This is a genomic window from Limnochordia bacterium (assembly GCA_023230925.1).
GTDB lineage: Bacteria > Bacillota > Limnochordia > DUMW01 > DUMW01 > JALNWK01.
Genome location: JALNWK010000002.1, coordinates 1 through 57,671, shown reverse-complemented (window position 1 = coordinate 57,671; position 57,671 = coordinate 1). Strand labels below are relative to the sequence as shown.

At 49.6% G+C, this 57,671-nt stretch carries 57 protein-coding genes and 1 riboswitch (1 of these 58 running past the window's edge); of the genes, 49 read left to right on the top strand and 8 right to left on the bottom strand.

The features are described from left to right. On the bottom strand, positions 1–667 hold the 5' portion of the coding sequence (gene ylbJ, locus M0Q40_00720; protein ID MCK9221144.1) for a sporulation integral membrane protein YlbJ. 578 nt of this gene lie to the left of the window's left edge; 667 of the gene's 1,245 nt are visible here — the first part of the coding sequence; it begins with the start codon at positions 665–667; its stop codon lies beyond the left edge, outside the window. A 233-nt stretch (positions 668–900) separates the two neighbouring features. Between ylbJ and M0Q40_00715 the strand changes: the two genes are divergently transcribed. From M0Q40_00715 to M0Q40_00690, 6 genes are all read left to right on the top strand, one after another. After that, complete coding sequence (locus tag M0Q40_00715; GenBank protein ID MCK9221143.1) at positions 901–1,692, top strand: patatin-like phospholipase family protein; 792 nt, start codon at positions 901–903, stop codon at positions 1,690–1,692. 10 nt (positions 1,693–1,702) lie between these two features. Further along, complete coding sequence (locus M0Q40_00710) at positions 1,703–2,542, top strand: LysM peptidoglycan-binding domain-containing protein (GenBank protein MCK9221142.1); 840 nt, start codon at positions 1,703–1,705, stop codon at positions 2,540–2,542. 99 nt (positions 2,543–2,641) lie between these two features. Then, positions 2,642–3,235, top strand: a complete 594-nt coding sequence (locus tag M0Q40_00705; protein MCK9221141.1) for a DUF177 domain-containing protein — start codon at positions 2,642–2,644, stop codon at positions 3,233–3,235. 31 nt (positions 3,236–3,266) lie between these two features. Further along, on the top strand, positions 3,267–3,449 hold the full coding sequence (rpmF, locus tag M0Q40_00700; GenBank protein MCK9221140.1) for a 50S ribosomal protein L32: 183 nt from the start codon (positions 3,267–3,269) through the stop codon (positions 3,447–3,449). Positions 3,450–3,546: 97 nt separating this feature from the next. After that, entirely contained in the window at positions 3,547–4,593 is a 1,047-nt protein-coding gene (locus M0Q40_00695; protein MCK9221139.1) for a lactonase family protein, read from the top strand. A gap of 996 nt (positions 4,594–5,589) precedes the next feature. Further along, complete coding sequence (locus M0Q40_00690; GenBank protein ID MCK9221138.1) at positions 5,590–6,525, top strand: Fic family protein; 936 nt, start codon at positions 5,590–5,592, stop codon at positions 6,523–6,525. Positions 6,526–7,331: 806 nt separating this feature from the next. Here the strand turns inward: M0Q40_00690 and M0Q40_00685 are convergent. Both M0Q40_00685 and M0Q40_00680 read right to left on the bottom strand, forming a co-directional pair. After that, entirely contained in the window at positions 7,332–7,511 is a 180-nt protein-coding gene (locus tag M0Q40_00685; protein ID MCK9221137.1) for a hypothetical protein, read from the bottom strand. 152 nt (positions 7,512–7,663) lie between these two features. Beyond that, positions 7,664–7,948 (bottom strand): hypothetical protein, encoded by a 285-nt coding sequence (locus tag M0Q40_00680; protein MCK9221136.1) that lies wholly within the window; start codon positions 7,946–7,948, stop codon positions 7,664–7,666. 1,187 nt (positions 7,949–9,135) lie between these two features. Between M0Q40_00680 and fapR the strand changes: the two genes are divergently transcribed. The 8 genes from fapR (at position 9,136) to rnc (ending at position 15,793) form a co-directional block, all read left to right on the top strand. Beyond that, complete coding sequence (gene fapR, locus M0Q40_00675) at positions 9,136–9,687, top strand: transcription factor FapR (GenBank protein ID MCK9221135.1); 552 nt, start codon at positions 9,136–9,138, stop codon at positions 9,685–9,687. Positions 9,688–9,723: 36 nt separating this feature from the next. After that, positions 9,724–10,719: a phosphate acyltransferase PlsX gene (gene plsX / locus M0Q40_00670; GenBank protein MCK9221134.1), complete on the top strand. Its 996-nt coding sequence runs from the start codon at positions 9,724–9,726 to the stop codon at positions 10,717–10,719. Continuing rightward, on the top strand, positions 10,716–11,711 hold the full coding sequence (locus M0Q40_00665; protein ID MCK9221133.1) for a ketoacyl-ACP synthase III: 996 nt from the start codon (positions 10,716–10,718) through the stop codon (positions 11,709–11,711). The genes plsX and M0Q40_00665 overlap by 4 nt, the downstream gene beginning before the upstream one ends. A gap of 18 nt (positions 11,712–11,729) precedes the next feature. Continuing rightward, positions 11,730–12,656 (top strand): ACP S-malonyltransferase, encoded by a 927-nt coding sequence (fabD, locus tag M0Q40_00660; GenBank protein ID MCK9221132.1) that lies wholly within the window; start codon positions 11,730–11,732, stop codon positions 12,654–12,656. Next, a complete protein-coding gene (fabG, locus tag M0Q40_00655) occupies positions 12,653–13,399 on the top strand; it encodes a 3-oxoacyl-[acyl-carrier-protein] reductase (GenBank protein MCK9221131.1) in 747 nt (248 codons plus the stop codon). The genes fabD and fabG overlap by 4 nt, the downstream gene beginning before the upstream one ends. A 25-nt stretch (positions 13,400–13,424) precedes the next feature. Next, the gene (locus M0Q40_00650) at positions 13,425–13,655 is read left to right on the top strand and encodes an acyl carrier protein (protein MCK9221130.1); all 231 of its coding nucleotides are present in this window, start codon (positions 13,425–13,427) and stop codon (positions 13,653–13,655) included. A gap of 166 nt (positions 13,656–13,821) precedes the next feature. Continuing rightward, a complete protein-coding gene (gene fabF / locus M0Q40_00645; GenBank protein ID MCK9221129.1) occupies positions 13,822–15,063 on the top strand; it encodes a beta-ketoacyl-ACP synthase II in 1,242 nt (413 codons plus the stop codon). 16 nt (positions 15,064–15,079) lie between these two features. Next, a complete protein-coding gene (rnc, locus tag M0Q40_00640; GenBank protein MCK9221128.1) occupies positions 15,080–15,793 on the top strand; it encodes a ribonuclease III in 714 nt (237 codons plus the stop codon). A gap of 3 nt (positions 15,794–15,796) precedes the next feature. Here the strand turns inward: rnc and M0Q40_00635 are convergent, their stop codons facing one another. Continuing rightward, positions 15,797–16,417, bottom strand: coding sequence for a hypothetical protein (locus tag M0Q40_00635; protein ID MCK9221127.1), 621 nt, complete (start codon positions 16,415–16,417; stop codon positions 15,797–15,799). A 289-nt stretch (positions 16,418–16,706) separates the two neighbouring features. Here M0Q40_00635 and M0Q40_00630 point away from each other — a divergent pair, with 289 nt between their 5' ends. The 3 genes from M0Q40_00630 (at position 16,707) to ftsY (ending at position 22,098) form a co-directional block, all read left to right on the top strand. Continuing rightward, positions 16,707–17,399, top strand: coding sequence for a sigma-70 family RNA polymerase sigma factor (locus M0Q40_00630; GenBank protein ID MCK9221126.1), 693 nt, complete (start codon positions 16,707–16,709; stop codon positions 17,397–17,399). 108 nt (positions 17,400–17,507) lie between these two features. Then, positions 17,508–21,041: a chromosome segregation protein SMC gene (smc, locus tag M0Q40_00625; GenBank protein ID MCK9221125.1), complete on the top strand. Its 3,534-nt coding sequence runs from the start codon at positions 17,508–17,510 to the stop codon at positions 21,039–21,041. 154 nt (positions 21,042–21,195) lie between these two features. Next, a complete protein-coding gene (gene ftsY / locus M0Q40_00620) occupies positions 21,196–22,098 on the top strand; it encodes a signal recognition particle-docking protein FtsY (GenBank protein ID MCK9221124.1) in 903 nt (300 codons plus the stop codon). Positions 22,099–22,142: 44 nt separating this feature from the next. On the opposite strand, the gene M0Q40_00615 is transcribed toward ftsY, so the two are convergent. After that, on the bottom strand, positions 22,143–22,646 hold the full coding sequence (locus tag M0Q40_00615) for a DUF3794 domain-containing protein (protein MCK9221123.1): 504 nt from the start codon (positions 22,644–22,646) through the stop codon (positions 22,143–22,145). A gap of 915 nt (positions 22,647–23,561) precedes the next feature. Between M0Q40_00615 and M0Q40_00610 the strand changes: the two genes are divergently transcribed. The 9 genes from M0Q40_00610 to M0Q40_00570 all read left to right on the top strand — a co-directional run bounded on the left by M0Q40_00610 (position 23,562) and on the right by M0Q40_00570 (position 28,787). Beyond that, complete coding sequence (locus M0Q40_00610; protein ID MCK9221122.1) at positions 23,562–23,945, top strand: putative DNA-binding protein; 384 nt, start codon at positions 23,562–23,564, stop codon at positions 23,943–23,945. A 15-nt stretch (positions 23,946–23,960) separates the two neighbouring features. Beyond that, a complete protein-coding gene (gene ffh, locus M0Q40_00605) occupies positions 23,961–25,298 on the top strand; it encodes a signal recognition particle protein (protein MCK9221121.1) in 1,338 nt (445 codons plus the stop codon). Positions 25,299–25,330: 32 nt separating this feature from the next. Next, the gene (rpsP, locus tag M0Q40_00600; GenBank protein MCK9221120.1) at positions 25,331–25,600 is read left to right on the top strand and encodes a 30S ribosomal protein S16; all 270 of its coding nucleotides are present in this window, start codon (positions 25,331–25,333) and stop codon (positions 25,598–25,600) included. Positions 25,601–25,622: 22 nt separating this feature from the next. Further along, positions 25,623–25,853, top strand: a complete 231-nt coding sequence (locus M0Q40_00595; protein ID MCK9221119.1) for a KH domain-containing protein — start codon at positions 25,623–25,625, stop codon at positions 25,851–25,853. A gap of 20 nt (positions 25,854–25,873) precedes the next feature. Continuing rightward, positions 25,874–26,386: a ribosome maturation factor RimM gene (rimM, locus tag M0Q40_00590; protein MCK9221118.1), complete on the top strand. Its 513-nt coding sequence runs from the start codon at positions 25,874–25,876 to the stop codon at positions 26,384–26,386. A gap of 55 nt (positions 26,387–26,441) precedes the next feature. Beyond that, the gene (gene trmD / locus M0Q40_00585) at positions 26,442–27,161 is read left to right on the top strand and encodes a tRNA (guanosine(37)-N1)-methyltransferase TrmD (GenBank protein ID MCK9221117.1); all 720 of its coding nucleotides are present in this window, start codon (positions 26,442–26,444) and stop codon (positions 27,159–27,161) included. Between the two features lie 49 nt (positions 27,162–27,210). Beyond that, the gene (rplS, locus tag M0Q40_00580; protein MCK9221116.1) at positions 27,211–27,519 is read left to right on the top strand and encodes a 50S ribosomal protein L19; all 309 of its coding nucleotides are present in this window, start codon (positions 27,211–27,213) and stop codon (positions 27,517–27,519) included. 9 nt (positions 27,520–27,528) lie between these two features. After that, complete coding sequence (gene lepB / locus M0Q40_00575) at positions 27,529–28,101, top strand: signal peptidase I (GenBank protein MCK9221115.1); 573 nt, start codon at positions 27,529–27,531, stop codon at positions 28,099–28,101. 62 nt (positions 28,102–28,163) lie between these two features. Beyond that, on the top strand, positions 28,164–28,787 hold the full coding sequence (locus M0Q40_00570; protein ID MCK9221114.1) for a ribonuclease HII: 624 nt from the start codon (positions 28,164–28,166) through the stop codon (positions 28,785–28,787). Here the strand turns inward: M0Q40_00570 and M0Q40_00565 are convergent. Then, entirely contained in the window at positions 28,777–30,918 is a 2,142-nt protein-coding gene (locus tag M0Q40_00565; GenBank protein MCK9221113.1) for a hypothetical protein, read from the bottom strand. The two genes, M0Q40_00570 and M0Q40_00565, sit on opposite strands and share 11 nt — an antisense overlap. Positions 30,919–30,937: 19 nt before the next feature. Further along, the gene (locus M0Q40_00560) at positions 30,938–31,945 is read right to left on the bottom strand and encodes a glycosyltransferase (GenBank protein ID MCK9221112.1); all 1,008 of its coding nucleotides are present in this window, start codon (positions 31,943–31,945) and stop codon (positions 30,938–30,940) included. A gap of 206 nt (positions 31,946–32,151) precedes the next feature. On the opposite strand from M0Q40_00560, the gene M0Q40_00555 reads away from it, so the two are divergent. The 6 genes from M0Q40_00555 to hslU all read left to right on the top strand — a co-directional run bounded on the left by M0Q40_00555 (position 32,152) and on the right by hslU (position 38,105). Beyond that, on the top strand, positions 32,152–32,391 hold the full coding sequence (locus M0Q40_00555; GenBank protein ID MCK9221111.1) for a hypothetical protein: 240 nt from the start codon (positions 32,152–32,154) through the stop codon (positions 32,389–32,391). A gap of 255 nt (positions 32,392–32,646) precedes the next feature. Beyond that, positions 32,647–33,135: a DUF494 family protein gene (locus M0Q40_00550; protein MCK9221110.1), complete on the top strand. Its 489-nt coding sequence runs from the start codon at positions 32,647–32,649 to the stop codon at positions 33,133–33,135. 32 nt (positions 33,136–33,167) lie between these two features. Then, a complete protein-coding gene (topA, locus tag M0Q40_00545) occupies positions 33,168–35,222 on the top strand; it encodes a type I DNA topoisomerase (GenBank protein MCK9221109.1) in 2,055 nt (684 codons plus the stop codon). 15 nt (positions 35,223–35,237) lie between these two features. Then, the gene (locus M0Q40_00540; protein ID MCK9221108.1) at positions 35,238–36,137 is read left to right on the top strand and encodes a tyrosine recombinase; all 900 of its coding nucleotides are present in this window, start codon (positions 35,238–35,240) and stop codon (positions 36,135–36,137) included. Positions 36,138–36,153: 16 nt separating this feature from the next. After that, positions 36,154–36,702: an ATP-dependent protease subunit HslV gene (hslV, locus tag M0Q40_00535; GenBank protein ID MCK9221107.1), complete on the top strand. Its 549-nt coding sequence runs from the start codon at positions 36,154–36,156 to the stop codon at positions 36,700–36,702. Between the two features lie 2 nt (positions 36,703–36,704). Beyond that, positions 36,705–38,105 carry an ATP-dependent protease ATPase subunit HslU gene (hslU, locus tag M0Q40_00530; GenBank protein MCK9221106.1) on the top strand — a complete coding sequence of 467 codons (1,401 nt, stop codon included), beginning with the start codon at positions 36,705–36,707 and terminating at the stop codon, positions 38,103–38,105. 189 nt (positions 38,106–38,294) lie between these two features. On the opposite strand, the gene M0Q40_00525 is transcribed toward hslU, so the two are convergent. Beyond that, complete coding sequence (locus M0Q40_00525) at positions 38,295–38,894, bottom strand: ECF transporter S component (protein MCK9221105.1); 600 nt, start codon at positions 38,892–38,894, stop codon at positions 38,295–38,297. 77 nt (positions 38,895–38,971) lie between these two features. Further along, positions 38,972–39,102, bottom strand: a riboswitch (FMN riboswitch). Positions 39,103–39,592: 490 nt separating this feature from the next. On the opposite strand from M0Q40_00525, the gene M0Q40_00520 reads away from it, so the two are divergent. From M0Q40_00520 to M0Q40_00440, 17 genes are all read left to right on the top strand, one after another. Next, positions 39,593–40,429 carry an SEC-C domain-containing protein gene (locus M0Q40_00520; GenBank protein ID MCK9221104.1) on the top strand — a complete coding sequence of 279 codons (837 nt, stop codon included), beginning with the start codon at positions 39,593–39,595 and terminating at the stop codon, positions 40,427–40,429. Between the two features lie 388 nt (positions 40,430–40,817). Then, a complete protein-coding gene (gene rpsB / locus M0Q40_00515) occupies positions 40,818–41,612 on the top strand; it encodes a 30S ribosomal protein S2 (GenBank protein ID MCK9221103.1) in 795 nt (264 codons plus the stop codon). Between the two features lie 67 nt (positions 41,613–41,679). Further along, positions 41,680–42,333, top strand: coding sequence for a translation elongation factor Ts (gene tsf, locus M0Q40_00510; protein MCK9221102.1), 654 nt, complete (start codon positions 41,680–41,682; stop codon positions 42,331–42,333). Between the two features lie 18 nt (positions 42,334–42,351). Further along, the gene (gene pyrH / locus M0Q40_00505; protein ID MCK9221101.1) at positions 42,352–43,083 is read left to right on the top strand and encodes a UMP kinase; all 732 of its coding nucleotides are present in this window, start codon (positions 42,352–42,354) and stop codon (positions 43,081–43,083) included. After that, complete coding sequence (gene frr / locus M0Q40_00500) at positions 43,076–43,630, top strand: ribosome recycling factor (protein MCK9221100.1); 555 nt, start codon at positions 43,076–43,078, stop codon at positions 43,628–43,630. Before pyrH ends, frr begins: the two co-directional genes overlap by 8 nt. Next, a complete protein-coding gene (locus M0Q40_00495) occupies positions 43,630–43,836 on the top strand; it encodes a hypothetical protein (protein MCK9221099.1) in 207 nt (68 codons plus the stop codon). Before frr ends, M0Q40_00495 begins: the two co-directional genes overlap by 1 nt. Positions 43,837–43,941: 105 nt before the next feature. Further along, positions 43,942–44,691: an isoprenyl transferase gene (locus M0Q40_00490; GenBank protein MCK9221098.1), complete on the top strand. Its 750-nt coding sequence runs from the start codon at positions 43,942–43,944 to the stop codon at positions 44,689–44,691. Between the two features lie 60 nt (positions 44,692–44,751). Further along, entirely contained in the window at positions 44,752–45,564 is an 813-nt protein-coding gene (locus M0Q40_00485) for a phosphatidate cytidylyltransferase (protein ID MCK9221097.1), read from the top strand. 7 nt (positions 45,565–45,571) lie between these two features. Then, positions 45,572–46,600, top strand: a complete 1,029-nt coding sequence (gene ytvI / locus M0Q40_00480) for a sporulation integral membrane protein YtvI (GenBank protein MCK9221096.1) — start codon at positions 45,572–45,574, stop codon at positions 46,598–46,600. Positions 46,601–46,616: 16 nt separating this feature from the next. Continuing rightward, entirely contained in the window at positions 46,617–47,780 is a 1,164-nt protein-coding gene (locus M0Q40_00475) for a 1-deoxy-D-xylulose-5-phosphate reductoisomerase (protein MCK9221095.1), read from the top strand. After that, complete coding sequence (rseP, locus tag M0Q40_00470; protein MCK9221094.1) at positions 47,777–48,847, top strand: RIP metalloprotease RseP; 1,071 nt, start codon at positions 47,777–47,779, stop codon at positions 48,845–48,847. Before M0Q40_00475 ends, rseP begins: the two co-directional genes overlap by 4 nt. Positions 48,848–48,858: 11 nt before the next feature. Then, on the top strand, positions 48,859–49,947 hold the full coding sequence (ispG, locus tag M0Q40_00465) for a flavodoxin-dependent (E)-4-hydroxy-3-methylbut-2-enyl-diphosphate synthase (GenBank protein ID MCK9221093.1): 1,089 nt from the start codon (positions 48,859–48,861) through the stop codon (positions 49,945–49,947). Then, positions 49,941–51,662: a proline--tRNA ligase gene (locus M0Q40_00460; protein ID MCK9221092.1), complete on the top strand. Its 1,722-nt coding sequence runs from the start codon at positions 49,941–49,943 to the stop codon at positions 51,660–51,662. The genes ispG and M0Q40_00460 overlap by 7 nt, the downstream gene beginning before the upstream one ends. 18 nt (positions 51,663–51,680) lie before the next feature. Continuing rightward, positions 51,681–52,316, top strand: a complete 636-nt coding sequence (locus M0Q40_00455) for a glycosyltransferase family 2 protein (GenBank protein MCK9221091.1) — start codon at positions 51,681–51,683, stop codon at positions 52,314–52,316. A gap of 70 nt (positions 52,317–52,386) precedes the next feature. Beyond that, positions 52,387–55,791, top strand: coding sequence for a PolC-type DNA polymerase III (locus tag M0Q40_00450; protein ID MCK9221090.1), 3,405 nt, complete (start codon positions 52,387–52,389; stop codon positions 55,789–55,791). A gap of 50 nt (positions 55,792–55,841) precedes the next feature. Then, positions 55,842–56,786, top strand: a complete 945-nt coding sequence (gene spoIIIAA / locus M0Q40_00445; protein MCK9221089.1) for a stage III sporulation protein AA — start codon at positions 55,842–55,844, stop codon at positions 56,784–56,786. Between the two features lie 270 nt (positions 56,787–57,056). Next, complete coding sequence (locus M0Q40_00440) at positions 57,057–57,518, top strand: hypothetical protein (GenBank protein MCK9221088.1); 462 nt, start codon at positions 57,057–57,059, stop codon at positions 57,516–57,518. Positions 57,519–57,671 lie beyond the last annotated feature (153 nt).

Here is a 57,671-nt window from a genome sequence, read left to right as displayed (position 1 = left end):
ATAGGGAAGAGAAGGCATCCTTGATGGAATCACTGAGTAAGTGTCCAAAGGTTCGTCCATCGGCGGCTCTGGCCCGATACAGTTCCCGCAGGGCGCGGGATAAAATATTCTCCTTAGGTCGTGCCTCGGAGGTTCTATCGGATTTGGGGCCATGGAAACGCATAATAAAACCAAGCATAATCACGGAAAGATAATGGGAAAGTGCTAGTATAGCACCAAGTTGAGGCATGCCGAACATGCCCACGGCGACGGCACCGATGATGAACAATGGATCTGCTGTGTTTGCAAAGGCAACAAGACGCTCTGCTTCGGCTTGGGAGCACAGATTTTCCCTTCTCAGACGACCAGTGATCTTCGCACCAATGGGATATCCAGAGGCAAGACCCATGGCAAGCGCAAATCCGCCGGTTCCTGGGATAGCAAAGAGGGGACGCATTAAGGGTTCTAGGAGCGCGCCCATGAAATGAACTACACCTAGTCCCATTAAGATTTCCGCTAGGGCAAAGAAAGGAAGCAGAGCGGGCAAAACCACCTTAAACCAAAGATCAAGTCCGTATAATGATGCTTGGAAGGCGTCCTCAGGATAGCGTACCACAGAGATGGTGAGGACGATGGCGATTAAGGCCATGAAATAAGCGGTTGCCTTTTTCTTACGCAGAGGTTTCATGGAAACTGCTCCCTTATTGCTTGATGATACTTGGCCGTACTGCTAGATTAATATTATGGTGACTAGTGAATTATGCATGGTTTTGGAGTCTCTGGGATACGAAAACGCTCCTTCCCTCGGGCAGGGCGTACTCAGCAGGTTAGGGAAAAGTATCATTGTAAGTTAGCAAGGGCAAGCAATAAGGCAGACGTTGCCAAGGGGTTTACCCATAATCAGGGGGCGTAAGGTATCATATGGGAGATAAACGAAAGAAACTAGGTATAGCCTTAGGGGCTGGTTCATCCCGAGGACTTGCCCATATTGGTGTACTACAAGTTTTGGTGGAGCATGAGGTACCCATTGACTACATTGCCGGTTGTAGTATGGGAGCCGTAATTGGCGTGATCTATGCTGCCGGGGCCGAGACCCACATGTTAGGGGAGCTTGCTTGTAATATGCGGCTCGATCAACTCCTAGATATTCGGGTGCCCCGTCAAGGATTCATCCGAGGAGAGCGGATTTATAGTCTTCTTCGACTCTTGACGAAGCAAAAGAACCTAGAGGATCTAGATATTCCTACCCAGGTGGTAGCTACCAATATTGAAACCGGTGAGCTAGTGATTCTAAAGGAAGGAAATGCCGCCGACGCGGTAAGGGCGAGCATTTCTATTCCTGGTGTTTTTGGTCCCCATCGGATAGATGATGCGCTTTTAGTCGATGGAGCGGTTTTAGAACGCTTACCATCGGGTGTAGTACGACAGATGGGTGCTGATGTAGTTGTCGGGGTTAATGTCACGGCAACCTTTCGGGACCTAGTATCGAAGAACCCAGTAGGAAATGTCATCGAAATTATTGCCCAGACAACGGATATCATGGGGAAGGAATTGTTCCAAATCAAGGAGAACCCAGCGGACATTATCCTGTTACCGCCAGTATGGGATATTGGTTCGGCAGAACTAGAAAGGGCAGAGGAAGCCATAGAAGCAGGTAGACAGGCTACCCTGCAAGCATTGTCCGACATTAAGAGGTTGCTGGGGATTTCCTAGGAGGTAGGCAATGCGGCGACAAGCTCTAGCTTTACTGATTGTGCTCCTTACAGCATATACACTACCTGTCCATGGGCAGGAGGCAGCTCTTTATGCTGAGCATGTGTTGATTCAACACTGGTTAATCACGCTCGGCTACTTAGATGGGGTTCCCAATGGGTCTTTGGATGAGCGGACCTGCCAGGCTATCGAAAGCTTTCAATTGGAGCGTGGTCTGCAAGTTACCGGAGGGGTAAATGAGCAGACTAGATCCTTACTGCGGACCCTAGCTACCCCGGGACAGGCTGTCTTTCACACGGTGAAAGACAAGGAAAGCCTTTGGGATATTTCCCGGATGTATGGGGTTAGTATCACCATTCTTGCGGAACTAAATGGGCTACGCAATCCAGCACTTATTCGCATTGGTCAGGAACTTGTGATTCCAGTTGATGTTCCGGTGACCAGCAGTGATGTGCTCTTAGCTTCCTTTTCTGAGATCGAGCCGTTGATTGCTAATCAGAGTCAGTTTACCATCGTGGATGTGAAGACCCAGCTTTCAATTAATTTGATTCGTTATCACGGGTATTTTCACATTGATGCTGAGCCGATGACCAAAGAAGATACCCAGACCTTGCTCAATATTTACGATGAGCATCTAGAGGACGTTCCCCGGCCGGCTTGGGCTTTGATCGATGGGCAACGGTACGCGGCGAGTTTCTCGGGCTACCCCCGAGGTAGTTACTCGATTTACGATAATGGATTTGCCGGTCATCTCTGCTTGCATTTTCTTGGTAGCAAATCCCACGCCACAGGCGAAATCGATGAGGCCTTTCAGCAGGCGGTCCTTGCTGCCTGCGGTTATGGAATGTAGGGACTTGCCTGGGTATTTCGGTAATAGTATAATGGGAGTGCTGTTTTTGCAGGGTTGCTCCTGGACTTTGATATTGCTATAATAGCTTGGATGTGCAATTTGCGGATCCATCTTAAAGATGAGCATGATCAAGGAAGGGTGACAGATTTGAGGATTAATGTTGCACCCATCTTACATGAGCGGGGTGCTCAGCTTGAAGTTGACCAAAGGGCCAACATTCCTGCATCCTTCATCGTAGATGGCAATGCAAAGTCAGTTGATGTATACCTTCTTGGGACTCTTACGAATGCGGGCAAAAGCATTGTGTTTTCCGGGAGGGTATCCGCAAGTGTTCCTGTAAACTGTCATCGGTGTCTTCGGGATTTTGTATTACCGATTAACTCAAAAGTCCTTGAGGAGTTTCATCGGCGGCCGGTGGGATTAGTCACCGATGAAGAGACAGAGGATGTGCAGCCCGAAGATGATGATGGCTATGTCTTTACAGGAAATACCATTGATCTTGGCGAAATGGTTAGGGAATACCTGGTTTTGGCTATGCCGATCAAAACGGTCTGTTCCCCCGAGTGTCGGGGTATTTGCCGGGTATGCGGCCAGGACTTGAATCAGGGTGATTGCCAGTGCAAGATCGATGATTTCAATCCCCGATTCGCTGTACTGGGCGAATTGCTGGAGAAGATGAAAGAGGAAGAGTAAAGAAAGGTGGGAAACCCGGAAGGGGTATAATATGGCACTACCAAAAAGAAGACATTCAAAAGCTAGGGTGCGTACAAGAAGAAATTCCGTTCGGACCAAAACTCCAAACCTAGTGGAGTGTCCCCAATGCCATGAGCCGCGATTGCCGCATCGGGCTTGTCCAAACTGTGGAACATACAAGGGGAGACAGGTTATCACAATTAAAGCGGAGTAATAGCTTTAAACAAGAAAGATAAAGGAAGGCCCTGGGGCCTCCTTTTTCTTTCCGTAGCTCTAGTGGTAAGCTTTCCTGAGGAAAAGGAGGCGGAAGCATGACCAGTCCCCAACCCTACTACGTCTATGTTGGAACGTATACCTCGCTGATTTATATCTGCCAGTTTGATCTCCTAAAGGGCACCCTACGTTCATTAGGAACCGCCTCCGGCAGTATGAACCCCTCCTATCTTGCAATTCATCCTGGGAGGGGTTACCTTTATGCGGTCAATGAGCTCCCAGAGTCTGAGGCCGCGGTCTCATCCTACTCTATTGATCCGCGCACCGGATTGCTTACGCTTTTGAACAAGGAGTGCACCCAGGGAGCAGCTCCCTGTTACGTGAGTATTGATGGCACAGGGGAATACTTGTTTGTGGCTAACTATACAGGCGGTAGTGTAATCATGTTCCCCATCCTTGGAGATGGAAGCATAGGACAGGCACTTACCATCATCAGACATGAAGGATCCAGTGTTCATCCGCACAGGCAGGAGGGTCCCCACCCCCATTCAATCGTAACGGATCCCACCAACACATATTTGTTAGTGCCCGACCTTGGGACAGATAGGATCTTCATTTACAACAAGGAAGCAGGACTCCATCGGGCGGGCTTCGCTGAAGTACAGCCCCAAGCAGGACCGCGGCATATCACATTCCATCCGCAGGGCCTGTTTGCCTACGTGATTAATGAACTCGATGCCACAATAACGGTCTTTCGGCCCGGCACCGCTTGGGATGAGCTAATACCTGTGCAGACGGTTTCAACCGTACCAACAGGACATGCCGAAAATACCGGCGCGGACATACATGTGCACCCCTCAGGCAGAATCCTATATGGGTCCAATCGAGGTCATGATAGTCTAGTGATCTACCAGATCGACCAGGACACGGGAAAACTTGCCTATGTGGACCACCAAACAACCTTGGGCAAGACGCCCAGGAATTTTGTGATTGATCCAACCGGTCGCTGGCTTTTGGTGGCTAATCAGGATAGTGATACCATCATAGTCTTTGCCATAGACCAAAGGACAGGGAGACTTAGGACAAACGGCCAGTTCCTCGAAGTACCCCGTCCGGTGTGCGTCAAGATGGCACAGATTAGTTGATAGAATCGATCTACCTTCATTCCCTGTTTTGCCCTGTCCCCTTCGTCTTGCTTACTACATACATAGTAGAGTATGCAATCAAGATTCAGGCTGCCTGCGCTTCATAATCGGGGGGCCGAGGAACACTGATGGGCAGACCGTGACAGACCATATTCTGGCCTCTAGTCGTCGAGAAGCATTGTTGATTCCGCGCAGAAAAGGGACTGCACCCATTCCGAATATCAGCAGTTCGACAACAAAAAGGGCTTGTGTATCCCACATAATGCCTTTACCTGCCGTCTATACTAGGTTAAGAGCCTCCTGCGTACGAGGAACGACAGGGAAGACTCAGCCGAGACTAGGGTGTCGATTGAAACCCTTATTCCGCTGAATAAGGGTGCAAATCGCCTAGTTTTTTGGCTCTTCGCTATTTAGTCCATTATTGTCTATGATAGCGGACGTTCCCCCTGTAATGATAAACGGGCTTGCCAAGAAAAGCCCGTCACATAAAGGCTACGCCTAACTAAGGCAGAGTTGGTCCCAACTTCTCAGTATTGTTTCTACTTACCGAGTTTCACCGTTACTGCGAAACGAGATCTCACATTGCTTGACCAAGCAATAGGCAAGGAAGCAGATAAGTACATGGGTGCGGATCCTGGGTCTAGTACGATGACACATCGGGCGAATGCTTAGAAAGCTTTTTTGGCGAGAACTTCCTTCCGCATGGTCTAGCGATTGGCAGGCACCAAGTACGTACCTACCATCAAACGGTAATGTTCTTTTCCTTTGACTAACGGATATATTTCAAGCAGTCTAGCGTGTTCCTGGCGAATTACCCCGGGCTAATTCCTCTTGGCCCCTTCTATATTCTTGTTTGACACCCTGGCTCAAGGCCTTACTCTATCCACCTCTAAATAGTAACGTCTATCGGAACAATAGGTCTCTAAAAACCAATATACCATTGGTATTATTCCGATACCGTGATATACTATTGGAAAAGGCCGTGGAGGTGAAGCGATGCAATACATTACGGTAAAACAGGCGTCTGAGCGATGGGGCATATCCGACCGCCGCGTTCGGGTGCTTTGCGCACAGGGACGGATAGAGGGCGTCATTCAGAAGGGACGTTCCTATCTCATCCCGGCGGACACATTAAAGCCCGTCGACGGGCGCCGCCTGCGAGGCAAGGAGATTCCGGAACAGTACGCCGCGCTCTTCGCGTCGGTCGACGGGATGAAGGCGGAGCTTGACCGTCGTCGTCCATTAACAAGCGGGGAGTTGAAACGCTTGCAGGACGAATTTCTCGTGGACTTCACCTATAACTCAAATGCCATCGAGGGCAACACGCTCACGCTTCAGGAAACCGCGCTCGTTCTGGAAGGCGTGACGATTGATAAAAAACCGCTCAAGGACCATCTGGAGGCGGTGGGACATCGTGACGCGTTCCTTTATGTGGTTTCGCTCGTCAGCGATAAGATCCCGATCACGGAGAGGATTATCCGCGAAATCCATTCCCTCGTCCTGATAAACAGGGCAAAGGACAAGGGCGTATATCGAAGAATTCCGGTTAACATTATGGGCGCGCACCACGAACCTCCGGAGCCTTACCTTGTCTCGGTTCAGATGGAACGGCTAGTTTCGGATTTGTCCCGCGACAACCGACATACAATAGAAACGGCGGCGCTGTTTCACTTGCGCTTTGAGGGAATCCATCCCTTCATCGACGGCAACGGGCGCACCGGGCGGCTGATATTGAACCTGATGCTGATGCAAGCGGGCTACCCGCCCATCGACGTAAAGTTTGCCGACAGGCGAAAATACTATTCTTGCTTTGACAGCTATTATCGGGACAACGACGCGTCCCAGATGGTGAATATGGTCGGAAAGTATGTAAAAGAGAGACTTTCGCAGTATTTGAGCCTGTTACAAGATGAAAAGCGGCCTCGCGCATAAAAAAACCGCGAGGCTGTTTTTACGGCTCGGCGCGGCGAATCGCGTCAACCTTGCTCAAAGCCTTGTTGTGCAGCCGATGCACCCAGCGAATGTAGCTGCCCGAATATGGCTAGATGGACGTACTAACGAAGCTAAGGAATGGTTTAGGAGTGCTAGGTACCGTTTGCGCCATGGTCAACACAATGAGGTTATCCAAGATGTTCAAAATGTCCTCTCTATCCCGGGGTTGCCCAGTGGCGCATACAGAACTCTGGCTAATCTACTTTAGTACCTAGAAACACATCGCGAACATAGCTAGGATATTACTGGAAGAACAACGTGAGTCGCTTAGCCCTTTGCACTACACAAGAAACTTGAGGATCTTATTGCTCAGGGGCCACCCGGAGTATACGACAAAGCCGCTCCCAATGTCTGACCCGGGAGCGGCTTCACCGAAGTGCTTGGGTCAGATCCTTATGTGGCGATCTGTCCCTGTTCGGCAAAATTGTTATGTGAGTTAACACGCCCAAATCCAGAATTGCTGGTGTGCCAGGAAGTCCCTGATTAGCCTATATGAAATCCTTATAAGGAACTACTCCTTCGCAGCAAACCTCTATTGGAGGTCTTTTCGCTATGGCTTCACAAGACCGAGGAGAAATCTTTGCCTCAAACAGATCTGGACAGGGAACCATTGAACGATTTTCTCCATAGACGGTCAACTAAAAACAGATAGCACTCCATGCCTCATGGTATCTGTTATGAACTTCCGGTTTTGTATCACACCCCAGGGGTTTGCTTCAAACTATGTATACTAGAGTCTAAGACAATCATCGTATTACTGAAAGATCAACAGCGATCTCGATCACTTCACCACTGCGATGGCTAGCGATTAAAGTGACCTCGTAGTCGCTGCCCGTTTCTTGGAAGCTCATCGAGGGAGAAGATATATTCCTTTGCTCCCCAGAAACCTTCATAACCCAATTCAGCTTCACCAACTTTTGCAACACCCGCCTCGCCTACTCTGATTGGTTGAAGCGTCTTCCCCTCGGGAGACTCCTCCTTCCCGGGCACCTTAATGGTTAACTGAAAGTCTTCGATGTTAAGAGGACTCTCTGACGCTATCACGTAGGCTATCGATATTTCGTTATGTGGTATTGTCTCAAACATCTTCAAGAGCTGTTTTGTGATGCGCTTCGTTGCTCCACAGAAAATTGATCAAAGCAACGAGCATGACAATGAGGCCAAAAAACAAAAAGATTCGTCCTAACTCGAGATAGGCCTGCTCTTTGAACCCCCACACAGTGTCTTTCCAAGGACCTGACCAAGAGTAACTTTTTAGCTTGGGCGCGGCAATATCTTTGGCAAATACCCGCAGCCATGCACCTGCTCCTGCAGCAACCAGTCCTATGGCAAAAGCTATCCACTGCCTAATTCTTGCAATCAAGGTATCCCCCCCGATCCTCCATCCAATTTACCTTGATTCTACCAAATCCTTCGGGTGATCGCAAACATCTCTCCGGGCCCCTTTAGCTTAGCTCCAATGGACAGGTCCAGATGCGATGCTCTACCTGTCGCCTAATCGGCTGTGAGTGACACCATGGGTACAGAACTGAGCAAGGGCTTCGCTGCAATCATAGAAGGGCTCCTTCAACCATCCGTGGGTATCGGGAGTGAAGAAGGATAGTGGCTGGACATATCAATTGAGGTACCTAATATCATCTCAAAGACTTTTGGATTACAGGGTTAGCGCAAAGAAGCATCACTATGCGTTCCAGCGCTTACCGGTGTCCTTGACAAGTAGTATGATAGTCCGCATAGCAAAGAGATCATGGTCTAAAGATACTACTGCCGTTTAAGTGAGCGCATGGTAGCACATGTTTGGTTAGTTTTTACTAGGTCAAGTGGCCGAAAGGAAAACCGCGTAGGCTAGGCACTATAGAACACTCCACATACATCGGGTGGGAGATCATAAGTCACGGGAGAATGAATTCCTGATGATCAATTTGCCAAGAGACTTCTTTCACGCTAACTGGATCAGCGGGAACCAGCGAAATTTTCTGGACTTACTGCTACAAAGGGACACCAATCATGCAGAACTACGACTCCTTAGCCTATCTGCGATGAAGACGGGCTTTGGATATTCCCCACTGTGCAATGCGTGCTTAAGCGTATTCATGTTCCCACTCGCTGCTATGCTCACTCGTTTGGGGCTATAGGAGTAACAAACGGAACGATGCCTACTTCACCGGATGAATGGTTCCTTGTAATGCTGCTCCATCGGGTTGTTTTTCTACTTCCGCTTGAAAAACAATAGATTCTCGTGTCCCCACGGTTTCTAATACCCTAGTGCTTAGCCCCCCATGACCCTTTACTTCATGATGGTCGGCATCAGCAATCCTGCTATGGTACTCGGGTGATACTGTTGACGGCTCCTTCCTGGGGGCGTGAATCTGGACATGTTTATGAGATTTTTTACCCTTGATTGGAGGAATCACTCCGGTTAGAATAGAACTATTAGTATCAGGTGTTAATACCTCCCCATAAACAATTCCAAGGCAGCTCTGCTGCCTTGGAATGATTGACTCTCAGAAGGGAGACTAGACGGCCTTCTCCATGGGAATGCCGATGGCCATGAAAAAAGCGGAAAGACAGCGTTGCTTGCAGCAGGTGTTCGCAGAGGAAGTCTTTGTAACCGATGAAGAGCTAGCCAAACGTTTTGGTGTTAGTGTGCAGACAATTCGCCTAGACCGACTTCAATTAGGTGTGCCCGAACTGCGGGTGCGCATCAAGGAACTGGCCGAAGGGGCTTTTCGGAACCTAAAGGCCCTCACCACCAGTGAATTTATTGGCCAGCCCGTTGAGATTGAACTTGGAAAACGGGGAAAATCCATTTTGGAAACAACATGGGAGATGGGGCTAGAGCGCACTGGGATCGTGCGGGGGCACCATATTTTTGCCCAGGCTAACTCGTTGGCAGTGGCCTTAATTGATGCACCAGTTGCTTTGACCGGTAGTGCGGTGGTACGATTTTGTCTTCCTGTTAATGTGGGGGATAAGATTATGGCCAATGCCCATGTTAAGAGTAGTGATGGTAGAAGGGCATTGGTAGGAGTTGAAAGCTTTGTCCGGGAAAAGAAAGTCTTTGAAGGAGACTTTGTCATGTTTGCCAGGACATTATCCTAGAACAGTGGACTTTGCTTAGTTAGGGGGCAGTTGGCTGTGAAGATTGCCTTAGACGCGATGGGTGGGGATTTCGCACCGGAAGAACAGGTAAAAGGGGCTGTCATGGCCGCTAATGATCTTGGTATCGAGACGATTCTGGTAGGCCGACGGTCTTGCTTAGAACCCTTGGTTGAGCAATACGGTGCCGATGCTGGTTTAACCATAGAGGATGCCCCGGATGTGGTGGACATGGCCGAATCTCCCCTTCGGGCGGTTCGCAGTAAACCAAACTCCTCTTTGATGGTGGGAGCAAGGCTTGTCCAGGAAGGAAAGGCAGTTGGTTTGGTTAGTTGCGGAAACACCGGTGCAACCATGGCCGCGGCGCTTCTTTCCTGGGGGAAGGTGTCCGGTATTGAACGTCCTGCCATCGGTACGATTATGCCTACGGCTAAGGGTGCCTGTACTCTTGTGGATGTAGGTGCCAACACGGATAGTAGGCCCAAGCACTTACTGCATTTTGCGATTATGGGTGCTTTGTACAGTGAGAAGGTACTCGGCGTCTCTAATCCGACTGTTGGCCTGCTAAACGTAGGAGAAGAGCCCGGAAAAGGAAGTGCCGTGGTGAAGGAAGCCCATGGGCTACTTGGGAAAAGTGGCCTTAATTTCATCGGCAATATAGAGGGCCATCGTATCTTTGAAGGAGACTGCGATGTGGTGGTTTGTGATGGTTTTACTGGTAACGCGGTATTGAAGTCTGCGGAAGGACTTGTCCAAGGGGTTTTATCGATCATAAAAGAAGAGTTCACCCGGGATTTTCGCTCAAAATGTGGTGGAATCTTGGCTAAACCTGTGTTCTCCAGGGTAAAGCAGAAAATGGACTACACTGAATATGGTGGGGCTCCCCTTCTAGGCTTGGATGGTGTATGTATTGTCTCCCACGGTCGTTCTGATGCCAAAGCGGTCATGAACGGATTGCGGGTTGCCAAGCAAACTGCCGAGGGAAACTTGCCCCAATTGATAACTTTCTACGTAGAAGAGAAGGTGGGCCAATGAAAGAACTAATACGTTCGGCCGGCATTTTGGGGACAGGTAGGTTTGTCCCTGAACGGGTTTTGACCAATGAAGATCTCGAGAAAATGGTGGATACTAGTGATGAATGGATCACAACCCGCACCGGGATTAAAGAGCGGCGCATTGCAGAACCGGAGCAGGCTTCTTCGGATCTGGCAATCTTGGCCGCTAGGGCCGCCCTTGAAGATGCAAATATTCGTGCGGATCAATTGGACTTGGTGATTGTCGCCACGGTGACTCCGGATCATGCCTTTCCCTCCACTGCCTCTATTCTCCAAAACAAGCTTGGGGCAACTAAGGCGGCTGCCTATGACCTAGCCGCAGGCTGCTCGGGGTTTGTCTATGGCCTAACTGCTGCCGCGACAATGATTGAGGCACGGGCTATGAATCATGTTTTGGTGGTGGGCGTGGAGACTTTAAGTAAAATTGTCGACTGGACCGATCGTTCCACCTGTGTGTTGTTTGGCGACGGGGCTGGGGCGGCGGTTTTAGGTCCGGTTCCTGAGGGTTATGGTATTCTCAGCTCGGTACTAGGCAGTGATGGTTCCGGGGCAGAGCTGTTGGTCCTGGAAGCGGGTGGATCACGGAATCCGGCATCCTTGGAGACGGTTCAAGGAAAAAGACACACTATCTCCATGCATGGGAACGAGGTATTTAAGTTTGCGGTCCGGATTATGGATGAGGCTTCCTTGAACGTGCTGAAAAAGGCCGGGCTTTCTTCCGAGGACATCGATCTATTCATTCCCCATCAGGCCAATATCCGGATCATTGACGCGGCAGCCCGTAGACTACAGCTTCCGGAGGACCGGGTCTTTGTGAATGTGGATGCCTACGGGAACACCAGTGCGGCCTCCATTGCTATTGCTCTGGATGAAGCCAGGAAAAAGGGTAGAATTCAGTCGGGAGATTTTGTTCTACTTGTTGGCTTTGGTGCGGGCCTGACTTGGGGAGCAGCGATTGTGCGTTGGTATTAAATGCAGAGGAGAGGCATAATGGGTATTGCTTTTGTATTTCCCGGCCAGGGCAGTCAATATGTCGGTATGGGGTGGGAATTATATGCAGTTGGCGGTAGGGTTCAGGAGATCTTTGAACAGGCTGATGAATTCCTTGGCTTCTCCCTTAAGGAACTATGCTTTCTGGGGCCAGGGAACCGGTTGAACCAGACTCGGTATACACAACCGGCTCTGCTTACGGTGGAAACAGCCTGTGTACAGTTGCTTCGAGAGCGGGGACTTGTGCCAGATCTGTTGGCAGGGCATAGTCTGGGGGAGTATTCGGCATTGGTTGCAGCAGAAGCTGTGGACTTTGCAGCTTGCTTGGACCTTGTGGTAAAGAGAAGCCTCCTTATGGAGGATGCTGCCCAAGGAGCAATGGCGGCTGTACTTGGGCTAGATGCAGAGTCAGTGGAGCGAGTCTGCCAAGAGGTAGGAGATGTGTGGCCAGCAAACTACAACTGTCCTGGACAGGTCGTCATCTCAGGAACCAGTAGTGGGGTCTTGGGGGCGTCGGAGAAGTTGTTGGGAGAGGGGGCGAAAAAGGTGGTGCCCCTTGCGGTGAGCGGTCCCTTTCATTCTCCCCTGATGCTTTCTGCCGGGAAGAGATTCTCACCCTACCTGGAGCAGACTTCCTTTAAGAAGCCCCAGATTCCAGTAGTCGGCAACGTCGCGGCCCGGGCCATTGAAGATGCAACACTTCTGCCCCATGAGCTTACTGCTCAATTATCCTCGCCGGTAAAGTGGGAGCAGTCGATTCGCTACATGGTAGATCAAGGGATCAAGGTCTTTGTGGAAGTAGGTCCGGGCAAGGTTTTAGCAGGCCTTATCCGTCGGATCGATCGTCAGGTAAGTGTGTACTCGGTGTTTACTCCAGCGGGGGTGGATAAATTACTTGCTTCGTTGAAAGGGGATGTAGTAATATGATACTGACCGGCAAGGTGGCACTTGTTACCGGTGGTGCGCGGGGCCTTGGTAAGGCTATTGCTGCAACCTTTCTAGGGGAAGGTTGTAAGGTGGCTATCTGTGATCTAGATGAAACTATTCTGCAGCAGACAGTAAGTGAGTTTGAAAAGGATTTCGGACAGCGGATTAAGGGTTTTCGTGCTGATGTGACAGACCCGGCTAGTGTGGAGCAGCTGATTACTGATGTGGAGAACACATGGGACTCAGTGGATATCCTAGTGAATAATGCTGGTATTACGCAGGACAGTCTATTGTTGCGGATGACTCAGGCACAGTGGCAAAAAGTGATGGATGTTAACCTAACTGGAGTTTTCAATTGCAGCAAAGCGGTGCTACGTGGGATGATCAAACGGCGTTATGGGAGGATTATTAACATATCCTCGGTTGTTGGCCGGATGGGTAATGCAGGACAGGCCAATTACGCTGCATCTAAGGCAGGTGTAATTGGGTTTACCAAAAGCCTTGCTAGGGAAGTGGCAAGTAGGGGCATTACAGCAAATGCGATTGCCCCGGGCTTTATCGAGTCTGCCATGACCGAACAGCTAAATGAGGAACAGAAGAAGCGCTTAACTGATCAAATTCCCATGCAACGCACTGGGCAAGCAGTCGACGTGGCCAATGCAGTACTGTTTTTTGCTTCCGACCTAAGTGCCTATGTAACCGGTCAAGTCTTAAACGTCGACGGCGGGCTGCTAATGAACTAGAGTATCAACAAGGGGAGGTGAACCTGTGGACGTATTTGAGAAGGTAAAAGAGATCATTGTCGATCAGTTAGGCATTGAGGAAGATGCGGTAACTCCGCAAGCATCCTTTACAGATGACCTGCATGCTGACTCCCTCGACATTGTAGAGTTAATTATGGCTTTTGAAGATGAGTTTGGTATTGAGATTTCCGACGAGGATGCTGAGAAGATCCAAATCGTGCAAGATGTGGTTAGCTACCTCAACGAGCGAGTCTAAAGTCTAGCTGGTCCGCCAGTCTAGGTGGACCAGCATCAACTGCATTTATTCTTTCCTTTATAACTGATTCAAAGGTTTTTAATCAGACTTGTTTGGCGTATTTATCCTGGGGTGAGTATTAACCAGATTGTGATTGATGAATTCACCACATGTGGGGGTGAAATGTTTGCAACGAAGAGTAGTAGTTACCGGATTGGGGACCGTTACTTCCCTAGGAATAGGCCCTGAGGCTTTTTGGCAGGCAATTCTTGCTGGTCAGTCCGGCGTTAAGTTAATAGATTCAATTGATACCAGTGATCTGCCCACTAAAATTGGTGCGGAAATCGATAAATTCGAACCTAGTGAGTTTATGGGGCGCAAGGAAGCCAGGCGCATGGATCGGTTCTCCCAATTCGCCGTAGCGGCCTCCAGGCTGGCCTTAGAGGATGCAGCATTAGTCATTACTGATCAGATGTCAGAGCGGGTTGGCGTGCTAATTGGTTCAGGGATCGGCGGGATTGCAACCCTTGAAGAGCAGCATAATGTCTTGCTCGAAAAAGGGCCCGAACGGGTAAGTCCCTTTTTCGTGCCGATGATGATTCCTAATATGGCTTCCGGTCAAGTATCGATCATTTTTAATTGCAAGGGACCAAATCTCACTACGGTGACCGCCTGTGCATCGAGCAATCATTCCATTGGTGATGCCTTCAAGCTTATCCAGCGGGGAGATGCCGATGTGATGATCACCGGAGGGACCGAGGCAGCATTAACGCGACTGGCCATGGCGGGTTTTTGCGCCGCCAAAACAATGTCAACCCGCAACGATGATCCTGCGGGAGCTAGCCGCCCCTTTGATCAAGGCCGGGATGGGTTTGTCCTAGGCGAGGGTGCGGGTATCCTCGTGCTTGAATCATTGGAACACGCAAAAAAACGCAAGGCAAAGATATACTCAGAGATCATTGGCTATGGTCTAACAGCCGATGCTTATCATATTACGGCTCCAGCTCCCTCGGGAGAGGGCGCAGCCCGGGCCATGCGGGCGGCATTGGATGATGCTGGTCTGCAACCAAGCGATGTCCAGTACATCAATGCCCACGGTACCGCCACTGAGCTTAATGATGCCTATGAGACCATCGCCATAAAAAGCGTCTTTGGTGAAGGGGCCTACGAACTATTGGTTAGCTCAACCAAGTCGATGACCGGGCACCTCCTAGGTGCTGCGGGGGGCGTGGAAGCCGTAGTCTGTCAAAAGGTACTAACAGAGCAGATTGTGCCGCCAACCATCAACTATCAGACCCATGATCCCGATTGTGACTTGGATTACGTACCAAACCAGGCCCGACCGGCCAAGGTGGATGTAGTTCTGAACAACTCCTTTGGATTTGGTGGTCACAATGCGGTGCTGGTATTCAAGCGATATGAAGCGTAGAATGGGGAGACGGCCCTTGCAACGACGGATAGGTGACCTTGCACAACTAGAAAGGTCCATACAGTACCATTTTCGCGATCGCAAGTTGATTCAACAGGCCTTAACCCACAGCTCCTATCGCTATGAGGCAGGACTTACAGGAGATAATGAACGACTAGAGTTTCTGGGAGATACGGTGTTAGATCTCATTATAAGTGAGTATCTCTACCAGCGGTTCCCCGAAAGTAATGAGGGCGTCCTGGCTAAGGCGCGGGCTAGTTTGGTCTGTTCTAAGAATTTAGCCCGGCATGCACTGGCACTTTCCCTCGGAAAATATCTGTTGCTTGGGAGAGGGGAAGACAAAAGCGGTGGCCGCAGACGTGCTTCCCTTCTAGCCAATACATTGGAGGCGGTTATTGCTGCAGTCTATCTTGATGGTGGCTATGAAGCATGCCGTCATTTTGTGCTTAGATTATTTGACGAGGATCTTCCTGATAAACTTGACAAGACACAATTTCTTGACCCAAAAAGTGCCCTACAAGAATATTCCCAAACCCACTATCATGTATCACCGGAGTACCGGTTAAAGTCTTCATGGGGTCCAGATCATGCGAAACTGTACGCGGTCCAGGCTTGTGTAAAAGCACAAGTAGTTGGGGAAGGAATGGGAAGAAGCCGCAAAGCGGCAGAACAATCCGCTGCTTTGCAGGCCTGGAAGACAGTCGAGCAGTGGTCTAAGGAATTTAGATAAATCTTAGTACTGTCGAATTAGGGCAACCACTCTACCTAAGACTGTAAATCCTTCTTGGTTGAAGGTAATGGCATATCCCGGATTTGTCGGAGAAATCAGAAGGCGAGATTCCTCCTTTCCATAGATATGTCCTAAGAGATTACCACGATTAACTGAGCTTACTAGCAGAATGTCTCCCTGGATGCTTTCCTGGTCTGGGTCGATGGCAATAATATCGTCCCTTTGCACAGCGGGATGATAATCAGGAAGATCCATAATCAGTGCAAAGCCGTTCTTGCTGATGGCACCGGGACAGTTCAAGAAAAAACGGGGTCTTAGCTTGGATAGGGCGGCTCCAACAAACTTCGAGAAGTCTCCTAGGACAGGGATACTGCGGCGCATGTACTTTCCCTGCTGATCCGTCGCGATCGGTAATCTGGTAAAAAAATCATCCGGGGGCGGGAAATTCCCGGTCAGCACCGCTTGACGGAAATCCACAATCCCTCGGAAGCCGGCTTTCCGTAGCCAATAGTAGACGGATTTTTCCTGGGCATACCCCATTTTCTCTGTGATTTCTCTTGCAGTTGCTGTGGGGTTTTGCATCACGATGCGGGCCATCTTGCGCAGTGTTTCACTATCATTCAATGCAGATTCAGCTCCATAAGCATTCGGTTAAAAGTGGCTATACATCAAGTGGTTACAGCTCCGAGTAACCAAATGTTAGAGTTAAGCGCCATCGAATCCTTTACCTAAAACATGTAAACTTGAGTGAAACAAGGGATACAACAAAGGCCCATCTCTTGGTAAAGTCCCACCAAAAGCCACTTCGGTTATTACCTAAAACATGTATATGAACATTGACTTGTGAATCATAGGTATAGAAAGGTAAGACAAGCATATACATGTAGCAATAGGGCGTGAGGGAGGCAAGATCATGGAGCTTGACAGTAACCAGACGGTGGATCTCGAATTAGTGGAAAAGGTGCAACAGGGAGACAAGCAAGCTGCGGAGGACCTTGTAACCAAGTATACTGGGCTTGTCCGCCATATTGTCACTCGGTATCATACCCCTTTTCATGACTGGGAAGATCTGTGTCAGGAAGGATTCATTGGCCTGTTGAGCGCGGCCAAACGGTACAGGCCCGAGGCATTTCAGGTCAAGTTCAGTTCCTTTGCGTATCTGTGCATACGCCGAAAGATCTATAGTGTGCTTAAGGCCAGCAATAATAACAAACATAAGCTGTTGAACAAAGCACTGTCTTTATCCGATTATGCGAATGATGATCAGAGTCGAACCTTAGGTGATCTAGTGGCCTTTGATGAACAAGGTCCTGAACAAGTAGTTATCGAAAGAAGCACAACAGAAAGACTAAGGGAATTGCTGAGTATACACCTGTCGGCTTTGGAGTGTACGGTGACGATGCTAGTCCTAGATGGATATACATATAGCGAGATTAGTATGGTTTTAGATCTTGATCTTAAAACTGTAGATAATGCCCGGACCCGATCTTGGATCAAACTACGGCGTTTGATCGATAACTACGGTTCCTTGCTTAGCCCCAAGATCCCCACCCAAGTACGGAAAAGGGAGGACTTAAGTATCTGGACCTGGGCGGATATTCCTTAGTCGTCATCCCGTTGCCAGGGGATAAGTTGCTGCTCCCCATTATGGTCTGTCCTTTAGATCTATGATAAAATTAAGATGATTTGGTGTTTTGGGGGCAGGAAGAGTAGCATGCATTTAAAGACCCTGGAATTAGTCGGATTTAAATCCTTCGGGAAACGGGTGAAAATGGTCTTTGAACCGGGCCTGATCGCCATTGTGGGCCCTAACGGAAGCGGCAAAAGCAATATTGTTGATGCCATCCGCTGGGTTCTAGGCGAGCAGAGTATGCGTAGCTTGCGGGGCGATCAGCTGGATGATGTTATTTTTGCTGGTACAAAGCAGGAACGTCCCCTGGGGATGGCCAAGGTGGAGCTTACCCTAGATAATAGTGATGGCGAGCTAGCCACGGAGTTTTCCGAGGTGTCTGTCTGCCGGACTGTCTACCGCAGCGGTGAAAGCCAGTTCATGATCAACCGGCAATCCTGTCGGTTGCGGGATATCCAGGAACTGTTCATGGGTACAGGACTGGGTAAGGACGGGTATGGGATTATTGGGCAGGGTCAAGTGGATGCCTTTCTTGCTGCCAGTCCCGCGGAGCGGAGATTGGTCTTAGAAGAGGTCGCCGGAATTAGCCTGTTCCAAAGGAAAAAAACCGATGCCCTCCGTCGCTTAGGGCAAACGGGAAATACATTGGTGCGGGTCCAGGATCTGCTTAGTGAATTAGTCCGCCAACTCGAACCGCTTGCAGTAGAATCCCAAAGGGCCCAGCGCTATAATGAACTAAAGAAGCAACTTGAAGAGACCGAATTGCAGATCTTTGCTTTCCAGATTAATAGTCTTTCCAGCGATATGGAGAAAACCAGACAGAGTCTTGCCACCGAGGAGTCCTTGACTACTCAAACCGAAGCAAGCCTTGAAGAGGTCAACCAAAGGCTCATCGAGACTAGACAGCAGGCCGCAAGTCACGCCGCCACCTATGAAAAGCACCAAGCTCATCTATACGAACTAGGGTCTTTTATCGAGAAAAACTCTGCTGAAATAAGTGTGATTGAAGAGCGCAAAGAACGGTACCTAGCCGAGCTTGTAGCATGCCAGCGTGGTTCTGCCACAGCCCAAGATGAGCTTGCTAAACTAAAGGTCGAGCTGGCCCAAGCCCGAGAATTACAGCGCTCCCTGGAGGAAGAAAGAAGTAAGTACATAAAGCAGAGCAAAGCAATCAAGGATGACAAGACCCAAAGATACCAAGCGCTACAGGAAACCGAAAGAAACCTTGATCATCTGCAAAAGAGTCTGACCGATCTTGCCAATCAAGAAGCGGTGCTTCATGAGAAGCTGAAGGCGGCCCAGATTAACCAAGCGGAAAAACAAAGGTATCTCCAACAGTTAGAGAAGGCTGAGGAAGAACTGGAGTCCTCCCTAAAAGGGGCCCTAGCTTTGGAGGAACACTGGGGTAAGGTCTTGGAGGGTACACAGAATGAACTCAGCGAGACTCAGAACGCGCTGTTAAATCAGGAAAACTCCATGAGCCAGCTGCAAAAACAGCTGGAAATAACCAATGATAGATTAGCAAAGAGCCGAGAATATCTACAAAGAGAGCGCGCCCGTCATCAGACCCTAAAAGACCTACAGCAATCAAGTTATTTCCAAGGTGTACGCGCTGTGTTGGAGGCGAGTATGCACGGTATTGTTGGGACAGTGGGTGATTTGATCACTGTTCCCCAAGAGTATGAGACAGCCTTAGAAGTAGCCTTAGGTAATAACATCCAAAACATTGTCACCGAGACTGTGGAGGGAGCTCTACGGGCGGTGGAATATCTCAAAGCTAGTAATAACGGACGGGCTACTTTCCTCCCCTTGGAGATTCTCCGACCGGAAAGACCACCCCGCCTTCAGGAATTCCCAGGGTTTATTGGGCTAGGAAGTGATTTAGTCCAACTTGATCCTGAGTATGAGGTAGTAATCAGATACCTTCTAGGAAGAGTCATGGTCGTTGAAACATTACAATATGTCAAGGAAGTCTTGGGCCAAATCAAAGGACGGGTACGTTTTGTGACCCTCGATGGTGATTACGTTAGTCCCGGGGGTGCCATTACCGGAGGTACCCCGTTCAAAGACCAGTCAGGGCTTCTTGCCCGACGGCGATTGCTAGAGGAGTCCAAGGATATTGTCCATGGGGCCCAAAGGGCTGTGGAGGCGTTAACCCGGGAAAAGACCGACATGGAGGCGGAACTGGCCGGACTAAGGGAACAATACGAGGATTTACGGAAAAGGCGGGAGCGTCTTCTTCTTGAGCAAAGTGAAGCCCAGCATCAATGGGCCTCTAGCCAAGATCACCTTGCTCGATTGCGCAAGAACCAAGAGGAGAAAAGACAGGAGCGGTTCCACCAGGAAGAACTGGAGTCGGTCCTATCCTCATCCTTTGATGCACTACGCAGTAAGCTTTGTGAGGTGCAGGATGGCTACCGAGTCCTCCTCGGTGAACTAGAATGTGGTAAGACCAAGGAAAGGGAATTAAGGAAGGAAATTGGGGATCTGGATCTTGCCTTTACGGAAGTGGCGGTACATTTGGCTAAGCTAAACGAACGGGTGGAGAAATGCCAACAAGACTCCGAACGGCAAGCTAAGAGACTCCATGGCCTAAGACAGAGAGTAGATGAGAGTGCTACCACAGTCCGGGGGTTGCAGGAACAGATCAACCGCGCAGAGAAACAGAAAAACGAATGTGAGCGCCGTGGCGCCGAACTGGCAGAGCAACAGAGGACCACCGCAGAGTGGTTGGAGGATGTGGCAGGGAAGAGACAGCAGGCGGCCGACCAACAGGCCCAGTTAGAAGCAAGGATCAAGGAACTGCAACAGGAACTTGAGCACAGAAAGCAAGGTGTCAACAAACTGCATCTTAGGTTAAATGAGCTTGGCCTAAGGCTAGAGCAAGCCCAAGCTGAACTCCAAGACAAATACGGGTTACCCCCGGAGGAGTCAGCTAGGTACTTGCCCCTACAGGAGCCTTTGGGCCGGGCAAAGGAGCAGGTATTAAGGCTCAAAGAAGAGCTACGGTCCCTTGGATCTGTGGATAACAGCAGCATTGAACGCTATCATGAGACGAAGAAACGCCATGATTTCCTTTCGGAGCAGTATCACGATCTGGTGGCCGCCCGGTCTTCCATAGAGAAGCTTATCAACCAAATCCAAAGGGAATGCGATTTGCGGTTTATGGAAACCTTTGATCAGGTGAAAACCGAGTTTAGTAAGACATTCAAGAGGCTATTTAATGGGGGCACCGCTGATTTAGTGTTGATTGAGGAAGAAGATAACTCGGTTAAAGGACTTGAGGTTTTGGTTAGTCCTCCGGGTAAAAAGATTCAAAATATTAATCTACTTTCTGGGGGAGAGCGGGCGCTAACAGGAATTGCCTTCTTAATGAGTGTACTGCAGGTTCGTCCCACCCCTTTTTGCATCTTAGATGAAATTGATGCGGCTTTGGATGAGGCCAATCTAGAACGTTTCGTTCGTTTGGTGAGGGAGTCGGCGACCAAGGTACAGTTTCTAGTGATCACGCACCGGCCCCCCACCATGGAGGCTGCGGATATCCTCTATGGGATTACTATGCAGGAATCTGGTGTCTCCAAGGTTGTTTCCTTAAAAATGACTGAGGCCGCCTCGTGATTACCAACGTAAAGGAGAAGACTAGATGTTCAAGAGACTGTTTGGCAAGAGGAAATCCGAACAAGAGACTCCCTCCCAAGCACAGCCAAAGACTCAAGGCCAGTCAGAGAAAGGGCATGATGGGAAAAAAGAGGAGGGCTTCTTTGCTCGGTTAATGACAGGATTGAGTAAGACCCGGGACGGATTCGTGGGCAAGTTAGAACAAATCCTCGGTGCCCATGACAAGATCGATGATGACCTGTACGATGCTCTCGAGGAAGTTCTAATCATGGCTGATGTGGGCGTGAATACTACCCTACGGTTGATGGAGGACTTAAAGGAGAAGGTGCGGGAGCAGAAGATTAGTGAACCCGCCGCCCTGCGTGAGGTTCTGCAGGAATCCTTGGTTGAGCTTCTAAATACTCACAGTGCGCCCTTGGCGAAATGCGACGGGGGTACCACTGTGTATCTTGTTGTTGGTGTGAATGGCTCGGGAAAGACCACCAGTATTGGTAAGCTGGCCTGCCGACTGAAGCAGGAGGGAAACAGTGTGTTGCTTTGTGCCGCTGATACCTTTCGCGCGGCGGCTATTGACCAGTTGGAGGAGTGGTCCCATCGGGTGGGGGTTCCGATCATCAAACACCAACAAGGGGCTGATCCTGCGGCTGTGGTCTACGATGGTGTCCAGGCAGCCAAGGCGAGGGGTGTCGATTACCTGATTGTCGATACGGCAGGCCGTCTGCAGACCCAAAAGAACCTAATGCAGGAATTGGCGAAGATCGAGCGAGTATTAACCAGAGAACTGGGCGTAGGGCCCCAGGAAGTACTACTGGTGGTGGACGGGACCACCGGGCAGAATGCCCTCTCCCAGGCAAAGCTCTTTGCCCAATCGGTAAATCTCTCCGGTATAGTCCTCACTAAACTAGATGGTACTGCTAGGGGTGGGATCGTAATCTCCATCGCTGACGAATTGGGGATCCCCGTGAAACTGATCGGGGTTGGCGAATCCATGGAGGATTTGCAGGAGTTCCGTCCCGATGCCTTTGTCGAAGCCCTTTTCGCCACAGAGAAGGCATAAAAAAACAGGTGGGGGATAGTAGTCCATTCCCCCACCTTATGGCTTTATACCACCCGGGTACTGATGATGTTAGACTGGGCCACCAGCAAATCCCGCTGTACATATTCGCTGACCTTAACGAGGATATCAAGGACTACCTTTTCCAGCAGGACCGTTGGTGTCAGTAGTTCAAAAACTACATCGGAGCAGAGCAAACGATTTTGGATCTCTAGATCCATCTCCGGTGATACGCCGGGTATCTCGATTATAGCCTCAAAGGGTACGATTACTTCTTCGTGCCTTACAGTATCCGTTTCATCTACATAGAAGATCTGCTTGTCAATTTGCCCTTGTTTGATCACCTTGTTTTGGAAGACCGCGTGGGTGACATTGATCAAGTTAATATCAATACGGTCCACCTTAATCGCTGGGTTGGGTAGATTTACGGTGCCACTTTCCACAACCTGGGCCACTTTTTCTCCAATCACCCGCAGTACCTTGAACCGCTCAATGGTAAAGGGTGGTTTTTGACACACCTTTGGTTTTATAGGGCACAGTGTCCTTTTCAACCAGCATTCCTCCTTTCTTCCTGCCGCAGTATATTTATATGTACCCTACCCTTCCATTGAACTAGCACTAAAACCCCAAAACAGCTCCTATCCTGGTCCCAGAGGCTCTGCAGCATTCCTCTACGTAGTACTTGACCTAGCCTCTTATACTGAGTATTTTCAAAACGTATCACCTCCTTTCGGAGGAGTGGGGTCGTGGGCGGACCCCTATGCTCACCCTATTTCGTTATTCCGCCTCGAAAAACAAAAAGGACCCGCTTGGGTCTTACTCTCAGGATATGCTTGATTTATGCAGTTTCTGTCTCAAATAATGTGGTGCCTAACATGATTGCTTAGCGTATCATCGGAGGTGCTCAAGAGGAACCTTCCGTCAAGATGGGCATCAGCCTTGCGCTGCAGTTTGCCGCTCCTCGTCTGTCGAATATATTGACCGAACGTGTGATGGTCCCGTAAGGAGCACGCAGTCTCTTTGTAAGGTTCACCTGCAAGTTGTTTCGGTTCTTTATACAAATTGACTCTCTGGTCAGACGCTGTTTGCCAGCTTTCTTGGGGTTTCCCAAACTGTAAAGCGCCGACGCGCTTCTCCCGTACCTACAACCACTTCTTTCACTTCTAGGCTGTTGTCCATAGTGTGGGTTCTTCCCTCCTTGTCAGGGGTATTGCCTGACTGGATCCATTCTGTAGCTTCTTGGATAGGATGTAGTGTTCGCTGGCTCTAGCAACGTAACGCCTGTACGTGCCATGCTTTGATATAGGTACGCCTCGGCATTCGCTCCTACTATTTCGTACCCGGTTGAACTCTCTTTTGTTCTTCAATATTGGAGGTTGACACAGCCGGTTTCCCTGGGTATACTACTGCTGTAAAGGGCCATTACTTAACAGTAGAATTCACTGGTCTTTTCGGGGTGTGAATTCGTGGATAAAGACTTGGAGCAATGCCTGTTATTTGACTTCTACGACGAGCTTCTAACCGAGAAGCAAAGACGGATCTTTCGCCTGTATTACCATGAGGATCTGTCCCTAGGTGAGATTGCAGAGCTTGTGGGTATCAGTAGACAGGGAGTCTATGATATTCTGAAGCGGGCAAAGACACAGCTTGTCGAGTTAGAAGGGAAGCTAAAGTTGGCAAAAAGGCACCGGCGTAACCAACGCTTGAAAGAGAGAATGTTATCCAATCTCGAGCAATTAACGGAAGCGCTTCATGCACAAGAGGACTCACTTTCCAAGGATCTTCTTTACACCGTCGATGGAACTTTGCAGCAACTGACAAGGGATATCCAATTGGTTGATGCTGAGTAGGAAAGGGGTATTTAAGTGTTTCAAGGACTAGCCGAAAAACTACAAGCTACTTTGGGCAAATTGCGCTCCCGAGGCAAATTGACAGAACAGGATGTGGATGCGGCTCTAAGAGAAGTCAGACTAGCTCTCCTAGAGGCCGATGTCAACTACAAAGTAGTCAAGTCCTTCACGAGCCGAGTAAAAGAGCGGGCTGTGGGTGAGGAAGTCCTAAAGAGCCTAACCCCCGCGCAGCAGGTAGTGAAGATTGTCCATGATGAGCTGCGGATCCTACTAGGAGGGCAAGAAGTCAGCCTGAAACTAGACAACCCTCCTACGACCATAATGTTGGTTGGCTTGCAGGGTTCCGGAAAAACTACATCCACTGCAAAACTGGCAAATCATCTAAAGAAGAAGGGCAAGAAGCCTTTGATGATTGCTGCTGATGTTTACCGTCCTGCGGCGGTGAAACAGCTCCAGGTTCTAGGAGAACAACTAGGTATTGCCGTCTTTAGTATGGGTACCGATCAGGACCCGGTGAATATTGCCAAGGCAGGTTATAGCCATGCTCTTTCCCACGGGCATGATGTGATCCTGTGCGATACCGCCGGACGGCTCCACATCGACGGGGAGATGATGGATGAGTTAGTGCGCATCAAATCGGCCATTAACCCAGCTGAGATCCTCTTTGTGGCCGATGCCATGACGGGGCAGGATGCGGTGAATGTAGCTGCAACTTTTAATGAACAGCTGGATGTCAGTGGGATCATCCTTACCAAGCTCGACGGTGATGCGCGGGGTGGTGCTGCCCTATCGATCAAAGAGGTGACGGGCAAACCAATCAAGTTTGTGGGAATGGGTGAGAAGACCGATGCCCTTGAGGTTTTCCATCCGGACCGGGTTGCTTCCAGAATTTTGGGCATGGGAGATGTCCTCACTTTGATCGAGAAGGCGGAGTCGGCCATTAGTGAGGAAGAGGCCAAAAAACTTGGGGAGCGAATTATTACCGCCCAGTTTACCTTAGATGATTTTCTAGACCAGCTCCAACAGATTAAGAAAATGGGTCCTTTGGATCAGCTCTTGGGTATGATTCCTGGGTTTTCCCAGGCGAAGAAAATGCAGGGCTTTCAGGTTGACGAGGGTCAGCTAAAGTCCATTGAGGCGATCATTCAATCCATGACCCCCCAGGAGCGGAGCAATCCTGACATCATTGATGGCAGTCGCAGAAGGAGGATTGCCACCGGTAGTGGAACTAAGGTGCAGGATGTGAATCGATTGCTGAAGCAGTTCAAACAGGCTAAGCAAATGATGAGACAGTTGGGCGCCTTAGATAAAGGCAAGAAGCCCAAGGGCAAGATGCGTTCGTTTCTTCAGTAGTAGCTAGATTAAGGAAATGAGGAGTGAATAGTTTGGCAGCAAGAATTAGATTGCACAGAATGGGCGCGAAGAAAAGACCATACTATAGACTAGTAGTGACCGACTCGGCCAAGGCCAGCCAAGGTAACTACATCGAGGCGATTGGACATTATGATCCCATCGCTGAACCAGCGCAGGTGTTCATTGATGAAGAGAAAGCCATCGACTGGCTAAAGAAGGGCGCTAGACCTTCGGATACTGCCCGGCGATTACTAGTTCAGACAGGAGTCATGGAGCGGTTTAACGAGCTTAAGAAGGCTTAGCATTAAAAGGGGGATGAACAAAGTGAAGGAATTAGTTGAGACCATCGCGAAGGCGCTTGTGGATAATCCTGAACAGGTTCGGGTTAATCCTGTTGCTGGCGAAAAATCGGTTATCCTAGAGCTTACTGTAGCCCCCGAAGATATGGGTAAAGTAATTGGCAAGCAGGGACGTATTGCCAAAGCGATTCGAACCGTTGTCAAGGCAGCCGCGACGAAGGACGGCAAGACCTATCACGTGGAGATTATTGACTAGGATATCACGGAGGGTATGGGTTGGGAAGCGAACCATTAATCAGCATTGGTGTGGTGACAAGGCCCCACGGGCGGAAGGGCGAGTTGAGGGTTAAGATTCTTACTGACTTTCCTGACCGATTCTCCTTATTGGAGCGTGTGTATCTGACGTTACCTGGGAGGATTGCCGAGTACGAAGTAAGTAATGTGAGGTATCACCAGGGTTTTTGCCTAATGCAACTGGTAGGCATTGACTCCATTGAGGAAGCAAACAAATGGGCCTTGGCGTACGTACAGATTCTCCAGGATGAGGTCATGCCCCTTCCCGAAGGTGCTTACTATATCTTTGATCTGATTGGATGCAGTGTAGTTACCGATGCCGGGGTGAAATTGGGTGAGATTGTGGATGTATTAACCACTGCCGCCAACGATGTCTATGTTGTCCAAGGCGAAGGAGAAGAGATCTTACTACCGGCAACGAAGGAAGTGGTCAAAAACATTGATTTATCCAACCGGAGTATTACTGTAAGTTTGCTGCCAGGTATTTTGGATTAGGTTAATCCGATGTGGTGATTGTGTGCATATTGATATTTTAACTCTATTTCCCGATATGTTTGTCGGTCCCTTTGATCAAAGTATGATCAAAAGAGCCAGGGAAGCTCATATTGTTGAGATCGAGCTATTTGATATCCGGGCCTTTGCTTTAGATAAGCACAAGACTACAGACGATTATCCCTACGGCGGAGGAGCGGGGATGATCATGAAGCCCGAACCCATCGTCCGTTGTTTGGACCATGTTCGGCACTTAAGGGAGGGTCTTGACGGCGAAGTGGTCTTGTTATCACCCCAGGGTGCCCTTTTCTCACAGAAGGTTGCAAAGGAGTTGGCGGCAAAGGAACACTTGGTTTTAATTTGCGGCCATTATGAAGGCATTGACGAACGGATTTATGAATATGTTGACAGGGAAGTCTCTATTGGTGATTATGTCTTAACCGGCGGAGAGATACCGGCGATGGTAGTGGTTGATGTGGTATGCCGGTTATTGCCTGGAGTCTTGGGCAGTGGTCCTGCGGGGGCCATGGATGATTCCATTGCCCACGGCCTGCTGGAGCATCCCCAGTACACTCGGCCCAGGGAGTTTGCAGGGCACGAGGTGCCAGAGGTTTTGCTAAGTGGCCATCATGCTCAGATTGAACTATGGCGACGCAAGGAATCCTTGCGAAGAACATTGTTAAAAAGACCTGAGTTATTACAGGCAGCCCCATTAGAAGAACGGGATCAGAAACTCCTTCAGGAGATTCGAGAAGAAGAGGGGTTGTTGGAGACTTAAGTAGGGAGTGAGTCGATTGGATCTGATTAAGGCGATTGAAGAAGAACAGATGAGAAACGATATACCGGAATTTCGGCCTGGTGATGCCGTGCGGGTTCATTTGCGCGTTGTGGAGGGTGAGCGCGAGAGAATCCAGATTTTCGAGGGTGTTGTGATCAAGAAAAGCGGCGGTGGTATCCGAGAAACCTTCACAGTCCGCAAGATAACCCAAGGGATCGGCGTGGAACGGACGCTGCCCTTACATTCCCCCAAAATTGCTAAGATAGAGGTTGTCAGAAAGGGTAAGGTACGCCGCTCTAAGCTGTATTACCTCCGGTCTAGGCGAGGGAAGGCTGCCCGCATTAGGGAAAGACGGTAGGCAGAAAGGATGGGACAGGTGGAGAAATCGGAGTTACTGGAGTTCATCGAAGCGCTTGTCATCGCGGTTGCCCTAGGTCTTTTCATTGTTATTTTCATTGTCCAGTCTTTCCTGGTGCAAGGACAATCCATGGAGCGGACTTTGACTGACGGACAACGGTTATTTGTGGATAAGATCACCTACCGATTCCGCGATCCTCAACGGGGCGAGATTGTCGTGTTTAAATACCCAAGCAATCCCTCCCGTAAGTTTATTAAAAGGGTCATAGGTATTCCAGGTGATGAGGTTGCAATCCGGGATAACACTCTTTATCTAAATGGAGAGCCCTTAGAGGAAGACTATATTACTGGTCCGACGCGTGGCATGTACGGTGCACCCACCTTTGGTCCCCAGATTGTTCCCGAAGGCCGTTACTTTGTCCTAGGGGACAACCGTACAAACAGTGATGATAGCCGCTATCCTGACGTGGGCATGGTCAAACGGGAGTTGATCGTCGGTAGGGCGATTGTCAGTTATTGGCCGCCTTCCCGATTGGGCTTGATGCGTATTCCAGGTTTGTTTAAGCAAAAGTCTACGGACTAAACCACTAGGTGGGTAACCAATGGGTTACCCATCCTTTTCTTCACGAAAATGAGGTTGATCCTTTGGATTTCAGCATTATTGAACGGGAGTACTTCGGCAGGGGAATGCAGTACATAGGCGGTATTGATGAAGCAGGAAGGGGACCTTTGGCCGGGCCGGTGGTGGCCGCGGTGGTATTCTTCTCCTCCTCCTGTCGGATCCCTGATGTAAATGATTCTAAGGCCCTAAGTCATAAGCGCCGAGAATTGCTTTATGATGAAATAAAGGCCAAGGCACTGGCCATTGGTATTGGCATTGTCTGGCCCGAGGTCATTGACCAGATTAATATTTTGCGGGCGACCCATCGCGCGATGGGAAAAGCGGTGGCAGAAAGCGGGGTTGAGCCGGATCTGCTCCTGGTTGACGGCTTACCGGTGCCTACATTGGATGCTGCTCCCCAGCTGGCCATTGTGAAGGGAGATGCCCTGTGCTTTTCCATTGCTGCCGCCTCCATTGTTGCTAAGGTGGAGCGGGACTGGATTATGATCGATCTAGAGCAGAAATATCCGGGATATGGGTTTGGTCAAAACAAGGGCTATGGTACCGCCGAGCATTTGCGGGCCATAGACAGATTAGGGCTGTGCCCCCAGCATAGACGAACTTTCTGTCACCGTCATCGGCAGGTAACGCTAGACCTTAGTTCCTAGCCTGGGTTTGCCTGCCCACGAGGTACAAAAAGGTGGGTGTAACCGGAACTAATAGGGTGGCGGCACTAACAACACCGGAATCATTAACCAATAAAGTCACAAGACTACTGATTAATGCTGCTTTAATCCCGGCGGAGATATAAGGGTTTTCCTGGGTTAAGGTCTTGAATATGGCTGGTGGTCTAAACATTAAAAGACCAATGACTCCTAAGGAAACCAGCAGGACTTGGCTCCAGATGGTATAACGCAGTAGTTTGATGTTTGTATTTAGCTTCCTTAGGATCGTGGAGGTAACCACATTGAAGTCCCCGTGCAGAAAGGACTGGGCAAAGCGGCCAAAATGTGAGGAACCGCTATCCTTCAGTGATAAGTCTACAAGTCCCATAAACCCCAACAGCAAACAGGTGGCCACCACTGCATAGCACAAGTGTTTCCAGGTAAGGGTACCATATCTAAGTAAAAAGAATAGCACAACACCGCCCATGGCCGCCGTAATTGCGCCACCGGTATTTGCACCGAGACTGGGTGTAGCGATCAAAAGCGCCGTGACTACGAGGATGACAATGGTAATTGAAAGCAGGACTCTGCGGCTGACCCGCGCCTTGAACCGTTCCATCATTACCGAAGTTCCTACCAAGGATGTTCCCACCAGTACCCCCATATATTCATTCCCTATTCCGTAAAAACGGGCGCCACCTAGTAAGTCATAGCCTAAAGGAGAGTAGATAAAGTGGGATCCTCCGGTGAGTACTTCAAACCACAAGACCCCAATGGTGACCAGGTAAATAGTTAAGAAAGAGCCAAAGGGGTGACGGTTAACCTTGGAGGCCAGAAGAACACAAAGGCTCCCGGTAACAAAGACGAACAGAAGACTACTACTGGTATTGGTTAGGTGGACATAGCCCAGGAGCAAAAAACCCAGGGGAATGGCGGAGATAAACTGGAGTACATAGCGGAGAATTACTTCCAGGTAACCGGTTAGGTTCTTGGTGAGGATCAGCAGGGCGTAAATGGAAAAAGTGATAATCACAAGGACAATAAAAGCTTTGATGATTGGTGCTCTACTCTGATTCACCGTCCGGGTGCGGTCCTTGATGGTGGAAAGATAAAGCATTTTTTCGGGAAGCTCCTCTTTGAGAGCGATCGGCCGGCCCATCACTTCCTTCGGGATTGGCAGATCCAGATGGGTCAAAATGGTGGCGGTAATGTCATAGTTGGCAATGAGGCCTATCCGTCTGGCCGTGGGGGAGTGGACAAGACCCTGGCGCCACTCGGGTCCAATTAGTAGGATCGGTGTGAGGGAGTTATCCTCTCTGGGTACTAGGCTAGCTAGGACGAGCAATGTATTATCGGGCAGCTGCTGGTGGAGCTTGCCAATATACCAGTCTAGTCTTTGAAGGGCATCGAAGACCAATGCCCCGTACCGTTCATCGGAGACAAAGATCCGTTGGCTATATAGCCTTGGAAGATCTCCCGGTTCGACCACCAACAGGTCGCTTTGTCCAAGGAGATCGAGACTCACAGTAAGTAGCTTGTAGTAATCAGTTCGATATCCATAGGGCCATACTGGATCCTCCATCAGTACATCTTGAACAGCACCAAGGGGGGTGATGCCTCTTTGGTTGGAGGTGATTAAAGCGTGGGCCCGTTGCTTTTGCCTGCCGGTGTCCGCATTTCCTACCACAGCACTTTGCAAACCGCCGTCGTAGATTGTCTGTCCAAGGGCAAAGGGGGTCACGGGGTATGCCAGGAGGGTACTTTGCTTAACCGTGCTTTCAATATAGGGTAACAGTACACCACCTTGGGGGGGGCTACCCCACAGTGAGGTCCAAATCTGGGTGGCGGTGAAGCCTCCTTGCAGTTCATCTGGTTCTAAGGCAAGTTCGGCATTAGCTCCAGCCCGCATCCTCGTTCCCGCAGCAATAGTAGCATAGGCGCAAGGTAGGTCTAGACTACCTCCCGTTCGATTATTCATTAAGCCTACAGTGTAATCCTCCGCCAGTTGGCGGATCGTTGGTGTATTTGCTGACATCAGATCATCGATGCCCACATAGCTAAGTAGGACAAGGACTACCTGCTTGCCCGAGGCGGGACTTGTGGTTACCAGCATGATGAGTAGAAGTGTAATCACCAATTTTGCCTTCATCTAATCACCTTAGCAGTTCATTGTAGATGTCTTCTTGGGCCTTTACAGCCAGGAGGACATTGAATTCTTTCTGTTGCCTTTTTTGGGCCTGTTCTGCCCTCAGCCAGAAAGGCCCAGGGTCTGTAAGAAACTGGGAGATGGCCCCACATAGGCTTCTAGGATCACCGGGGGGTACCAACGTACCACATCGACCGAAATCAAGGGCTTGGGGAATACCACCCACATGTGTGGCAATAATCGGAAGACCAAAGGACATGGCCTCAAGTAAGGTCAAGGGCAGTCCTTCTCGATGGGAGGGTAGTATCACCAGATCCACAGACTCCCAAAGGACCGACATATCCTTAACAAACCCCAGCCAGCGGAGCCGGTGATCCAAATCCAGACTAGTCCCTAGCCGCTGATAGGTGCAAAGTGCCGGTCCATCTCCGGCCAGATTCAGTAAGTAGGGTGGGGGATCGGTTTGCTCTAGCATCTTCAAAGCAGATAGCAAAGTATCGATTCCCTTACCCTGTAGCATTCGGGATGCTAAAAGAAACTGCTTTTGGTCATTGGCAGGTCTTTGCCGATGTGGCTGGGGTGCAACACCCCAAAGAAGTGATCGTACCTTTTGTGGCCCAAGCGGTATTAGCAGGGTTTCGATGGGCCTTGAAACCGCGATTAGTAGATCCAGCGGGGGCACAAACCGTTGGGCTAACCGGTAGATGAACATTTCCCTCTCCGAAAGCTCGTTGTGATAGGTACCGATCTTGGGGGTATCCATGCCCCAGGCGGCCAATTGACTCAGCAAAGCTGCTTTGTATCCGTGGGCATGGAGAAGAAAGGGCTTGTGACTACGGATGAGACTACGTAACTGGTAGACCCTCTGACCAAGCCTTTGGTAGTCTGCTGATACGTAATCAAAACCCATCCCTTCGATTTCAGAAGACAACTTAGGATCCCTGGGCCCAAAGACAGTGTGGTGGAACGTCTGTCTGTCGCTGTAGGCTAACAGTTCAAGTAAGTATTTGCGCATGCCTCCGGCAACGGGGCGGATGATCTGTAAGATGTGGTATTTGGCATTATTCATGGTTGTAGTATTACCAATATTGGAGGTTTATAAGACGATTTTCCAAGGTGATGTTCGCGGTATCTGCCACATTATCCTGTAGGATTAGCTTTTGTCGATGTGGTATAAGCTAAGTCCAGATACCGTTGATACCATGGAAAGGGGTAATCGTTGTGGTGGTACCTGGAGTGGTGCAAGCAAGGATCTATAACTGTCCCATCTGCAATGCAGATACGCCCCACATCGTCAAGGGCAAAAGAGGCGACGTCTTCGGACTGGAATGCAGCAACTGTGCCTCGGGCTCCTTGGTCAGACAGGATGAACTGGACAACTATGAAGTACAATGGGAAGAGGATTTGCGAAAGCTGTTGGAGAACCTTAGTGCAGAGTTCGAGGGAGATGAACAGCAATGATCGACATACAGCAGAAATTCCAGTAATAGAAAGAAGGAAAACACCGCTCCTATGGACAATAATCTACACACGGGGTTAATAAAGGCAAGGTTTGGCGTTGGGGTCACTTGTATTTCAATCTCCTTCTGATATAATCTAAGGAAAATGTAGGGGTGGAAAGTGATTCCAGTCTTAGGTCAAGTCGGTGACCAAAGGGATGTTGCTGACGTAATGTAAAGGGACGCCGCGATTTGCCTTTAGAGGGGTGGCAGGGGAATGAATGCTAAGGTCATCGAAATAGTCATGAACATGATCGAATTCGCATTAATGGATAATGAACACAACGATGGTATTGATATGGTTCAAGACCTAATTGAACAAGGCTACCAAATGGACGATATTGATGCAGCGTTTCAGTTCATCCTGAACCTTCCAGAGATTCTCAAGGAAAAGATGCAAAAACGTGATGTGGTAGATTGCCATGGTGATGCCATCAGGGTTTTCTCGCCACAGGAACGAGCAAAACTACGGGAAGATGCCCAAGAATGGTTACTAAGACTCTACGGTGCGAAGCTTTTGACCGCCGATGAGTTCGAGGCCATTCTTACCGAGGTAGATGTACTTGAGTTGGAGGAAGTGGGCGTTAGGGAGCTGAAATGGATTTTAAGTCAAGTGGTCGAGGATGAAGGAAGAGCTATCCTTCTTGCAACCACACCAATTCTTGGACCAGGTTCCAAAGATAAAATACTAGGTCAGTTAAATTAATAGAACTAGTGCCAGATTTTGGAGGTGGCAGTGTGTCGAAGTCGCTGGTTATTGTGGAATCCCCAGCGAAAGCCAGGACCATTAGCAAATTCCTAGGTAGGAACTATGTGGTCAAAGCATCTCAGGGAAATGTACGGGATCTGCCTCGCAGTCAGCTGGGGGTTGATGTAGATAATGGATATACACCAAAGTATATTACCATTCGCGGGCGGGGCCCGATTTTGCAGGACTTACGGAAAACCAGCAAACAAGTGGATCGGGTGTATTTGGCAACAGACCCGGACCGGGAAGGGGAGGCCATTTCCTGGCATTTGGCCCATGCCTTAGATCTTGATCAGAATGATGAGATCCGGATTGAGTTTAATGAGATTACGAAGCAGGCTGTTCAGGCAGCACTGAAACAGCCCCGTCAGATTGATCAACGTCTCGTGGATGCCCAGCAAGCGAGAAGGGTATTAGACCGGCTTGTGGGCTATAAGTTGAGTCCCCTGCTTTGGGCCAAGGTGAGAAAAGGTCTTAGTGCCGGGCGGGTACAATCGGTGGCTGTACGGTTGATTTGTGACCGTGAAGCCGAAATTGAGCAATTTGTCCCCGAGGAATACTGGACGATTGCCGCTTTCTTAGCCCGAGAGGATGGTCAGAAGTTCCAAGCCCAGTTACGTCGTAAAGCGGGCAAAAAATTTGAAATAAAGAATGAAACAACGGCAAATCAGGTATTGGCTGACTTGGAGAAAGCCGAATACATCGTTACATCGGTGCAGACAAGACAAAGACAAAGGAAACCCTCTGCACCCTTTATTACTAGCACCCTGCAACAGGATGCTTCAACGAAACTGGGGTTTGGCGCGCAAAAAACGATGCGGATTGCCCAGCAGTTATACGAAGGATTGGATATTGGTACGGCGGGGACTGTTGGTCTAATCACCTATATCCGTACCGACTCAACAAGGGTGGCTGATCAGGCCCAAAGCGAAGCGGCTGATCTAATTAGATCCTTATATGGTAAAGAATATGCACCTAGCCGTCCTCCTGTATATAAGTCTCGGGCTACGGCCCAAGGGGCCCACGAAGCGATTCGGCCCACCAGTGTGCAACGTTTGCCCGATGAAGTAAAGGAGCATTTAACCAGAGACCAATATCGTTTGTATAAACTAATCTGGGAACGGTTTGTGGCCAGTCAAATGGCACCGGCGGTGCTTGACATGATGTCAGTAGATATTGAGGCCTTTGACTATATGTTTCGAGCTACAGGCTCTACTGTTCGTTTTCCAGGTTTCACCAAGGCCCGGAGTGATTACACCTTTAAGGAAGAGCTGCTGCCTGACTTAGCCAAGGGAGAGAAGGTTAGATGCCAGAAACTAAAGCCGGAGCAGCATTTTACCAATCCGCCACCGCGCTATAGTGAGGCCATGTTAGTTAAGACCATGGAAGAGTTGGGGATTGGTCGTCCAAGTACCTATGCCCAGATTACGCAAACCATCCAGAAACGGGGCTATGTGGTTTTTGAGGACAAACGCTTTGTTCCCACGGATTTGGGCCAAGTGGTTGTCGCATTACTAACAGAACACTTCCCTGACATCGTGGATGTGGAGTTTACCGCCAACATGGAGGAGAAACTCGATGCCATTGAGTTAAATCAAGAGGACTGGACGAAGGTGATTGATGAATTTTACCAGCCCTTCGATGAAACTTTGCAGAAGGCCATGAGTTCGATCGAACAGATCGAAATCCCCGATGAGGTCACTGATGAGGTCTGTGAGAACTGCGGTAAGAATATGGTGGTCAAACATGGGCGTTTTGGGCCCTTCCTGGCTTGTCCGGGTTTTCCCGAGTGTCGGAATACGAAGCCGATTCTAGAAGAGGTGGGCGTGGACTGTCCCAAATGCGGTGGTCAAGTGGTGAAGCGGCGGAGCAAGAAAGGGCGCCTGTTTTATGGCTGTTCCAACTATCCAGAATGTGACTTTACCAGCTGGGTGGAGCCTACGGGAGAGAAGTGTCCTAAATGCGGTGAGTTTATGGTGAAAAGACAGCAGAAGGGTAACAGCTATGTCATTTGCAGCAACAAGGAGTGTAAGTATCGGCCCTAGGGTGGGGAGAAGAACGTGGATGGCTACATCGATGAGTTCATAGTATATCTACAGGCTGAGCGCAATTATAGTGAGCATACGGTAGTCGCCTACGCCCGGGATGTTGTGGATTTCCACGAGTTTTGTATCTCCTGGTTTGGTGAGGACTGTGTGGACATTAAGAAGATAGACCAGGATCTCATCCGTTGGTATCTTGCTTCCCTGTGGAGACGGGATCTGACCAAGACCACCATTGGGAGGAAGCTTGCAGCTGTCCGTGCCTTCTTCAACTATCTTTATACCCGGGGTATTATTGCTGAGAATCCCGCCCTGCACATTGCCCGTCCTAAGACCGAACGTCCCTTGCCCACAGTGCTCAAGGGCGGGGAGATTCAACTTTTGATGGAATCCTGTGATGATACTACCCTCGGTCAACGGAACCGGGCTATCCTAGAGCTTTTTTACGGGGCAGGGATTCGCCTAAGCGAACTTGCTTCTTTGCGATTACCACATTTAGATCTCTCCACAAAGCAGCTACGGGTCTATGGTAAAGGCCGGAAACAGCGCATCGCCCTATTTGGTGAGGAAGCTGCTCGCGCCTTAGAACGCTACATTAATGATGCGCGAAAGTGTCTATTGACGAAAAGTACGAAACAGACAAATATCCTTTTCCTTAATTACCGTGGTGGGTCCTTGTCCACCCGGGGCATCCAAAAGATCATAAAAAAACACGCGGAAACAGCCATTGCGCGAAATGATGTCTCTCCCCACACGCTGCGTCATTCCTTTGCGACGCACTTGTTAATTGGCGGGTGCGACTTAAGATGCGTACAGGAGCTCCTTGGACACGAGAAACTGTCAACTACTCAGATCTATACCCGTGTAGATAAGACTCATCTTAAAGCAGTGCATAATATGGCCCATCCGCGAAGCTAACTAGGAGGAATGCCCTATGACTACTTTCCATAGCACCACTATTGTGGCGGTGAGAAGAGGAGACTCCGCCGCTATTGCCGGAGATGGTCAGGTTACTTTCGGCGAGAAGACGATTATGAAGCACAAGGCCAAAAAGGTGCGTCGTCTTTACCAAGGGAAAGTGCTAGCTGGTTTTGCCGGAACTGCCGCTGATGCCTTCACCCTCTTCGATAAGTTCGAAGGAAAACTGGAGCAGTATCACGGCAACTTAACCCGTGCCGCGGTGGAACTGGCCAAGGAATGGCGGACGGATCGCATGCTCCGTCAGCTGGAAGCTCTCCTGGTTGTAATGGATCAGGAGCACCTGCTTGTCATTTCAGGAACCGGTGAGATTATTGAGCCCGACGATGACTTTATTGGCATTGGGTCCGGAGGATCCTATGCCCAGGCGGCTTGTCAGGCTTTGTTCTTGCATACGGATCTTAGTGCTGCAGAGATTGCCAAGGAGGCTATTCGGATCGCGGCAGGTATTTGCGTGTACACAAACGAGAATATTACAGTGGAAGAATTATTAGGAGGCGCGTAAGCATGGAATTTACTCCTAAGGAGATTGTTGCCGAACTAGATAAGTATATCATCGGCCAGGAAAGTGCAAAACGGGCTGTAGCAGTTGCCCTGCGCAACCGGTACCGCCGCCTGAAGCTACCCGATGAATTGGCTGAGGAAGTGGTACCAAAGAACATCCTCATGATAGGTCCAACCGGTGTTGGTAAGACCGAGATCGCCCGGCGCCTATCTCGCCTTGCCAATGCGCCATTTATTAAAGTGGAAGCCACCAAGTTTACCGAAGTTGGCTATGTAGGTCGGGACGTGGAGTCTATGATTAGGGACCTCCTGCGGATAGGCATTAGTATGGTAGAGACGGAGAAAATGGTCCAGGTGGAGGAAAAAGCCAGGGTCTTAGCCGAGGAACGGCTTTTGGATTTACTAGCTCCGTTGCCAAGGAGCAGGAAGGCCAAGGGCCCGTTTGATGCATTCTTGCAGTTATCCGGTCAACGGGAGAGCTTATCTGAGAATGAAGAGCAAGAGCCGCACAAAAGGGAGCAGATTGTTCAGTTTCGCCAGGAGATGGAAGATGCCTTAAAGAAGGGCGAACTGGAAGAACAGCTGGTTGAACTGGAGACCGAAGATCGGGCCCTGCCGGTTTTTGAGATTTTTACCGAATCCGGTGTGGAGGAACTAGGTGTAAACTTTCAGGATGTGCTCGGGGATATGATGCCCAAGAAAAAGGTTAAGAAGACACTACCGGTGAAAAAGGCTCGTCAGCTACTGATCCAGGAGGAAGCCCGCAAACTGCTGGATCATGATGAAGTTGTTGCTGAAGCGATTCATCGAGTGGAGACCTCAGGCATTGTATTCCTGGATGAGATCGACAAAATTGCCCAGGCGGGTTCAACCCACGGTCCAGATGTCTCAAGAGAAGGGGTCCAGCGGGATATTCTCCCTGTGGTGGAGGGCTCCACGGTGATGACCAAATACGGCCCGGTAAAGACGGACCATATCCTGTTTATTGCTGCAGGCGCCTTTCATACAGCAAAGCCTTCTGACTTGATCCCTGAGTTGCAGGGGCGTTTTCCCATTCGGGTAGAGCTATCTAGTCTAACTGAAGCCGATTTCATCCGCATCCTCACAGAACCCCAAAACGCGTTGCTCAAGCAGTATCAAGCGCTGCTAGCCACAGAAGGTGTCACGGTGGATTTCACCGAGGAGGCCATCAAGGAGATATCATCCATTGCCAGACTAGTAAACGAGGGAACTGAGGATATTGGTGCTCGCAGGTTGCATACAATTATGGAGAAACTCCTAGAGGAACTCTCCTTTGCTGCTCCAGATCTTAGTGGGCAAACAATAGGGATCACCAAAGAGTATGTCGTGGACAAATTAGGTAGTATTGTTGCAGATCAGGACCTGAGTCGTTACGTATTGTAATCCTTGATGAAGAAGCATCATGCCGTTTGAAGCCCTCGGGAACAAGCATGGCTAATGGGGCATATTTTTAGAGCAAGGAGCTTCCTTGCGTCAACGATCCAATCGCACCAAAGGAGAGGCAGGTACCAGCCCCTCCCTTGGTGAACATGATTCCTGCTGCCTTCCACGGCAGGGCGTATGGCTTTCCTTTTACATTTTCCGGTCCGTGCTAACCTCAGGTAGCTCCAAGGAGGTCAGCCGAGCCACACTGCGGGAAATCGGCTTGTATACGGCAAAGGTAACGCCGGAGTTAATAACAGCCTTGATTAAGTTAAAGGGGATAATGATGGGCACCAACATGGAGACCACCGTTTCCCGAGGAACGCCCATGAAATATACTGTAAAGATCAAGTTCAATGGGATCATCATCAAAGTCATGGCCAGTGAACCACAGATTAGGGCAAAGATCGCGTTAATCCGGGTCCGCCGGGCCTGGTACATTAGCCCAGCCACCACGACGAAGGTACCGGTGGCCACAATGTGCATGAGAATACCAATCCAACCACTTCCTGCTGAGACAGTCACGCCTTGCAGGATCGACACAACGATAGTCAAAAGCAAGCCACTCCAAGGACCAAACAGAAAAGTCCCGATTAAGATTGGCACATCAGCCATATCGTATTCTAGGAATGGTGCTGCAGCAAAGAGTGGGAAGCGGACTAAATACATGAGTACAACAGACACTGCGGCCAACATGGCCAATGTTACCATTTGATGAATAGAATCTCTTTTCACCTTGCAAACCTCCATGCTCAAATGAATTGATGCTGGATGGCAAAAAGAAAACGCCCCACTTTCGGGGGGCGCGAGAAGCAACCATATGTTATACTTCGCTTCTCTCATCCGGACTATACCGTCGGCACCGGGATCTAACCGGTTCAGCTTACGCTCGCGGGCTCATCAGCACTAGGGCTGCTTTACCGCCGGTGGGGATTTCCACCCCGCCCCGAAGCATCAATTACATTATAATGAGAGTAGGCATCAAGGTCAATACCCCCGCGCCCTGTGAGTAATCCTTAATTCGAGAAAAGGCATATTACGGCTCTCTGCTTGAAGCCGGCATTATCTAAGGAAGAATGCGCGGTATGTCCGCGTTTGCCTTGGGATACGACAAGTGCTTCCGATGATTTTGGTTTGCTCGCTCTATTTGGATATAATGTCAATTCATGGGGTACAATAATGCGAGATAAGCGAGATGATTTCAGAGTGAGGGGGGTAACAGGGCCTGTTTCCTGTTGTGCTAGGTACCCGAAAAGGCATGGGACCGGGGGCCCATTGATGAAAACCCGCGGGTAGAGCCTGGATTGAGAGTCTGCAGGATTAATCGATTCTTAGTTGAATACTTCTCCAGAACACATTAAGTTGAGCAAGGACGCAACTGTAGAAAAGTTCAGGAGCGATCAAGTAGCGGCGGTATAGCCGTGCCTAATCGGGAGGTGTATGTAAGGATGTTAGCGTATGGAGTCATCACAGGGAAGGACTCAGATGTAGTACTCGCAGGTGCAGAGTTTTCCGATATAGATTCACTGGTGCTCATCGTTGATCACTATTGCCTTAATCCGTTGTGTTCCTGCGAAGATGCGGTGCTTGAATTCCTAGCACATGAGGAAAGTCTGCGAAGACTATTCTTAGTCTCTGTTGATCTCAAGACGTGGGCAGTTACCAAGAAAGAAGTAAATGGCGTTACTACTCGTGTATACAACAAGATCCTCCAAGAGTTCACTTCGGGTATTCTCCCGGATGTAAAGGATGACATTCTGGAAAGACGGCAGAAAGCGCGGCAATACGGACGCGAAAACCCCGCCGAGTTTATCCCGGTTCAGACGATTGCTGATCAGGGCACTATTGGCTATGCGGAATTACACCCTGAAGCCAACCCCGTTATATTTCGTATGGGGGATACGGAGTACTTGGTGGACGATCAATACTGTTCCGATCCAAAATGTCCATGCGAGTCCGTGGTTCTTAGTTTTATAGACCTTAAGCGTCGGAGACCCTCCCTTGCGATCAATATGAAGTTGAATCCCAGAGGACGATACGACTATGAGATTCTTGATTGCTCCATGCCGCACAGGCAAGTGGCTGCCTTTGTTGATAGCTTTATGAGGGAGAAAGGGAGTCACTTCCCTGAGTTCAAACGCCGATACGATGAGCTTAACGCCATTGGTGCCGAGGTTCTGAGGAAAAACCGAGTTCAGCCACCGCGAAGAAAGACGAAAGTAGGGCGTAACGATCCTTGTATTTGTGGGAGTGGTAAGAAATATAAGCACTGTTGTGGTAAATAGTCCGGCAGGTGACTGCGGTGGTTAGCCGTTGTACGAAGGCCCGGGTATTTAGTGTTGGAGATGGAGAGTCCCTCGGGCCTTGGTCCTAAATATGTGAGCGAGGTTGCACCGGATGGATCTAGCAAGTCGAGAGCTTGTCAACGTGAGGAATACTATCACGTTTTGGCTGGCTTATCTAATCTGGGTCTGGGTTTATGCCCGGATCACAAAAAACGTCTAAAAGCCCGTCTTAGCCATTCCGCGATTTATTGATATTGCACTTTCTTTGTGATATACTACTTATCGGTGTAAATACACACGCTTTGTGACTCTGTTGGGGGTGCCGATTCGGTGCCAACTGAGGAAGAGCAAAGCGGAGGCAAACCAACTTGAGAAAGGAGGTGGACGAATGGCTATAGTTGGCATGAAACAGCTATTAGAAGCCGGCGTTCACTTCGGTCACCAAACTAGGCGATGGAATCCCAAAATGAAGGATTATATCTTTACTGAGCGAAATGGGATTTACATCATTGATCTGCAGAAGACTGTAAGGAAAATTGACGAAGCCCATAATTTCATCAAGGATACAGTAACAGATGGTGGGTCTGTGCTTTTTGTGGGAACGAAAAAGCAGGCTCAGCAGACGGTTGAAGAGGAAGCTGCCCGTTGCGGCATGTTTTACGTCAACGAACGATGGTTAGGTGGTATGCTGACCAACTTCCAGACGATCCGCAGTCGGATTGAATATATGAAGAAGCTGGAGAGAATGGAAGAGGACGGTTCCTTTGAAGTTCGGCCTAAGAAGGAAGTCTTGCAGCTAGTTAAGGAACGGACTAGGCTACATCGGTTCCTCAAAGGGATTCGAGACATGGATGAACTGCCAGACGCAATTTTTGTGATTGATCCGCGGAAAGAACGGATTGCTGTTGCCGAGGCGCGTAAATTGGGAATTCCTGTGGTGGGAATTGTGGATACTAACTGTGATCCCGATGAAGTGGATTATATAATTCCCGGTAACGATGATGCGATTAGGGCCATCAGGCTATTGACCAGCATCATGGCCGATGCAGTGCTCGAAGGAAAAGAAGGCTTCCAAGATGCTCAGCTTGAAGAAGAACAGGCCAGCCCGGAGCCGGAGGTTGAGGTTGTGGAAGTCACCGAGGATATGTTCAAGGAAAAGGATGTAGCGGCCCAAGGGGAGTAATAAAACGATGAAGAGCCCGGGCGATTTGGTGTCGTCACGGGCTTTTTTTGTGAGGAGGTTCAACAAGATGCAAGTTACAGCTCAATTGGTAAAGGAACTTCGGGAGAAAACAGGAGCCGGTATGATGGATTGCAAGAAGGCCCTGGTATCAACTGAGGGTGATATGGACAAGGCTATCCAGATTCTAAGGGAAAAGGGCCTTGCCGATGCTGCGAAGAAGTCAGGGCGGATCGCAGCAGAAGGTGTTGTGGATGCATATATTCATATGGGCGGTCGTATTGGCGTGTTGATCGAGGTTAACTGCGAGACGGATTTTGTTGCGAAGACAGACGACTTCAAGGAGTTCGTCAAGAACATGGCCATGCAAGTTGCTGCATCTAATCCCCTTTATGTTAGCAGAGACGAAGTGCCAACGGACCTACTGGATAAGGAGCGGGAGATCTATAGGAATGCGGCGCTAAATGAAGGCAAACCGGAGAAAATCGTGGAAAGAATTGTAGAAGGTAGAGTGGAGAAGTACTATAAGGAAGTCTGCCTACTGGAACAGCCCTTCATTAAAGATCCTGACGTTTCCGTGGAGCAGGTGCAGAAGGCACTGGTAGCCAAACTAGGTGAGAATATTGCAGTGCGTCGTTTCGTCCGCTGGGAGCGGGGCGAAGGTCTCGAAAAGCGGGAGTGTGATTTGGCTGCAGAAGTTCAGGCACAAATAGAAGGAAAATAAGTATTGGGAGTGGAAAACATGGGAGAGCCAGTCTATCATCGTATCCTGCTAAAGCTCAGCGGAGAGGCGATGGCAGGTGCTTCCGATAGCGGCCTGGACCTGGACGTCGTCGGGTTTATTGCCAAGGAGATTGTTAAGGTCGTGCAGTTAGGTGTTGAGATCGCGGTGGTGGTTGGAGGCGGGAATATCTGGCGTGGTGCTCCTGCTTCTGCCCGGGGGATGGACCGAGTGACTGCCGATTACATGGGCATGTTGGGTACTGTGATCAATGCATTGGCATTGCAGGATGCGTTGGAGAACCTTGGTATTGAGACTAGGGTGCAAACAGCAATTGAGATGCGTGAAGTAGCGGAACCATACATACGCCGTCGGGCAATCCGTCATTTGGAAAAAGGTCGAGTTGTCATTTTCGCATCGGGAACTGGCAATCCCTATTTTTCAACGGATACTACAGCGGCCCTGCGGGCGGCGGAGATTGAAGCAGAGATCCTTCTAATGGCCAAGAAGGGTGTGGACGGGGTCTATGATTCGGATCCACGGCATAATTCCAAAGCGGTTCTCCTTACGGAACTCAGGCATATGGATGTGCTGCAACGGGGCCTTAAAGTGATGGATTCAACGGCTACGTCCCTATGTATGGATAATAACATCCCAATTATGGTTTTCAATTTTAGTGTTGCGGACAACATAATTCGTGCCATTCTTGGAGAAAGGATTGGTACACTGGTGGGGGGGAAGGTGAATGGATAGTATACTTAGCGAAACAAGGGAAAAGATGGATGGTGTCATTGAGGCATTAAAAAGAGAGTTTGCCTCAGTAAGAACGGGACGGGCAAACCCGAGCCTGCTTGACAGGATGATGGTTGATTACTATGATGTGCCGACACCGCTACGGCAAATTGCTAACGTATCGGCACCGGAACCACAGTTGCTTGTAGTTCAACCATACGACAAAACCTCTATATCTGGTATTGAGAAGGCGATTCTCAAATCGGATCTAGGCCTAGTTCCTTCTAGCGACGGGAACGTAATTCGTCTAGCTATTCCACCCTTGACTGAGGAACGGCGAAAGGATTTGGCTAAGCTGGTGGCCAAAGAGGCTGAAGACAAAAGGGTTGCGGTCCGCCACATTCGTCGAGACGCCAATTCCCAAATCAAGGCTGCGGAAAAAGACGGGGATCTTCCGGAAGATGAGAGCCGGAAAATGCAGGATGATGTACAGAAGTTGACCGATGAGTACATTGAGAAAGTAGATGAACTCCTCAGCAAGAAACAACAGGAGCTGATGGAAGTCTGATGGATCTTAATGTCGTTGGGATGAAACTTGATGACGTACAAACGATGGCCGCCTGTTTAGGGCGGCATCCTGCTATTATCCGTATTACCCGGCCACCGGGTGAGCATGATAGCGATGGTGGAGTGCTGAGGGTTGTAGCCCAGCGTAAAGAAGATTCCGATCAATGGGTATTGGTCTGCGCCAATGAGATGGAAGGAGCCTCTTAAGCCCTTGGGGCGATGCTACTTCATCAATGGGTAAACAATGCCCGTTATCTTGCTGTTGGGGGGTGGAGGGCCACCACAGGACGGGGTTTTGGTGGCTGGATATGCATGAGGTCATTGTGGAATAAGCTGGTTGATCTGGTCAAATGGAAGAAACCCGATAACATACCACATCATGTGGCTGTAATCATGGATGGCAACGGGAGATGGGCCATCAGCCGAGGTTTTGCCCGTACCGAAGGGCATCGGATGGGGGTAAAGTCCCTGCGCCAACTGGTGGAGGCTGCAGGGGAGATCGGGATTAAGTACTTAAGCGTGTATGCCTTCTCTACTGAGAACTGGGCTCGCCCCCAGGAGGAAGTAGATTTCCTTATGGAGCTCTTAAAGGAAGCGATGGATGAATACCTACCTGAGTTAATCGAGAACAATGTTCGGGTTAAGGTTATCGGACGTAAAGAAGGACTAGACCAATCAATCCTTGATTCCTTTCACAATGCTGAGACGGAAACCGTCCGGAATGATGGACTATACTTGAACATAGCCTTTAACTACGGCGGTCGGGCAGAGCTTGTGGATGCGGTTTCCAGTATAGTCCGAAAGGTGATGGCCGGGGAGATTACACCTGAGGATATAGACGAGGATCTTCTTTCCCAACATCTTTATCTACAAGATCAACCCCCTCCTGATCTTCTGATTAGAACCGGAGGGGAATACAGAATCAGCAATTTTCTTCTCTGGCATATTGCCTATACAGAGCTGTATGTTACTAAGATCCAGTGGCCTGAATTTGGTCGTCGGGAGCTATGCCAGGCTGTAGATGCATACAGCAGACGTAAAAGACGCTTCGGACAGATCTAGACTCGAGTTTTCAATGGGGAGGTGAACGCGCATCTCCTTTCTACGGGGATACGCTGTGCGATGGGTAAGCTTGGCGAGGGACAGCTTCTGAAGCGAACTCTAACAGCTGTCGTTGGTGTGCCGTTATTACTAGGAGTTTACTATGCAGGTGGATGGGCCTTGTTTGGCCTGTTAACCTTACTTATTATTGTGTCGGCAGGTGAACTGTGGAGGATGTTTTTCCATCTAAGTTCTTCACCTAGTCGAGCCGATCTGATCATTGGAGGCCTAAGCCTACTATTGGCCGCATATATTAGTACCAAATACCAATATGCCGTCAGTGGCGCGGTGGTTACGGCACTTTTTTTCTTTTTTGCGGTCAAAGAACTGGTAACTCGCTCCAAACTAGGCACAGAGCGGGTGGCATTGGCTCTTTTAGGCAGTGTCTACGTTGGTCTTTACTCCTACCTGTGGTTGCTTCGCGAGATGGAGCCCAATGGTCGTCGCTTCTTGTTTATGGTGGTTCTGATCATCTGGGCCCAGGATATCGGGGCGTACTTTATCGGTATTGCACTTGGAAAGCATTCCCTGGCCCCATCTATTAGCCCTAAGAAAACCATTGAAGGTGCCTTGGGTGGATTGGCGTGTGGGGTAGTTGTAGGGGGATTGCTTGGTCTAGTATGGGGTATGGCCTCAAAAGGTTTACTTCTTGGCGTTGCTGCTGGTATAGCGGGACAGATAGGGGACTTGGTAGAGTCTGCGTTGAAGAGGGGAGCGGGCCTAAAGGACTCAGGTTCCATCCTCCCCGGACACGGAGGGCTTTTGGATCGGTTCGATAGTCTGATGTTTGCCGCACCTATCGCATACTTGCTTTTGACGGTGCTGTCGGGGTGATGAGCCTATGCACCGGGCACAGAAAGCGGTTGCCCTCATTTTCGCAATTGCCTTTGCGGCGGTTATCTTGCTCAAACTGCTCTTTTCATATGTGGCTCCCTTTTTATGTGGGGGCCTTCTTGCTCTTGTCATAGATCCAGCGGTGGGACGACTGGAACAGCGAGGGTTCTCCCGGGGTACGGCGGTGGGGATGATTCTGGCTTTCCTTGGCATTATCTTGGCTTTGGGTTTAGTCAGCTGTCTTACTCATTTGTCCGGGGAGTTAGTAGGACTTTTGGCTCGTCTTGAACACTACCGGGGCTTCATTGAGGAATATGATCAGTGGAGTCTCTATTTCGAAGGGATCTTGAAAGGACTACCCAACCAAGTTGCAGAATTACTAAGGAAACAGTTATCTAACCTGAACCTGAAATTGCAGGACCTTGCCCAAGAGGTGTTGATGTCTATTGGCGGTTTACCCCACTTCTTTTTCGGGTTAGTAGTATCGCTCTTTAGTGCTTATTTCCTAAGCAGAGATAAGAGCATTTTTATCAGGTGGCTATTCTTTGTGGTGCCTGCAAGTTGGCAAGGCTATATTGTCCAGATTAAGGGTGAGGTCCTCAATGGCGTACTGGGATATCTTAGGGCGCAACTTGTTATTTTTATCGTATCTACTACTTTGAGCGTGACGGGACTACTCCTGGTTGGTATTAACTACGCTTGGGTTTTGGGAATACTAACCGGGGTGTTGGATCTCCTGCCGGTCGTGGGACCAGGAGTTGTCTATTTGCCCTTAATCATTTATTATGTAGTGCGGGGGCAGCTATTACTTGGTGTTGCCTTGGGTGTTAATCTGCTGGTGATTATCATGGTGCGACAGTTTATTGAGCCCCAGCTATTTGGTCGTTGTACCGGTACGCACCCACTGTTGTTTGCAGCCTCCTTGTACTTAGGGTTGGCTATTTTTGGTTCCGTGGGCTTATTCATTGGTCCTATGCTACTAGTGATCCTAAGGGCGGTCTGTACAGTAATTTTAGTTCCCAATTTCCACATGTGAGGAAGGAGTCAGCTACTTGGCCAAAAAGATTGTCATACTTGGTTCAACCGGTTCTATTGGTCGGCAGACCCTCGAGGTGATTGATCAGATTGGTGGATTTGAGGTTACTGCTCTAACCGCAGGTAAGAATGTAGGGTTGATGACTGAGCAGATCCACAAATACCAACCTCGACTGGTGGTGATGGCCGATAAAAAATCTGCCGAGGCCCTCAGAAAAGAAGTGAATCCTTCCCAAACGGAGATCCTTTCTGGGGAAGAAGGGCTAGTTGCTGCCGCTAGTCTGGAGTCTGTAGATATTTGCGTAGTGGCTGTCGTAGGTGCTGCGGGAATTCGTCCTACCTTAGCCGCAATTGAACAGGGCGCAGATATCGCTTTGGCTAATAAAGAGACTCTAGTGGCCGCTGGTTCGTTGGTGATGGAGCGGGCACGGATGCAAGGGGTGAGTATTTTGCCAGTTGATTCGGAGCATAGCGCCATTTTTCAATGCTTACAGGGGGCAGGATGTGGTGAGCTTGCCCGGGTAATCCTTACCGCTTCTGGAGGTCCTTTCTTTGGCAAGCAACCAGCGGAATTACGGACGGTTACACCACAGCAGGCCTTGAGGCATCCGAACTGGCAGATGGGTCAGAAAATCACCATAGACTCGGCTACGCTAGTGAATAAGGGTTTGGAAATAATGGAGGCCTGTTGGCTTTTTGATGTAGATATTGAACAGGTTGATGTAATTGTCCATCGACAAAGTATTGTCCACAGCCTAGTCCAGTTTAGAGACGGTTCCCTGTTGGCACAGTTGGGTCTTCCCGATATGTGTTTGCCAATTCAATACGCGCTAACCTATCCCCGCCGTGTGGATGCTCCCCGACCTGTATTGTCTTTGACTGAGGTTGGCAACCTAACCTTTGAAGAGGTAAATCATGAATCCTTTCCGGCTATCAAGCTTGCGGTCTCGGCCTATAAGGCAGGTGGTACCATGCCGGCGGTGTACAATGCAGCCAATGAAGAGGCCGTCTACTGCTTTCTGCAAGGTCGCTGTAGATTCCCGGATATTTGGAGAGGGATCGAGGCGGCTATGAATAAGCATGAGGTTGTTTTTGACTATGATCTGGAGGATGTGTTTGCTGCAGATATGTGGGCGCGCAGCTTTGTGGGTAGACTCCTAGGGAGTGATCTGAGACAATGAACTTATCAGCGATTCACAGTATCTTCGGTAATGTCGTGCTTACGGCCGTAGCCTTTGTCGTGGTCTTTGGGCTTTTGGTGTTCTTCCATGAGTTTGGCCACTTTATCCTGGCTAAACTTAACGGTGTGATGGTCTATGAATTTGCCCTAGGGTTCGGGCCCAAACTGTGGTCCCGCAAGAGGAAAGAAACCCTTTATGCTCTCCGGGCCATTCCCTTGGGTGGTTTTGTGCGTATTGCGGGCATGGATGAGGAGCTGGGCGAGGATGGGGAGACGCCTGTTCCTATTGCACCGGGCCGGAGTTTTGAGGACAAGGGTTATTTACAGAAGCTGAGTATTATCGCGGCTGGGCCCTTAATGAATTTCGTGTTGACAGTCCTAATTATGGTGGCTTTGGTGAGTAGTGTGAGCGAATGGCCCCCTTTGGTCACCTACGTTGAGCCGGGTTATCCGGCCTATGAGGCTGGCCTTAAGGAAGGAGATCGAATCGTCTCCATTGATGGTAAGAAAATTACCGAAGAAGGTCAAGTCGGGCAGTTCATCGCCCAAAAAGGTGAACAGCCCCTTATTTTCCGAGTTGAACGGGAGGATCGGTTCATTGAACTTGAAGTGGTGCCCCGTTCCTTTGAGGGTCAGATGAAAATAGGGATCCATTACGCGGAAAGGCTCAGGACCGATTTCCTCCATGCGATTTCCTCTGGGTTTAAGGTTACCTGGGAATTGATTAGACTTACTATTTGGGGGATTGGGCAGATGATCACCGGTCGCATGGAAGCGGACGTGGCAGGGCCGGTGGGGATCATTACCATGACTGGGGAATATGCCCAGCAGGGGATCGCCGCATTACTCTGGTTTACAGCGCTATTGAGCGTGAACCTCGGGTTGTTTAACCTGCTACCCATCCCGGTTCTTGACGGAGGCCATCTGCTATTTATCACCATTGAACGGATCCGAGGGCGCAAACTAGATCCGAAGTATCAAAATGTGGCCATGCTAGTGGGTCTGTTCTTACTTGTACTGCTGATGATTTACGCTACGGTGTCAGATATCGGGCGGATTGTGAAGTAGGAGGAAGAGTGATGGGAACCGATGATGCAAGGCGGAAAACCCAAGTAGTTGCTGTGGGCAACGTGGCTATTGGTGGTGGGGCCCCTATCTCTGTCCAGAGTATGTGTAATACCAAGACCACTGATGTGGCAGCTACCTTATCCCAGATCCGTGAAGTTGCCGAAATTGGCTGTGATATAATTCGGGTAGCAGTGCCCGATGATGCTGCCTTAGCGGCACTACCTAGGATCGTCCAGGAGAGTCCCTTGCCTGTGGTGGCGGATATACACTTCCGCTGGGATTTGGCCCTAGGCGCCATTGGGGCAGGGGTGGCGAAATTACGTCTAAACCCAGGGAACATTAATGAACCCCAGCGCGTGAAGGATATTGCCCATGCGGCCAAAGAAAAGGGTATACCGATTCGGATCGGAGTTAACTCAGGCTCCGTGGCCCCGAGGTTTCTAGATGCCGATGGCCACCCCACGGCCCATGGACTGGTGGAAAGCGCCCTGGGACACGTGGCTCTTCTTGAAGCAGTTGGTTTTGAGGATATTGTGATCTCGATTAAGGCCACCTCGGCGGCTCTGCTCCTTGAGGCAAACCTGGAGCTTGCTCAACGGGTGGCATATCCTTTGCATCTTGGTCTTACCGAGGCAGGCCCCTATCCATCGGGGGCTGTTAGATCAGCTGCAGCTTTGGGAGCTGTGCTTTCCCGGGGGATTGGGGATACGGTTCGAGTTTCCCTAACGGGAGATGTAACCAACGAGGTGCGGGTGGCCCATTGGGTCTTGGGAATCCTTGGTCTGCGCCAGATTAACCCGATTGTCATCTCTTGTCCCACCTGTGCTCGCTGTAAGTTACAGCTTGAGCCCATTGCCCAGGAAGTGGAAAGAAGAACAGCCCACTTGGCAAGTCCTCTGAAGATTGCGGTGATGGGTTGTGTAGTGAACGGGCCGGGAGAGGCAAAGGAAGCAGATATTGGTATTGCTGGGGGCGATGGCTGCGGCTATCTTTTCCGACGGGGAGAGCGCATCCGTAAAGTTGCAGAAGAGGATATAGTAGATGTATTGGTGGAAGAGGCCGAGAAACTGGCCATGCGGAACGGAGGGTTATCATGTTAATGTCAAGACTACTGGCCCCAACGCTACGGGAGGTGCCTGCGGAAGCAGAGATTCCAAGTCACCAGTTAATGCTGCGGGCGGGCTTGATGCGTAAGAGTGCCAGTGGTATTTATACGTATTTACCCCTGGGTTTTGAGGTACTGCAGAACATTATGCAGATCATCCGGGAGGAGATGAACGCAGCAGGAGGACAGGAATTGCTTCTGCCCATTATTCAGCCTGCTGAGTTGTGGCATGAGAGCGGTCGGTGGGATGACTACGGTGCAGAAATGTTTAAGTTAAAAGACCGTAATGATCGCCAGTTCTGCCTTGGTCCCACCCATGAGGAAATTATTACCGCCCTTGCTAGGGCGGAGATTCGCTCCTATCGACAGATGCCTTTGTTGTTGTACCAGATCCAAAACAAGTACCGGGATGAGATCCGCCCCCGTTTTGGGGTGATTCGTGGTCGAGAGTTCATCATGAAGGACCTATACTCCTTTGATCAGGATGAGGCGGGGCTTAACGAGAGTTATCAGAAGATGTATGATGCCTACAAGAGGATCTTTACCCGCTGTGGTGTGGTGACAAGGCCAGTGGATGCAGACCCTGGTGCTATTGGCGGTTCGGGAACCCATGAATTCATGGTGATTGCAGATTGTGGCGAAGCGGAGCTTGTGTTCTGTCAGGAATGCGAGTACGCAGCTAACGTGGAAATTGCGCCCTGTGTGCCTTGTACCACGCTTCCAGAGGACCCGCTCCCCTTAGAAGAGGCTGCCACCCCGGGACTACATACGGTGGATCAGGTAGCTGGGTTTTTGGATGTTGTACCGGCTAGATTGATTAAGACCCTGATCTACCTGGCTGACGGGCAACCCATTGCAGTACTGGTACGGGGTGACCACGAAGTTAATGAGATTAAGCTAAAAAGGTATCTTGGCTGTACGGTTTTGGAGCTTGCCGATGATGGTACTATAGAGCGGGTCTCCAAAGGACCGAAAGGTTTTTCAGGACCTGTGGGACTGGATGCCCGCTTAATTGCGGATGAGAGTGTTATGGCAATGCATAATGCGGTAACCGGGGGAAATAAGGCCGATACTCATTTGGTGAATGTGAATCCCGGGAGGGATTTCGCCACGAAGGAAGTTGCTGATTTGCGCCTAGTCACCGCAGAGGATCATTGTCCTGAGTGCCAGGGTGGCCTTAGGATGCGCCGGGGCATTGAGGTTGGTCAGGTCTTTAAGCTAGGGACGAAATACTCTACGGCCCTTAAGGCCACATTCTCCGATGAGTCCGGCACCGAACGCCCGATTATCATGGGGTGCTACGGCATTGGAGTGAGTAGAACCATGGCGGCCATCATTGAGCAGAACTACGATGAAAACGGGATTATTTGGCCTATGTCCGTGGCTCCCTACCAGGTGGTAATTGTACCGATTAAGTATACCCAAGAACAGCAGAAAACTGTAACCGATGAGTTGTATAAAAAGTTAGTTGATGCTGGTGTGAAGGTACTTATTGATGACCGGGATGAGCGTCCGGGTGTCAAGTTCAAAGACGCGGACTTAATCGGATTTCCCATTCGAGTTACCGTAGGGCCTAAGAGCTTAAAAATGGGGAATGTGGAGATTACCATGCGCAAGGGTACGTTTAAAGAGGACGTTAAGATCGAAGATGCCGTTGAAGTGATTGGGGATCTGATTGAGCAAGAGCTTAGGTCCTTGCAACCAAAGTAGAAGAGATGGTGGCCAAGTATGGGTGTAGTTGTCATCATTCCCGCGTATAACGAAGAGAAAACGGTTAGTCAAGTGGTCACTGCCGCCTTAGCCTGTGAGTTAGTTGAGGAAGTGGTTGTGGTCAGCGATGGTTCCACTGATCGGACAGTGGAAGAAGCAACAGCTGCCGGAGCCCGGGTGATTTCTCTGCCGGAGAATATGGGTAAAGGTGCGGCCATGCACGCAGGAATCAAGGCTACGGGGCAGGATGTGATCCTGTTTCTTGACGGAGACCTCTTAGGGATCACTCCTGTACATGTTCGAAGAATCATAGAGCCGGTCTTGGAGGATCGGGCGGATATGACCGTTGGCGTTTTCGGGGATGGTAGGTTTTGCACCGATATTGCACAAAAAATAGCTCCGCATCTATCAGGACAGCGGGCTCTTCGCCGGAGCGTGATAACCTGCGCTCCGGACATTGGTAGTTCCCGTTTTGGTGTGGAGACGTTACTTTCTAAGTATGCAGAGGAAATGGGACTGCGGGTTACCTCAGTGATCCTAGATGATGTCTCCCATAGAATGAAAGAGGAGAAACAGGGATTTGTGAAGGGTGTCTGCGCCCGTTTCTTAATGTATCGAGATATCTTGCGCTCGGCAAAACGGTCTCGGTTATAGTATCCCTAGGTTCTGTTGACTGGGACTAGGGCCTTTCTGTCTTTATTTCATGTCTGAAAGAGGGATTTCATTGCGGTATTGTATTCGTCCAGATGATCATTGCTGTGAGTTGACTGGGTTTCTCAAACGACTTGAAGCAAATATGCCTACTGCTGATTTGGACGATGTCCGCATTGTAAGGGTTGAAGTAGATTTAAGCGAACATACGTGGACAATTCATTTGAATAAGGTTTTAGATGAGAGTATACTGGCTGCACTTAGCGACTTACATCAATACATTCCAGGAGTTCGTAGGGTTGCTTTTTGCTGCGAAGATCAGGAACCGGCTGAAGATACATATATGCTCACGGTGATGCAACAGTTTGCCCGGATGCAGGAGGAAGCTGCAAGTAATGGCAATGGTAGTATTCAAGCGAATAATACGGATGTGATCAAGGGCCGGAAGATCGCCCAAAAACCGATTTCCATGGAGGAACTCAGTGAACCCGGGGAGTCGGCAGTGGTGACTGGGGAGCTGCTTTCCTTAGACTGTCGGACCATTCGACGGGGTGGCAGCCTATTGATTATGGACTTCACCGACTATACAGACTCCATTACGGCCAAGATCTTTGTGGACGATGCGGATCAATTATCCGAGAAGCTAGTGCAAGGGGAATGGTATACCCTCAGGGGAGATCTGGAAATTGACCGGTACAGTGAGGAGCTATGCCTTATGGTTCGGGATATTTCCAGAGCCCGAGCTTCCGTAGTTGAGGATAACGCCCCGCATAAGCGGGTGGAGCTTCACCTCCATTCTCGCATGAGTGCCATGGATAGCGTGGTTGATCTGCAAGGGGCCATCGGTCTAGCGGCCCAATGGGGACATCCTGCGGTGGCCATTACCGACCACGGATGTGTACAGGCTTTTCCCGAGGCATACAAAGCGGGTAAGAAGCATGGAATTAAGATTATCTATGGACTGGAGGGTTACCTGACTGATTCTGAGGATCAAAGTGCCCCTACTTACCATATTATCATTCTGGCCAAGAACGAACAGGGGCTACAGCACTTATACGAATTGGTTTCCCTCAGCCATATCGATTATTTCTACCGTCACCCCCGTATTCCCCGACACGAGTTGGATAAACGCAGGGAAGGACTCATTTTGGGGTCTGCCTGTGAGGCCGGTGAGTTAATGAGAGCCCTCATCAACCGGGTTCCTGTTGATGAAGCAAGAAAGATAGCCAGTTACTACGATTTCCTTGAGATCCAGCCCTTGGGGAACAATGAATTTCTAATTGGTTCCCAAGGCATTTCCACCGAGCAAGGCCTAATAGACCTGAATATGGCTGTGGTTAGGCTTGGGGATGAACTTGGTCTACCGGTGGTGGCCACCGGCGATGTCCATTTCCTCCGTCCGGCTGATGAGGTCTATAGACGGATTTTGATGGTCGGACAAGGCTATTCGGACGCGGAGAGACAAGCCCCGTTGTATTTACGTACCACCGAAGAAATGTTGGAGGAATTCGTGTATTTGGGGGACCGGAAAGAAGAGATCGTCATCGACAATCCCCGGCGGATCGCCGAAGGTATTGAAGAACTACGGCCCTTTCCAGCAGGGCTACATACCCCAAAGATCCCCGAAGCAGAGGAATTAGTACCAAAGATGAGCTACGAGAACGCAACATCTCTCTACGGGGATGAACTACCTGAGCTAGTGGCCAAGCGCCTAGAGCGGGAGCTTAAGGCAATTGTAGGTAATGGTTATGCGGCTTTGTATTGGATTGCGCACAAACTAACCCGTAAGTCTCTGGACCAAGGCTATCTTGTAGGGTCCCGGGGATCCGTGGGCTCATCCTTTGTAGCTACTATGTGTAGCATTACCGAGGTCAATCCCCTGCCTCCCCATTACCGCTGTCCTCACTGTAAATACTCCCATTTTATTACAGACGGCAGTGTGGCATGTGGGGTAGATCTGCCTCTTCAGGACTGTCCAGAATGCGGAACAGCGTTAGAGCGGGACGGGTTTGACATTCCCTTTGAGGTGTTCTTAGGCTTTGAAGGGGATAAGGTACCAGATATTGATCTGAACTTTTCCGGGGAGTGCCAATCGTTGATTCATGCCTACACCGAAGAGCTCTTTGGTAAGGATCACGTATTCCGTGCTGGCACCATCAGTACCCTTGCTGAGCGCACTGCCTACGGATTTGTGAAAAACTATCTAGATAGTCGCGGGCATACAGCCCGGAATGCCGAGATTAACCGGCTGGTGCGGGGTTGTTCAGGGGTGCGCAGGACTACTGGCCAACACCCCGGCGGCATGGTTGTTATCCCCGAAGGGCGAAATGTGCATGAGTTTACACCGGTGCAGTATCCCGCCAATGATCGCAACAGCGGCACTATCACTACCCACTTTGATTTCCACGCTATCGATGAGACCTTAGTGAAGCTTGACATTCTCGGCCATGATGATCCTACGGTTTTGCGGATGCTGCAGGATATGACCGGGGTTAATGCACTAGAGATTCCCCTAGATGATCCAGCCACGATGAGCATTTTCTCCCGGGTGGATGCCCTTAAGGTTGTTCCGGAGGACATTGGTGATGATGTAGGTACGATAGGTGTACCGGAATTTGGTACCCGGTTTGTGCGGGGGATGCTACGGGAAACTAGACCAGAGACCTTTGGGGATTTGGTGCGTATCTCTGGTTTCTCCCATGGAACCGATGTTTGGGCTAATAATGCCCAGGAGTTGATCAAGAACCAGGTTGCCACCCTAAACGAAGCCATCGCTACAAGAGATGACATCATGCTCTACTTGATTCAAAAGGGACTTCCGGCCAAACATGCCTTTGCGATTATGGAACGGGTGCGCAAGGGAAGGGGTCTTCGTCCAGAGGACATCGAGGCCATGAAAGCCCAAAAAGTACCCCAATGGTATATCGATTCGTGCGAGAAGATCAGCTACATGTTTCCCAAGGCTCATGCTGTAGCATACGTAATGATGTCTTTTCGCATTGCCTACTTCAAGGTTCACCATCCAGACGCCTTCTATGCTGCCTATTTCACCACCCGTGTCGATGAATTCGATGCCGATTTGGTGCTAGCTGGAACAGAGAAAATGCGGCAGTTTATCAAAAGGGTAGAAGACAATTGGAATGATGCCACTGCCAGGGACAAGAGTGTTATGGGGATGTTAGAGGTAGCCCTAGAAGCGATGGTCCGGGGTATTAGGTTTCTACCTGTGGATCTTTACCATTCCGATGTGAGCAAGTTTATTATTGCCGAACCCAATACCTTACTGCCGCCCTTGATTGGTCTTCAGGGTCTTGGTAGAAGTGCGGCGGAAAACATAGTACAGGCCCGTAAGCAGCCCTTCCGTTCCATTGAGGATTTGAAGGACCGCACAGGCGCAAGCAAGACAGTGATTGATGCCTTAGGTCAACACGGTTGCCTGCAAGGCTTACCGCCAACGGATCAAATGCAGCTTTTCTAAGCTTCTAGGTTGTCCTCCCTGTGCATAGAATCAAAGGGAGGATGATTTCAATGTCTAGTCAGCTCCGTTTCCAGCAAGAGGTTCTGCCGGTCTTAGCCCCAAGACTCAGGGAGATTGTGGCCTCCATCCCCCAGGGACTCAAAACTACGATGGAGGAACTACGCCTGCGGGCCAAACGCCCCTTGGGTGTTGTGTTCAACCGGGGGGATGGGTTCCTAGATTCCGCGGGTCAATTTGTCACCGAACCGCACAAAGGGTACCTATTAACTTCCGAGGATCTATCCACCACCGTGGAGTTGGTGAGTCAACATTCGATCTATGCATATATCGAAGAAATGCGCCATGGGTACATCACCATTTCCGGAGGTCATCGGGTGGGTCTGTGTGGGCGAGCAGTGGTAGAAAATCGTCGGGTGGTTTTGTTAAAGGATATCAAGTCCTTAAATATTCGCATCTCCCGGCAGATCATCGGTACCGCCGACCCAATCATGCACAGGATTGTCCTTGGTCCACAACAGGTACTAAGTACATTGATCGTCTCTCCTCCAGGATGCGGAAAAACTACCTTACTTCGAGATATAGCTAGACAGTTAAGCACGGGAATCCCCCGATTGGGTTTTACTGGGGTACAGGTGGCAGTAGCCGATGAACGATCCGAAATTGGTGGTTGTTACCAAGGCGTGCCACAAAACGATCTAGGGCCACGAACAGACATTCTTGATGGTTGTCCGAAGGCTGCAGGAATCACCATGTTACTTCGATCCATGGGACCTCGGGTGATCATTACCGATGAAATCGGTAGTCAAGAGGATGCCAGGGCCATTCAGGAAGCACTCCTAGCCGGAGTCAGTATTATGGCCACAGCACATGGTTCTAACATCGAAGAGGTCGCTCGTCGTTTCGAAATACGCCAGGAGTTTTTGACTAAGAGCTTCCAACGGGTGATTATTTTGTCACGTGATCAAGGACCCGGTACGATTCAACGGATCATATAGTCGATGCTACCCTAAGGGTCATGTTGGGCGTGTTTAATTATTGGTGGGCAAAGGGTTGGTCATCAAACCTTCCGTTTACCCAATCCAAACGTAGATGAAGCAGATGGTTGAACCCTTCCTCACTCCAACGCATATCCACTCCTTTGGGCTGTTGTAGCTCGTTTTGTTTTATTAGGGCATTATTTTTTGCTCTTTCCTCATTTTTAGGTATAGTAAAGTATGGTAAACTGTGTCATAATGTGGAGGTAGCTATATTTTGGAGGTGACATGTTGAATCTCAAGCAGTCCCGCAGAAAAGACGGCAGAGTATATCTTACGATTGAAAGAGCCTACCGCGACAAGGACGGTAAACCTAGGACCAAGACCATCAAGTCGCTCGGTTATCTAGATGAACTGGAAAAGGAATACAGTGATCCGATCGCCCATTTCAAAGAAGTCGCCCGTAAGATGACCGAAGAGGAAAAGACAAACAGGAAAGTAACAATGGTAGTTAATATGAATGAAGGCCTCGTTTCCAATAGCGATGACAGAAAAAATTTTGGATATGCTGCCATACTCAAGATTTACCACGAACTGAGGCTAGACCGCTTTTTTAAGAACAAATCTAGGCATAAGGCCTTCGAGTACAATACCAATTCCATCATGATCTTGGGTACAACACCGGGTGGCACTGGTAACCACTTTGGCCGTTGCTTTGCAGATGGAAGTAGCAGAGGGGACACTGTCTTCTAAGAAGGCCCAGGATATTGCTCGGTTGCCAATCTTAGAACAAGAGAAGTTTGCTGCTAAAGTAAAGCTAGAAAAGCTTTCTGCTAAAAAGGTGGCCAAGCTTGTGGCTTTGTACAATCGTCCGAGTACCGATGAACAGATGAAGCAGTGCATCAT

Coding starts and splice junctions, on each gene's coding strand:
- M0Q40_00715 (MCK9221143.1), top strand. CDS start 901: ATGGGAGATAAACGAAAGAAACTAGGTATAGCCTTAGGGGCTGGTTCA.
- M0Q40_00710 (MCK9221142.1), top strand. CDS start 1,703: ATGCGGCGACAAGCTCTAGCTTTACTGATTGTGCTCCTTACAGCATAT.
- rpmF (MCK9221140.1), top strand. CDS start 3,267: ATGGCACTACCAAAAAGAAGACATTCAAAAGCTAGGGTGCGTACAAGA.
- M0Q40_00695 (MCK9221139.1), top strand. CDS start 3,547: ATGACCAGTCCCCAACCCTACTACGTCTATGTTGGAACGTATACCTCG.
- M0Q40_00690 (MCK9221138.1), top strand. CDS start 5,590: ATGCAATACATTACGGTAAAACAGGCGTCTGAGCGATGGGGCATATCC.
- fapR (MCK9221135.1), top strand. CDS start 9,136: ATGAAAAAAGCGGAAAGACAGCGTTGCTTGCAGCAGGTGTTCGCAGAG.
- M0Q40_00665 (MCK9221133.1), top strand. CDS start 10,716: ATGAAAGAACTAATACGTTCGGCCGGCATTTTGGGGACAGGTAGGTTT.
- fabD (MCK9221132.1), top strand. CDS start 11,730: ATGGGTATTGCTTTTGTATTTCCCGGCCAGGGCAGTCAATATGTCGGT.
- fabG (MCK9221131.1), top strand. CDS start 12,653: ATGATACTGACCGGCAAGGTGGCACTTGTTACCGGTGGTGCGCGGGGC.
- M0Q40_00630 (MCK9221126.1), top strand. CDS start 16,707: ATGGAGCTTGACAGTAACCAGACGGTGGATCTCGAATTAGTGGAAAAG.
- smc (MCK9221125.1), top strand. CDS start 17,508: ATGCATTTAAAGACCCTGGAATTAGTCGGATTTAAATCCTTCGGGAAA.
- ftsY (MCK9221124.1), top strand. CDS start 21,196: ATGACAGGATTGAGTAAGACCCGGGACGGATTCGTGGGCAAGTTAGAA.
- trmD (MCK9221117.1), top strand. CDS start 26,442: ATGTTTGTCGGTCCCTTTGATCAAAGTATGATCAAAAGAGCCAGGGAA.
- rplS (MCK9221116.1), top strand. CDS start 27,211: ATGAGAAACGATATACCGGAATTTCGGCCTGGTGATGCCGTGCGGGTT.
- lepB (MCK9221115.1), top strand. CDS start 27,529: ATGGGACAGGTGGAGAAATCGGAGTTACTGGAGTTCATCGAAGCGCTT.
- M0Q40_00560 (MCK9221112.1), bottom strand. CDS start 31,945: ATGCGCAAATACTTACTTGAACTGTTAGCCTACAGCGACAGACAGACG.
- M0Q40_00550 (MCK9221110.1), top strand. CDS start 32,647: ATGAATGCTAAGGTCATCGAAATAGTCATGAACATGATCGAATTCGCA.
- hslV (MCK9221107.1), top strand. CDS start 36,154: ATGACTACTTTCCATAGCACCACTATTGTGGCGGTGAGAAGAGGAGAC.
- hslU (MCK9221106.1), top strand. CDS start 36,705: ATGGAATTTACTCCTAAGGAGATTGTTGCCGAACTAGATAAGTATATC.
- M0Q40_00525 (MCK9221105.1), bottom strand. CDS start 38,894: ATGGAGGTTTGCAAGGTGAAAAGAGATTCTATTCATCAAATGGTAACA.
- M0Q40_00520 (MCK9221104.1), top strand. CDS start 39,593: ATGTTAGCGTATGGAGTCATCACAGGGAAGGACTCAGATGTAGTACTC.
- rpsB (MCK9221103.1), top strand. CDS start 40,818: ATGGCTATAGTTGGCATGAAACAGCTATTAGAAGCCGGCGTTCACTTC.
- tsf (MCK9221102.1), top strand. CDS start 41,680: ATGCAAGTTACAGCTCAATTGGTAAAGGAACTTCGGGAGAAAACAGGA.
- pyrH (MCK9221101.1), top strand. CDS start 42,352: ATGGGAGAGCCAGTCTATCATCGTATCCTGCTAAAGCTCAGCGGAGAG.
- frr (MCK9221100.1), top strand. CDS start 43,076: ATGGATAGTATACTTAGCGAAACAAGGGAAAAGATGGATGGTGTCATT.
- M0Q40_00495 (MCK9221099.1), top strand. CDS start 43,630: ATGGATCTTAATGTCGTTGGGATGAAACTTGATGACGTACAAACGATG.
- M0Q40_00490 (MCK9221098.1), top strand. CDS start 43,942: ATGAGGTCATTGTGGAATAAGCTGGTTGATCTGGTCAAATGGAAGAAA.
- M0Q40_00485 (MCK9221097.1), top strand. CDS start 44,752: ATGGGTAAGCTTGGCGAGGGACAGCTTCTGAAGCGAACTCTAACAGCT.
- ytvI (MCK9221096.1), top strand. CDS start 45,572: ATGCACCGGGCACAGAAAGCGGTTGCCCTCATTTTCGCAATTGCCTTT.
- rseP (MCK9221094.1), top strand. CDS start 47,777: ATGAACTTATCAGCGATTCACAGTATCTTCGGTAATGTCGTGCTTACG.
- ispG (MCK9221093.1), top strand. CDS start 48,859: ATGGGAACCGATGATGCAAGGCGGAAAACCCAAGTAGTTGCTGTGGGC.
- M0Q40_00460 (MCK9221092.1), top strand. CDS start 49,941: ATGTTAATGTCAAGACTACTGGCCCCAACGCTACGGGAGGTGCCTGCG.
- M0Q40_00455 (MCK9221091.1), top strand. CDS start 51,681: ATGGGTGTAGTTGTCATCATTCCCGCGTATAACGAAGAGAAAACGGTT.
- spoIIIAA (MCK9221089.1), top strand. CDS start 55,842: ATGTCTAGTCAGCTCCGTTTCCAGCAAGAGGTTCTGCCGGTCTTAGCC.